The 57671-nt window shown below is 58.9% G+C and carries 44 protein-coding genes and 22 pseudogenes; 29 read left to right on the plus strand and 37 right to left on the minus strand.

Annotated elements, in window-relative coordinates; genetic code table 11:
- Positions 1–103: 103 nt before the first annotated feature.
- From G3A56_RS29615 to arsH, 4 genes and pseudogenes are all read left to right on the plus strand, one after another.
- A complete protein-coding gene (locus tag G3A56_RS29615; RefSeq protein WP_425503366.1) occupies positions 104–430 on the plus strand; it encodes a low molecular weight phosphatase family protein in 327 nt (108 codons plus the stop codon).
- 123 nt (positions 431–553) lie between these two features.
- A pseudogene (gene arsB, locus G3A56_RS16150) lies at positions 554–1602 on the plus strand (ACR3 family arsenite efflux transporter).
- A gap of 2 nt (positions 1603–1604) precedes the next feature.
- A pseudogene (gene arsC / locus G3A56_RS16155) lies at positions 1605–2025 on the plus strand (arsenate reductase (glutaredoxin)).
- Positions 2026–2086: 61 nt separating this feature from the next.
- Positions 2087–2723: pseudogene (arsH, locus tag G3A56_RS16160) on the plus strand (arsenical resistance protein ArsH).
- On the opposite strand, the pseudogene arsK reads toward arsH, so the two are convergent.
- Positions 2720–3943: pseudogene (arsK, locus tag G3A56_RS16165) on the minus strand (arsenite efflux MFS transporter ArsK). The pseudogenes arsH and arsK overlap by 4 nt on opposite strands.
- The gene (locus tag G3A56_RS16170) at positions 3927–4331 is read right to left on the minus strand and encodes an ArsR/SmtB family transcription factor (RefSeq protein WP_164056728.1); all 405 of its coding nucleotides are present in this window, start codon (positions 4329–4331) and stop codon (positions 3927–3929) included. Before G3A56_RS16170 ends, arsK begins: the two are co-directional and overlap by 17 nt.
- Between G3A56_RS16170 and G3A56_RS28930 the strand changes: the two are divergent.
- Positions 4330–4843: pseudogene (locus tag G3A56_RS28930) on the plus strand (DUF6428 family protein). The gene G3A56_RS16170 and the pseudogene G3A56_RS28930 overlap by 2 nt on opposite strands.
- A gap of 47 nt (positions 4844–4890) precedes the next feature.
- Here the strand turns inward: G3A56_RS28930 and G3A56_RS16175 are convergent.
- The 5 genes and pseudogenes from G3A56_RS16175 to G3A56_RS28445 all read right to left on the minus strand — a co-directional run bounded on the left by G3A56_RS16175 (position 4891) and on the right by G3A56_RS28445 (position 8397).
- A pseudogene (locus G3A56_RS16175) lies at positions 4891–5891 on the minus strand (tyrosine-type recombinase/integrase).
- Positions 5892–5972: 81 nt separating this feature from the next.
- Positions 5973–6773: pseudogene (locus tag G3A56_RS29470) on the minus strand (tyrosine-type recombinase/integrase); the annotation flags it as partial.
- A gap of 96 nt (positions 6774–6869) precedes the next feature.
- Positions 6870–7676, minus strand: coding sequence for a tyrosine-type recombinase/integrase (locus tag G3A56_RS16185; protein ID WP_164056692.1), 807 nt, complete (start codon positions 7674–7676; stop codon positions 6870–6872).
- Between the two features lie 183 nt (positions 7677–7859).
- Positions 7860–8249 (minus strand): hypothetical protein, encoded by a 390-nt coding sequence (locus G3A56_RS16190; RefSeq protein WP_164056694.1) that lies wholly within the window; start codon positions 8247–8249, stop codon positions 7860–7862.
- On the minus strand, positions 8230–8397 hold the full coding sequence (locus G3A56_RS28445) for a hypothetical protein (protein WP_052821201.1): 168 nt from the start codon (positions 8395–8397) through the stop codon (positions 8230–8232). The genes G3A56_RS16190 and G3A56_RS28445 overlap by 20 nt, the downstream gene beginning before the upstream one ends.
- Before the next feature lie 494 nt (positions 8398–8891).
- Between G3A56_RS28445 and G3A56_RS29620 the strand changes: the two genes are divergently transcribed.
- From G3A56_RS29620 to G3A56_RS16200, 3 genes are read left to right on the plus strand one after another with little or no spacing between them, the layout of a single operon-like run.
- Positions 8892–9206 (plus strand): DUF3800 domain-containing protein, encoded by a 315-nt coding sequence (locus G3A56_RS29620; RefSeq protein ID WP_164056696.1) that lies wholly within the window; start codon positions 8892–8894, stop codon positions 9204–9206.
- A complete protein-coding gene (locus G3A56_RS28940; protein WP_246231373.1) occupies positions 9203–9481 on the plus strand; it encodes a hypothetical protein in 279 nt (92 codons plus the stop codon). Before G3A56_RS29620 ends, G3A56_RS28940 begins: the two co-directional genes overlap by 4 nt.
- Positions 9394–9729, plus strand: coding sequence for a DUF3800 domain-containing protein (locus G3A56_RS16200; RefSeq protein ID WP_246231358.1), 336 nt, complete (start codon positions 9394–9396; stop codon positions 9727–9729). The genes G3A56_RS28940 and G3A56_RS16200 overlap by 88 nt, the downstream gene beginning before the upstream one ends.
- Before the next feature lie 78 nt (positions 9730–9807).
- Here G3A56_RS16200 and G3A56_RS29625 read toward each other — a convergent pair whose 3' ends face one another.
- From G3A56_RS29625 to G3A56_RS16215, 4 genes and pseudogenes are all read right to left on the minus strand, one after another.
- Positions 9808–10347 (minus strand): OB-fold nucleic acid binding domain-containing protein, encoded by a 540-nt coding sequence (locus tag G3A56_RS29625; protein WP_425503367.1) that lies wholly within the window; start codon positions 10345–10347, stop codon positions 9808–9810.
- Between the two features lie 137 nt (positions 10348–10484).
- A pseudogene (locus G3A56_RS16205) lies at positions 10485–13037 on the minus strand (helix-hairpin-helix domain-containing protein); the annotation flags it as partial.
- Positions 13034–14543: pseudogene (locus G3A56_RS16210) on the minus strand (Y-family DNA polymerase). The pseudogenes G3A56_RS16210 and G3A56_RS16205, both read right to left, overlap by 4 nt.
- The gene (locus tag G3A56_RS16215; protein WP_052821204.1) at positions 14464–15228 is read right to left on the minus strand and encodes an ImuA family protein; all 765 of its coding nucleotides are present in this window, start codon (positions 15226–15228) and stop codon (positions 14464–14466) included. The pseudogene G3A56_RS16210 and the gene G3A56_RS16215 overlap by 80 nt, the downstream one beginning before the upstream one ends.
- Before the next feature lie 417 nt (positions 15229–15645).
- Here G3A56_RS16215 and G3A56_RS16220 point away from each other — a divergent pair, with 417 nt between their 5' ends.
- The 3 genes from G3A56_RS16220 to G3A56_RS16230 all read left to right on the plus strand — a co-directional run bounded on the left by G3A56_RS16220 (position 15646) and on the right by G3A56_RS16230 (position 17576).
- On the plus strand, positions 15646–16005 hold the full coding sequence (locus tag G3A56_RS16220) for a hypothetical protein (RefSeq protein WP_052821205.1): 360 nt from the start codon (positions 15646–15648) through the stop codon (positions 16003–16005).
- Positions 16006–16310: 305 nt separating this feature from the next.
- Entirely contained in the window at positions 16311–17084 is a 774-nt protein-coding gene (locus G3A56_RS16225; RefSeq protein WP_052821206.1) for an SOS response-associated peptidase family protein, read from the plus strand.
- A gap of 78 nt (positions 17085–17162) precedes the next feature.
- Complete coding sequence (locus G3A56_RS16230) at positions 17163–17576, plus strand: hypothetical protein (RefSeq protein ID WP_052821207.1); 414 nt, start codon at positions 17163–17165, stop codon at positions 17574–17576.
- A gap of 447 nt (positions 17577–18023) precedes the next feature.
- On the opposite strand, the gene G3A56_RS16235 is transcribed toward G3A56_RS16230, so the two are convergent.
- Together G3A56_RS16235 and G3A56_RS16240 are read right to left on the minus strand one after the other, a co-directional pair.
- Positions 18024–18269, minus strand: a complete 246-nt coding sequence (locus tag G3A56_RS16235; protein ID WP_052821208.1) for a hypothetical protein — start codon at positions 18267–18269, stop codon at positions 18024–18026.
- Positions 18270–18283: 14 nt separating this feature from the next.
- Positions 18284–18598, minus strand: a complete 315-nt coding sequence (locus G3A56_RS16240; protein WP_052821212.1) for a response regulator — start codon at positions 18596–18598, stop codon at positions 18284–18286.
- 284 nt (positions 18599–18882) lie between these two features.
- On the opposite strand from G3A56_RS16240, the gene G3A56_RS16245 reads away from it, so the two are divergent.
- Together G3A56_RS16245 and ligD (G3A56_RS16250) are read left to right on the plus strand one after the other, a co-directional pair.
- Entirely contained in the window at positions 18883–19119 is a 237-nt protein-coding gene (locus tag G3A56_RS16245; protein ID WP_035208414.1) for a DUF6894 family protein, read from the plus strand.
- A 279-nt stretch (positions 19120–19398) separates the two neighbouring features.
- Positions 19399–22048, plus strand: a pseudogene (gene ligD / locus G3A56_RS16250) (DNA ligase D).
- A 58-nt stretch (positions 22049–22106) separates the two neighbouring features.
- Here the strand turns inward: ligD (G3A56_RS16250) and G3A56_RS16255 are convergent.
- From G3A56_RS16255 to ku (G3A56_RS16280), 6 genes and pseudogenes are all read right to left on the minus strand, one after another.
- Complete coding sequence (locus G3A56_RS16255) at positions 22107–22298, minus strand: hypothetical protein (protein ID WP_409514867.1); 192 nt, start codon at positions 22296–22298, stop codon at positions 22107–22109.
- A gap of 14 nt (positions 22299–22312) precedes the next feature.
- Entirely contained in the window at positions 22313–22612 is a 300-nt protein-coding gene (locus tag G3A56_RS16260) for a DUF982 domain-containing protein (RefSeq protein WP_082186168.1), read from the minus strand.
- 69 nt (positions 22613–22681) lie between these two features.
- Entirely contained in the window at positions 22682–23158 is a 477-nt protein-coding gene (locus tag G3A56_RS16265; protein ID WP_072495314.1) for an Hsp20 family protein, read from the minus strand.
- 169 nt (positions 23159–23327) lie between these two features.
- Positions 23328–24346: pseudogene (gene ligD, locus G3A56_RS16270) on the minus strand (non-homologous end-joining DNA ligase).
- A complete protein-coding gene (gene ku / locus G3A56_RS16275) occupies positions 24343–25155 on the minus strand; it encodes a non-homologous end joining protein Ku (protein ID WP_052821361.1) in 813 nt (270 codons plus the stop codon). The pseudogene ligD (G3A56_RS16270) and the gene ku (G3A56_RS16275) overlap by 4 nt, the downstream one beginning before the upstream one ends.
- 12 nt (positions 25156–25167) lie before the next feature.
- Entirely contained in the window at positions 25168–26067 is a 900-nt protein-coding gene (gene ku / locus G3A56_RS16280) for a non-homologous end joining protein Ku (RefSeq protein ID WP_052821364.1), read from the minus strand.
- A 200-nt stretch (positions 26068–26267) separates the two neighbouring features.
- On the opposite strand from ku (G3A56_RS16280), the gene G3A56_RS28450 reads away from it, so the two are divergent.
- On the plus strand, positions 26268–26444 hold the full coding sequence (locus G3A56_RS28450) for a hypothetical protein (RefSeq protein ID WP_052821360.1): 177 nt from the start codon (positions 26268–26270) through the stop codon (positions 26442–26444).
- A 6-nt stretch (positions 26445–26450) separates the two neighbouring features.
- Positions 26451–27225, plus strand: a pseudogene (xth, locus tag G3A56_RS16285) (exodeoxyribonuclease III).
- A gap of 220 nt (positions 27226–27445) precedes the next feature.
- On the opposite strand, the pseudogene G3A56_RS16290 reads toward xth, so the two are convergent.
- The 5 genes and pseudogenes from G3A56_RS16290 to G3A56_RS16310 all read right to left on the minus strand — a co-directional run.
- Positions 27446–27640 (minus strand): annotated as a pseudogene (locus tag G3A56_RS16290) (NapC/NirT family cytochrome c); the annotation flags it as partial.
- 92 nt (positions 27641–27732) lie between these two features.
- Positions 27733–27882: a hypothetical protein gene (locus G3A56_RS29630; RefSeq protein ID WP_164056690.1), complete on the minus strand. Its 150-nt coding sequence runs from the start codon at positions 27880–27882 to the stop codon at positions 27733–27735.
- Positions 27879–28631 (minus strand): ATP-binding cassette domain-containing protein, encoded by a 753-nt coding sequence (locus G3A56_RS16300; protein WP_052821357.1) that lies wholly within the window; start codon positions 28629–28631, stop codon positions 27879–27881. The genes G3A56_RS29630 and G3A56_RS16300 overlap by 4 nt, the downstream gene beginning before the upstream one ends.
- Complete coding sequence (locus G3A56_RS16305) at positions 28628–29437, minus strand: ABC transporter permease (protein ID WP_003504683.1); 810 nt, start codon at positions 29435–29437, stop codon at positions 28628–28630. Before G3A56_RS16305 ends, G3A56_RS16300 begins: the two co-directional genes overlap by 4 nt.
- 5 nt (positions 29438–29442) lie before the next feature.
- Entirely contained in the window at positions 29443–29613 is a 171-nt protein-coding gene (locus G3A56_RS16310) for a hypothetical protein (protein WP_225246562.1), read from the minus strand.
- Positions 29614–29638: 25 nt separating this feature from the next.
- Between G3A56_RS16310 and G3A56_RS16315 the strand changes: the two are divergent.
- The 4 genes and pseudogenes from G3A56_RS16315 to G3A56_RS16330 form a co-directional block, all read left to right on the plus strand.
- Positions 29639–30133 (plus strand): annotated as a pseudogene (locus G3A56_RS16315) (Crp/Fnr family transcriptional regulator); the annotation flags it as partial.
- Positions 30134–30272: 139 nt separating this feature from the next.
- Entirely contained in the window at positions 30273–30533 is a 261-nt protein-coding gene (locus tag G3A56_RS16320) for an antitoxin (RefSeq protein WP_164056698.1), read from the plus strand.
- 600 nt (positions 30534–31133) lie between these two features.
- A complete protein-coding gene (locus G3A56_RS16325) occupies positions 31134–31451 on the plus strand; it encodes a hypothetical protein (protein WP_052821354.1) in 318 nt (105 codons plus the stop codon).
- Between the two features lie 16 nt (positions 31452–31467).
- The gene (locus G3A56_RS16330) at positions 31468–32067 is read left to right on the plus strand and encodes a general stress protein (RefSeq protein ID WP_052821353.1); all 600 of its coding nucleotides are present in this window, start codon (positions 31468–31470) and stop codon (positions 32065–32067) included.
- A 256-nt stretch (positions 32068–32323) separates the two neighbouring features.
- On the opposite strand, the gene G3A56_RS16335 is transcribed toward G3A56_RS16330, so the two are convergent.
- Entirely contained in the window at positions 32324–33550 is a 1227-nt protein-coding gene (locus G3A56_RS16335) for an IS701 family transposase (protein WP_142174431.1), read from the minus strand.
- Between the two features lie 194 nt (positions 33551–33744).
- Positions 33745–34971, minus strand: coding sequence for an IS701 family transposase (locus tag G3A56_RS16340; protein ID WP_142174431.1), 1227 nt, complete (start codon positions 34969–34971; stop codon positions 33745–33747).
- A 164-nt stretch (positions 34972–35135) separates the two neighbouring features.
- Here G3A56_RS16340 and G3A56_RS29635 point away from each other — a divergent pair.
- Positions 35136–35893, plus strand: a pseudogene (locus G3A56_RS29635) (IS5 family transposase).
- Positions 35894–36016: 123 nt separating this feature from the next.
- Here the strand turns inward: G3A56_RS29635 and G3A56_RS16350 are convergent.
- A complete protein-coding gene (locus G3A56_RS16350; protein WP_142174431.1) occupies positions 36017–37243 on the minus strand; it encodes an IS701 family transposase in 1227 nt (408 codons plus the stop codon).
- 67 nt (positions 37244–37310) lie between these two features.
- On the minus strand, positions 37311–37712 hold the full coding sequence (locus G3A56_RS28955; protein WP_246231360.1) for a hypothetical protein: 402 nt from the start codon (positions 37710–37712) through the stop codon (positions 37311–37313).
- Between the two features lie 102 nt (positions 37713–37814).
- Between G3A56_RS28955 and G3A56_RS16360 the strand changes: the two are divergent.
- From G3A56_RS16360 to G3A56_RS16370, 3 genes and pseudogenes are all read left to right on the plus strand, one after another.
- Positions 37815–38209: pseudogene (locus tag G3A56_RS16360) on the plus strand (DUF1236 domain-containing protein).
- A gap of 299 nt (positions 38210–38508) precedes the next feature.
- Positions 38509–39516, plus strand: coding sequence for a sensor histidine kinase (locus tag G3A56_RS16365; RefSeq protein ID WP_052821397.1), 1008 nt, complete (start codon positions 38509–38511; stop codon positions 39514–39516).
- A gap of 92 nt (positions 39517–39608) precedes the next feature.
- Positions 39609–40646: a sensor histidine kinase gene (locus tag G3A56_RS16370; protein WP_052821398.1), complete on the plus strand. Its 1038-nt coding sequence runs from the start codon at positions 39609–39611 to the stop codon at positions 40644–40646.
- 56 nt (positions 40647–40702) lie between these two features.
- Here the strand turns inward: G3A56_RS16370 and G3A56_RS29640 are convergent, their stop codons facing one another.
- Both G3A56_RS29640 and G3A56_RS16380 read right to left on the minus strand, forming a co-directional pair.
- Entirely contained in the window at positions 40703–40951 is a 249-nt protein-coding gene (locus G3A56_RS29640) for a DUF982 domain-containing protein (RefSeq protein ID WP_080823526.1), read from the minus strand.
- A 53-nt stretch (positions 40952–41004) separates the two neighbouring features.
- A complete protein-coding gene (locus tag G3A56_RS16380; RefSeq protein WP_137067665.1) occupies positions 41005–41295 on the minus strand; it encodes a DUF3892 domain-containing protein in 291 nt (96 codons plus the stop codon).
- A gap of 252 nt (positions 41296–41547) precedes the next feature.
- Here G3A56_RS16380 and G3A56_RS16385 point away from each other — a divergent pair, with 252 nt between their 5' ends.
- On the plus strand, positions 41548–44784 hold the full coding sequence (locus G3A56_RS16385) for a hybrid sensor histidine kinase/response regulator (protein WP_082179115.1): 3237 nt from the start codon (positions 41548–41550) through the stop codon (positions 44782–44784).
- 6 nt (positions 44785–44790) lie between these two features.
- On the opposite strand, the gene G3A56_RS16390 is transcribed toward G3A56_RS16385, so the two are convergent.
- Positions 44791–45003, minus strand: a complete 213-nt coding sequence (locus G3A56_RS16390; protein ID WP_052821400.1) for a hypothetical protein — start codon at positions 45001–45003, stop codon at positions 44791–44793.
- A gap of 93 nt (positions 45004–45096) precedes the next feature.
- On the opposite strand from G3A56_RS16390, the pseudogene G3A56_RS16395 reads away from it, so the two are divergent.
- The 3 pseudogenes from G3A56_RS16395 (at position 45097) to G3A56_RS16410 (ending at position 49016) form a co-directional block, all read left to right on the plus strand.
- Positions 45097–46443: pseudogene (locus G3A56_RS16395) on the plus strand (IS3 family transposase).
- Positions 46444–47580 (plus strand): annotated as a pseudogene (locus G3A56_RS28960) (Tn3 family transposase). It abuts the pseudogene before it with no gap.
- A gap of 745 nt (positions 47581–48325) precedes the next feature.
- Positions 48326–49016, plus strand: a pseudogene (locus G3A56_RS16410) (IS6 family transposase).
- 311 nt (positions 49017–49327) lie between these two features.
- Here the strand turns inward: G3A56_RS16410 and G3A56_RS16415 are convergent.
- The 4 genes and pseudogenes from G3A56_RS16415 to G3A56_RS16430 all read right to left on the minus strand — a co-directional run bounded on the left by G3A56_RS16415 (position 49328) and on the right by G3A56_RS16430 (position 53607).
- Positions 49328–51285, minus strand: a pseudogene (locus tag G3A56_RS16415) (MacB family efflux pump subunit).
- Between the two features lie 3 nt (positions 51286–51288).
- Positions 51289–52512 carry an efflux RND transporter periplasmic adaptor subunit gene (locus tag G3A56_RS16420; RefSeq protein ID WP_082186165.1) on the minus strand — a complete coding sequence of 408 codons (1224 nt, stop codon included), beginning with the start codon at positions 52510–52512 and terminating at the stop codon, positions 51289–51291.
- A gap of 22 nt (positions 52513–52534) precedes the next feature.
- Positions 52535–52831, minus strand: coding sequence for a hypothetical protein (locus tag G3A56_RS16425; protein ID WP_052821408.1), 297 nt, complete (start codon positions 52829–52831; stop codon positions 52535–52537).
- Positions 52832–52956: 125 nt separating this feature from the next.
- Positions 52957–53607 carry a hypothetical protein gene (locus tag G3A56_RS16430; RefSeq protein WP_052821409.1) on the minus strand — a complete coding sequence of 217 codons (651 nt, stop codon included), beginning with the start codon at positions 53605–53607 and terminating at the stop codon, positions 52957–52959.
- 203 nt (positions 53608–53810) lie between these two features.
- Here G3A56_RS16430 and G3A56_RS16435 point away from each other — a divergent pair, with 203 nt between their 5' ends.
- Entirely contained in the window at positions 53811–54542 is a 732-nt protein-coding gene (locus tag G3A56_RS16435; RefSeq protein ID WP_197283370.1) for a response regulator, read from the plus strand.
- A pseudogene (locus tag G3A56_RS16440) lies at positions 54539–55875 on the plus strand (ATP-binding protein). The gene G3A56_RS16435 and the pseudogene G3A56_RS16440 overlap by 4 nt, the downstream one beginning before the upstream one ends.
- A gap of 51 nt (positions 55876–55926) precedes the next feature.
- Here G3A56_RS16440 and G3A56_RS28965 read toward each other — a convergent pair.
- Both G3A56_RS28965 and G3A56_RS16445 read right to left on the minus strand, forming a co-directional pair.
- A pseudogene (locus G3A56_RS28965) lies at positions 55927–55998 on the minus strand (IS6 family transposase); the annotation flags it as partial.
- A 334-nt stretch (positions 55999–56332) separates the two neighbouring features.
- A complete protein-coding gene (locus G3A56_RS16445; RefSeq protein ID WP_142174431.1) occupies positions 56333–57559 on the minus strand; it encodes an IS701 family transposase in 1227 nt (408 codons plus the stop codon).
- Positions 57560–57671: the final 112 nt, after the last annotated feature.

Genomic DNA, 57671 nt, shown 5'->3' on the forward strand with positions numbered 1-57671 from the left:
AGGTCCCCGACCTAACAACGGAACAAGACCATGACCGACAAGATCTACAACGTGCTCTTCCTGTGCACGGCAATTCGCACGTTCTATTCTCGGCGAATCCATCCTGAATCATGAGGGGAAAGGTCGCTTTCGAGCCTACTCCGCGGGGAGCCATCCGAAGGGCGAGGTGAACCCCATGCGATCAAGGAGTTGGAAGCGCTCGGCTATCCGTTCTACCGGTTTCTCCTCGAAGAACTGGGATGTGTTCGCGGAGCCGGGCGCGCCGCAGATGGATTTCATCTTCACGGTCTGCGACAGCGCGGCTGGCGAAGCGTGTCAGTCTGGTTGGGGTAATCCGATGACAGCGCACTGGGGTGTCGAGGATCCGGCCGCGTCGTGGGAACGGATATCGAAGTCCAGAGAGCTTTCGCACAGGCCGCCGTTTTTCTGAAGAACCGCATTGGCGCCTTCCTAAGCTTCCGCTGTCTTCGATCGACAAGCTTGCGCTTGAACAGAAGCTAAAGCAGATCGGCCAGATGGAAGGGTCGACCAGCAGCCAGGAAAAGAGCGCCTGATGTCCGTATTTGAACGTATCTCACTGTCTGGGTTTTCCTCTGCATTCCTCGTCGGCATCGCGCTTGGCCATCTGATGCCGAGCGTTTCCAGACGATCGGCGCAGCCGAGATCGCCAAGGTGAACATTCCCGTCGCCGTGCTGATCTGGCTGATGGTCATCCCCATGCTTCTCAAGATCGACTTCGGCTCACTGTCGAAGGTCGTAGCTATTGGCGCGGCATCGGCGTGACGCTTGTTCATCAACTGGGCCGTCAAGCCGTTCTCGATGGCGCTGTTGGCTGGCTGTTCGTGGGCTGGCTGTTCCGGCATACCTGCCAGCGGACCAAATCGACTCCTACATTGCGGGCCTGATCATTCTCGCGGCGGCGCCCTGCACGGCTATGGTGTTCGTCTGGAGCAACCTGACGAAGGGCGAACCTCATTTCACCCTGTCCAGGTCGCACTCAACGACGCTATCATGATTGTCGCCTTCGCACCGATCGTGGGTCTGCTTCTGGGTCTGTCTGCGATCACAGTGCCGTGGGACACCCTCATGATCTCAGTGGCCCTCTACATCTGATTCCGGTCGCGATCTCCCAGGGTCTAAGGCGTGCCTGCTGGCGGCGGGAGCACGCCGGGTTGGACCGGCTGTTGTCAAGCTTCAGCCGCTGTCGCTTGTCGCATTACTGGCGACGCTGGTGTTGCTGTTTGGCTTCCAGGGCGAGCAGATCATTGCGCAGCCTACGATCATCGCATTCTGGCAGTGCCGATCCTGATCCAGGTCTATTTCAATTCCGGCCTCGCTTACATCCTCAATCGGATTTCAGGTGAGCAGCATTGTGTGGCTGGTCCCTCGGCACTTATCGGGGCCTCTAACTTCTTCGAACTAGCAGTCGCCGCCGCCATCAGCCTCTTCGGGTTTCAGTCGGGCGCGGCACTTGCCACAGTGGTCGGTGTGCTGATCGAGGTACCGGTGATGCTTTCCGTCGTCTGGATCGTGAACCGCTCGAAGGGCTGGTACGAGGCATCGCCCGCCGCTTTCCCGCAACACATCACCGAAAGGACCTGACTATGGACGCCACCATCTATCACAATCCGGCTGCGGGACGTCTCGCAACACGTTGGCACTGATCCGCGCAGCCGGGATCGAGCCTACTGTCATCGAATACCTTCAGAACCCGCCGTCGCGCGAGCAGCTCTTGAAGATGATTAGGGACGCCGGTCTGACTGTTCGTGACGCGATCCGCGAGAAGGGCACTCCTTATGCCGAACTCGTCTCGACAATCCGGACCTGACCGAAGACCAGTTGCTGGAGCGCGATGCTCGCGACCCGATCCTGATCAAATCGACCATTTGTCGTCACGGCGCTCGGCACCAAGCTGCCCGCCCGTCAGAGGTAGTACTCGACATCTGCCGACCGATGCTTCAAAGGTTCGTTCACCAAGAAGACGGCGAACAGGTTCTGGATCAGGAAGGAAAGCGTATTGTCTGATACCTTCCCCGCACTGCACGACCAGCTTCTTCAGCCCATCGAGCCGGAATCGCTCCGGCCGATGTTCTCGACACATAAGCCCAGGATCTTGATTTCTACGGTTCCCTGGCGGAGATTTCCTATAGCCGTCTGCTTGCCTTCGAAGTTCGTCGGCTTCTCGAACGGCTGGGATGCGAGGTTCGCGTGTTCGATCCGCCGGGTTGCCGCTTCCGGACGAATCTCCGGTGAGCCACCCAAGGTGCAGGAGCTCCGCGAACTGACCCAGTGGTCTGAAGGCCACATCTGGATCAGCCCGGAACGCCACGGTGCCATGACCGGGATAATGAAGTCCCAAATCGACTGGATCCCGCTCTCGGTCGGTTCCGTCCGGCCGACGCAAGGCAAGACGCTGGCGGTGATGGAAGTATCCGGTGGCAGTCAGTCCTTCAACGCCGTCAATCAATTACGCATTCTTGGCCGCTGGATGCGAATGATCACCATCCCCAACCAGTCGTCCGTCGCCAAGGCGTTTCAGGAATTCGATGCCGAAGGACGAATGAAGCCGTCGTCCTATTACGACCGCGTCGTGGACGTCTGCGAAGAGCTGGTGAAGTTCACTATCTCACCCGCGATGTTTCGTCCTATCTCACGATCGCTACAGCGAGCGGAAGGGAAGACGCAGCGAGCTGGAGAAGCGGGTTTCGCTGAAGTCGATCTAGTAATTCTGGACAGTTGCGGTGGCTGGTCGCCGACAGGATACTGCCACCGCAACGAATGCCGCTATGCTGACCGCGCCGAGACACGCGTTTCCAATGAGCGACAAGCTCAGGCCCAGGTTCTCCATGGCCGCCGCGAACGCGAAAGGTGCTCCGGCTCCGAGCGCCAGTCGAGCCGCGCGCCATCTTGCCTGTGATCGCTCCATATCCGTCCGATCCGAATTAGATAGAGCGGCAAACTCCCCTGCGCGATGCCTGTTGATTCCGGAAGCCAAGCCCCAGGCAGATGGCGAAGGCGACCGCACCCGGCAGCCAGTTCCCCGTCACCAGCAGGATCAGGACGCCGAAGACGATCAGCACGGCGGCAAGTACGGCAAGTCCCGGCGGCGACAGGTTCTTCCCGAAGACCATGTTGATCAGGCGGCTCAGAACCTGCGCAGGACCGAACAGTGAGCCGATAACGACGGCGGCTGCCCCCAACCCGATCGAGCCGAGCATCGGCACCATATGGGCAAGGATGGCTGCGAGCGTAAAGCCGAGGAGCGCGGAAGGCAAACGAGACGATGACCATGGCGCGGCGCCTTGCATGAGGTGCGATCGCGCCGATCACCGTTTCGCGTGTCCGGATGGTCGTTTCGCCAGCATTCTGTCCGAGACTCCGGATCCAGAAGTGCAGCGGCATGCAAAGGAAGAGGTTCAGCGCCGCAAAGACGAGATAGATTTCCCGCCACGAGAGATATCCCGTAAGTGCTGACGAGATCGGCCAGAAGATTGTCGAGGCTAATCCACCAATCAGCGTAAGATAGGTAATGCTGCGGGAAGCGCTGCGGGATCGCTTTCAACCAGAGCTGCGAATGCAGCCTGATACTGCACCATTCCCGATGACACCTCGAGCAGGATGATGGCGATGGCGAAGATTGGCGACTGAGGGCGACCAGGCGCAAAGGGCAAGTGTCAATGCCGCGAGCGCTGACCCTGCCGTCATGATCGTCGCGGCACCGATCCGGTCCATCTGCTTGCCGATATAGGTGGCCGAGAGACCGCCGATAAACAGGGACACGGAGAACACACCGAATACCTCTGCCAGCGATAAGCCGAGATCCTCCGCCATGCGGGGCGAGGATGCTGAAGCTGTAGTAGAGCGTGCCGTAACCGATGATCTGCGTCAGGCCGAGAGCCGAGACAATGCCTGCAGGGATTGTGGAACTACGCAACGACGTCATCCTTGCCGGCTGGGCTACAGCAGTCGCCGCCACGCTCGACACTCTCTCTGATCACCTGATGACCAGCGCAACAGTCCTCCATCAGGAATTTGACGAGATCGGCAAGCGCGTCGTAACTCGCGTTGTAGATGATTGAGCGGGACTCCCTTCGCTGGGAGATCAATCCTGACCGCTCCAGTTCCTTCAAATGGAAGGAGACGTTCGTCGCGGAGACGCCCATGCGTTCGGCGATCACACCTGCGGCCAATCCCTCCGGGCCCGCAATGACCAGAGCACGGACGATCGCAAGGCGGGTCTCCTGGGACAGCGCCGCGAATGACGAAAGAGCTTGACGTTCATACCATATTTCAACAATCCTTGAACTATTGGATAGAGGGATAACGCACATGAACGCGATCGACAAGACAATTTCGACAGACATCAGTCTCGCCCATCTCCTCGATGTCCTCGCCGTGGCTCCAGATGCGCCGCTGGTTTTCAGCTATGACGGCAATTCCGTCCGTGCGGGCTACCACGTCACCGAAGTCAAGGCGGGATGTTTTCGGCGCTCGATTGCGGCGCCAACCCGGAAGCCTGGGCAGAGATCTTCGTGCAGCTCTGGGATATCGACGAAGATGAACGGACGCATATGCCGGCCGGCAAGTTTGCGCGATCATCCGCAAAGTCTCTGACCATGTGCAGCTTGAGCCGACTGCAAAACTCACGTTCGAGATCAGCGACGGAGAGCGGCCGATGGCCCTCTACTGCGCGTCAGCACCGCGGCTCGTCGCCGGCACCTTCGAGGTGTCTCTTGTCGCTCGACCAGCAAGCTGCAAGCCACGGGATCGCTGGCTGGCGGAGGAGCAGGCCAAATCGTCCTGCTGCGGGCCAGCTAGCACGACGTCGAAGTGCTGCGCCTAGCCGCCCGGCTAGGATGCGCTCCGGGCGTCACTCCGGGAGCAACGAGCTTAAAGCGCTTGAAGGAATGCCATCAACTTGTCGGGCGGCCGGTAGCGAACACCTGTAGGGCTGACCGGCTGAAGCCGGCTGAGCGCGTTTTCCTTCATCGCAAGGTCAGCCTCCATGTAGATATGCGTCGTGCTGATGTCCTCGTGTCCGAGCCAAAGCGCGATCACGGTCAGGTCGACGCCGGACTGCAGCAGGTGCATCGCCGTGGTGTGCCGGAAGGTATGCGGCGATATCGCCTTTGCGCGGTTCGATGGAACACCTCCGCCGGCAGCGCCGACGGCGAGGTCGAGCGCTGCCTCACACTGGAGCGGGATAGGCGCGTCCCCGAACTGTTGGGAAAGATGTAGGCATCCGGTCCACAATCATGAAGATCCTGAATCCATCGCTTCAGCGTTCGTGCGGTCTCATTCCAGAGTGGCACGCTCCGGCGCTTGCGCCCCTTCCCATGCAGGTGCACGACCGTGCAGTCTCCAGAATGACACTACCAATCCGAAGGTCGATAGCCTCGGACACACGCGCGCCAGTATTATAGAGGAATGTAAACAGTGCCCGGTCGCGCCTGCCGGCCATGTTTTGGGATCGGGCGCGTTGATGATCGCCTCGACCTCGGCGCGCGCCAGGTAGCCGAGAACTGCCTTGTCATGCCGCTTCTGCGGGACGGCGAGGCTGCGCTCGATCACCGCCAGCGCAGTCAGATCCTCATGCGCGGCATATTTGAGGAAGACCCGGATTGCGGACAGCCGTGCATTTCGGCTTCTGACGCTATTGGCCGATCACGCTCGAGGTGATCCAGAAAGGCCAGGATCAGATCGGCATTGAGGTCGGGCAGGGTCAGGTTCGTCGGGGATTTCCCGATCCGCTTCTCAGCGAAGGCCAGCAGCAGTTTGAACGTGTCGCGATATGCCGCGACCGTGCATGGGCTCACCGCTCGTTGCTGGCGCAGATGATCAACGAAGAAGCGCTGCAGCAGGGTCGGAAAGGAAGGTGTGGTATCACTCATCAACGTCGCCTCCAACCATAGCTGCACCTTCGAAGCGATTGCCTGCAATTGCCATGAGCTCGGGCACGCCTCAATATACCAGTAGGTATCGAGCAGATTGGCATGGCCGACATACGTAGACAGCATCATCATTGCCGCATCGATCTCCGTTCCACTTTCCTGCCAGAGGATAAGCCGACGGCATATGAAGCTGTGCCGAAGGTCATGGATACGCACGAAGGGATGGCCACCGCGCGGCCGGATTCCCAATCTCTGGGTGATCCGGAACCAGGCGTGCCAGGCGTTCATGTAGCTCAGCTTCTTGCTGGACAGCTCGCTCATGAAGACAGGATCGGCCGGCTTCGATGGGAATAGCGCGTTTCGTCGATCGAGGAAGATCTCGAGCGCGGCAACAGCGGTTGGATGGAGGGAGACCAGTCGCTGGCGGCCATATTTCGCTTCCCGCACCACGATCTGCGCAGCTTCGAGATCCAGATCTCGGATCTGTAGGCCGAGCGCTTCCGATATGCGCAGCCCAGTCGAGGCCAGCAGGCCGATCAGGGCAGGCATCATGAGCGTCCCGGCAGCCTGAACGCGGCGAATGTGATGCGCTTCGGCGATGATGCCCACGATTTCCTCGTTCGCGAAGATATGTGGAGCAAGCCGACGCTTCGTCCGCCCAAAAGGATTGGTCGCCGGGAAGGTGGTTTCACGATCCTCTGCCGCGAGAAAGGCCGCGAATGGCCTCAACACCTCCAGTCGTTTTGCCCAGGTGAAGGGGTCGGCAATTGTCGCTTCGGCCTTCGCCCAGCGGAGCGCGATATCGGACGAGAGCGCCCCTTCGTGTCCTCTGTCGTCGGCATATCGTGCAAAGGAGGTGATCTGCCTTGCTGAAGTTTTCATCTTGAAGCCGAGGCTTCGCGATGTGCGAGGTAGGCCTCGGCACGAGATAGCATAGTGGCTGACCCGGTCATGCGCTCGCTCCCGGCCAAGGCAGGGCTACGGCCGCCAGCCTGTTTTGATCGACGCGGGCGTAGCCGCAGTTGTCACCACGCTCCTATGCCGCATGATGTCCGCAACCTGCTTCAGGGGCACGGCATCGTTGACCAGTCGACTGGCAATCGTATGGCGGAAGATATGGATACGGGTGCAATCCCAGCCCAATCGGTCGTAGACCGCATAGACTGCTCGCTGTACCGAGCGCGGAGTGATCGGCTCTCCAAGGGGCGCAACATGCCGGACGAAGACCTCCCTGTGTTGCGTGGCTTGCCTTTCATGCACGATATAGTCGGCGATAGCTTCGCCTGTAGCATATGGAAGCGGCATAGGATCGGACCGGCGCGACTTGGTCGAGCGCACCCGGATCATACCTTTTTCCCAATCGATATCGTCGAGTGTCAGGCTGGTTACCTCGATCGACCGCATCCCGAGGTCTGCTAGGCACCTGATAATGGCATGAACTCTCTTCCGGGTTCGGCCGATTTCTGCAGAGACTTCCAGCAATCGCTCCAGCTCCGCCGGGCTGAAGCCCGTTTGCAGTCTGGCCGGCGTTTTCACTGCGGGTGCTGGTATGGCCTTTACTAGCCGACGGACATCGTCGCCTAAGAGTGCTCGATATCGAAGATAGCACCTGATCGAGACAGAGTAGCTACGGATGGTTGCTGGTTTCCGTCCCTGCTCGCCGAGCACGAACTGACGAATGTGCGAGTGGTTGAGGTTGGCTATATCGACACGGCCATCTTTCACACAGCCGACCAGAAGCCTCAGAACAACATTGCGATGCTTGCGGCGTGAACCCGCAGACAAGCCCAAACTTCTTCGAGCATTTTATCGAACGCCAGGACTTCACGATCTATCGCCGCGAGGTTCATCGCGGGATCTCGCGAAGTGCCCTCATTTTGACGGCGAGGTTCAAAGCTCGACGCATAGCCTCCACCTCCGTACGCATTTTCCAAAAGCACGAGCAGGAGCAACCATTCGCGTGAGCCGTCAGGAAGCTTTCCATGTGTTCAGTGGTGAAGCTTTCCGTGGCGACACCACGCTCGAATAGCCAATAGCCAAAGTGAAGGACGACAGCGGTATATTGGCGCTTGCGCCTAACGTCCAAATTTCGGCGCTCGCATTGGTCATGGACCATTCGAGCGAGCGGCGAAAGAATATTGTCCGGGTCTTCGGTTCGAAGACGGAGGTGGAGTGTGGTCGGCAATCGCGTTCTCCTTTTTCGCTGAGTTGCGATTGCAGGTTGCCTTCATTCGGATGCCCTACGCTGGGGATTGAAGGCTCAAAGAGCTGATTATGTGCAGTTGGAAAGCGGGGGTGCCCTGTAAAGCGGCGCGATCGAGCCTGAGATGACCATAAGTCACAACGGCTCATATTCATGCACGATCTCCAGATCGTCTTCGTCATCGAGTTCGTCGCTCGGCAGAACGCCGAACTCGTCGCCGGACCTGAACAGCGTGACTGGAACCATCAGGGTGCGGGCGAGCTGGAAGGCGTGGGTCTGCGCAAGCGAAAGATCGGTGTTCATCTGAGGCTCCATCTTTCGAGCGGGCCATTCCCGCTCGATGGCTCCCGTCAGTGTCCGGAACCGGTCGCGATCACCGCGAAGGCTTAAGCCGAAGCGGCCGCAGCTTGCTAGCGGACCCCGTCAGTGGGTTGATCGACGGAGATCCGGGCTGGAATAGGAAGCCATCCATCAAGAGCGGGATTGGGACGCCTCAATGGACCAGCCTCCGACAAACAACGATCGTGCTGATGCGGATCTTGTTGTAGCCTCGATTACCTGATGCTACCTTCTTTTCGCTCCGGTCATCAGGTCACGGTCGATGCCTATGACTGCTGGAGGCGGATCACAGACGACGTGAAGCCGCGAACGCTGGACGTTCGCGATTGTGGGCCATAGGGAGCCGCCTCTTGAAAAGCCGACACGCAACCGATATATATTGAGCATAGTCGAGAGCGCTGATCCGTCGGTGCGTTGAACGATTGTTTCACTCGGCTTACCGAATTGGAGCGGACCGCATGCGGTCCGCTTTTTCGTTTCAGGGGGATTCGTTGCATCTACTATATCTCGACGAGTCTGGTCACTCGCATGATCCAAGCTCCGACTTCTTTGTCCTTGCAGGCTTTAGTATATTCGAGCGCCAAACGCATTGGCTGGAAGCCCAGATAGATCCTGTAGCGGCGCGCTTTAGCTCAACCAATCCTCGAGAAATCGAGTTCCATGGAAACCCAATGCGCTCGGGCAACGGTACCTGGAAAGGTGTGCCTCCAACGACAGAGTTCAAGCCGTCGTCGATATCTCGTCGCTACTGTCAGACAAGCAATTGCAGTTGAAGGTCTACGCCTGCGTCATCGAAAAGAAGCTCTTCTCTGCGAACGATATTCTGGCTCGGAGCTTCGAGGAGGTGGCTTCGTGTTTTGATGGCTATCTGAAGACGCTTTACAAGAAAAAGAACCCCCAGCGCGGCTTGGTCATCCTCGACAAAAGCAATTATGAGGAGAAAATCCAAACCTCTCTCATGTGTTCAAGCACGTCGGGCATGCCAGCGGCCAACTTCGCAACTTTGCCGAAGTCCCGCTTTTTCTGGATTCGAATGCATCGCGCCTGATTCAGATGGCGGATTTGATCGCCTACTGGATTTTCCGTCACTTTCAGTCAGGCGACCAGCGTGGCTTCGACCTCATAAGGCCGTACTTTGCCCGGTACGGCATCGGGCCAGTGTCAGGTCTGCGGTGTCATGTCTCGCCGGAGACAGAAGCGCGCCTCGCTTCACTTCCAGTTCCAGCTCACCCTTTTCCGAAAGCAACGCCGAAAGCTATGACCGCCGCATCCCAAGTCGCCACGCCTGAGGATTGAAGCGGTTTTGGCAGTGCATGCGCTCCCTCGACACGCTCGGTTTGAGCATTTTTCAGTGAAAATTCCGGCTCTTCACTTTCAGCGTATCGATATGAAGGTCCGGTGTGAATATGTCGCGCGGGACAACGGGTTTCGGCCGATCGCGTGAATCCGGCCCGCCGCCCCGTGGGCAAACTCATCGCCGCGACCAGCCGGCAACCTGAACTCCGTATCGCGATCGGCAAGTCCAACCAGATCGCCTGAGAGATCGAAGAGTTGCTGGGCGACGAGATGGACGACCTCCCCTTCCCGCTGAATCCGTCCGTTGATCGCCATCATCGAAGATCCCAGCACGATGCGCCTGCGTTTCTCGAACAGGGTGGGCCAGACAACGACGTTGGCCGGTCCGGTCTCGTCCTCGATGGTGATGAACATCACACCCTTGGCCGATCCCGGCTTCTGCCGCACCAGCACGAGTCCAGCGGTATAAACCCACCGCCCATCACGGGCATTCATCGCCTCGGCACAGGAAATGATATTGCGTGCCGACAGGTCCTTGCGCAGAAAGGCGACAGGATGCTGGCGCAAAGTGAGCCCGATGTGGCTGTAGTCCTCGATGACGTTATGGCCGTCCGTCATTTGCCGAAGCGCCACCTCTGGCTCCTGCTGCTCGGCAATCGCCGTCGCCTCGCGTTCGGCTGCGGCTGCAAACAACGGCAAGGGCTCGTCGCGCAGCGCCTTGATCGCCCAGAGCGCATCGCGTCGTTCGAGTTTCAGCGATGGCAGAAAGGCGTCGGCCTCTGCCAGTTGAACAAGCGCTTCGGTCGGCACGCTGGACCGGCGCCACATGTCATCGACTGAGGCGAACGGGTTGTTCATGCGCGCTGCAACGATACGTGCGGCGTCCGCGACAGCCAGCCCTTTCACCTGCCGAAACCCGAGGCGCACAGCATGACGATCGCCGCCTCCAATCCTTTCCAGCGTGCAGTCCCATCGCGAGCGGTTGACGCAGACCGGCCGCACCTCGACGCCATGCTTGATCGCGTCTCCGACGATCTGGGCCGGAGCATAAAATCCCATGGGCTGGCTGTTGAGAAGGGCTGCACAAAAGACGTCGGGATGATGGCACTTGATGTAGTTCGAAGCGTAGGCAATCAACGCAAAGGAGGCCGCGTGACTTTCCGGAAAGCCGTATGAGCCAAAGCCTTCCAACTGCGAAAAGGTCTTTTCGGCGAACTCGGACGAATATCCGTTCTTGACCATGCCTGACACCAGCTTGTCCTTGAAGCGCGAGACGCCGCCGGTGAACTTGAAGGTCGCCATGGATTTGCGCAGCTGGTCGGCCTCACCACCGGTAAAGCCGGCACAGACCATGGCGACGCGCATCGCTGACTCTTGAAACAGCGGCACGCCCAGCGTCTTGCCGAGCACCGCCTCCAACTCGGGTGTCGGATACTCGACGGGCTCCTTGCCTTCGCGACGACGGAGATAGGGATGCACCATGTCACCCTGGATTGGGCCCGGCCGCACGATGGCCACCTGCACGACGAGATCGTAGAACGTGCGCGGTTTTAACCGCGGCAGCATCGCCATCTGCGCACGGCTTTCGATCTGGAAGGTGCCGAGCGTGTCAGCCTTGCGGATCATTGCATAGGTCGCCGCATCCTCTTGGCTGATTTTCGAGAGATCAAGATCCTGCCCTTTGTGCTCGCGGATGAGATCAAAAGCCTTGGCCATGCAGGTGAGCATCCCGAGCGCCAAGACATCCACCTTCATGAACTTCAGTGCCTCAACGTCGTCCTTGTCCCATTCGATGATCTGCCGGTCTTTCATCGTCGCCGGTTCGATCGGCACGAGATCGTCTAGCCGGTCATGGGTGAGGACAAAGCCGCCGGGGTGCTGACCCAGATGCCGAGGCGCGCCCATCAACTGCTGCGCGAGTTTCAGGGTGAGCGCCAGACGCCGGTCATTGGGGTTGAGATTGAGTTCCCTGATGTTTCGGTCGGGAACTTCTTCCGACCAGGACCACATGCCCGATGACAGCGCCTTGATGACATCTTCAGGCAGGCCAAGCGCCTTACCGACATCGCGGATTGCGCCTTGGCCCGGTAGCGGGTGACGGTTGCGCAGAGTGCCGCCTTATCCTTGGTATAGGTCTTGTAGATCCACTGGATGACCTCCTCGCGCCGTTCATGCTCGAAGTCGACATCGATATCCGGCGGCTCGTCGCGTTCCTGACTGACGAAGCGCTCGAAGAGGAGATCATTGGTCGAGGGATCGATCGAGGTGATGCCAAGGATATAGCAGACAGCGCTGTTGGCCGCAGATCCCCTGCCCTGGCAGAGAATGCCCTGACTTCGGGCAAAACGGACGATCGAAAACACCGTCAGGAAGTAAGGCGCGTATTTCATGGTGCGGATGAGATCGAGCTCGTGCCGAACGGTCTTTAAAACATCCGGTGGCAGGCCTTCCGGATAACGATCGGGCGCACATTCCCAGACATAATGCTCGAGCGATCCTTGAGCATCCTTGCCCGGCACGATGGCTTCCTCCGGGTACTGGTAGGTCAGTTCCTCGAGCGAGAATTTGCAGCGACGCACGATTTCCAGGGTTCGCGCGAGTGCTTGCGCGTAGCGCGGAAACAGGCGTGCCATTTCCTCCGGTGGCTTGAGGTAGCGGTCGGCGTGGCGTTCGCGCTCAAAGCCGACATCGTCGATCGTGGTGTTGTGCCTGATACAGGTGACGATGTCCTGCAATTGCCGCCGGCCCGGCTCATGAAACAGCACATCATTGGTGACGACGGTTCTGACCTTGAACCGCGCCGCCATGTTGGAAATCTCATGCAGCCGCAACTGGTCGTTCGGTCGCCGACGCAAACAGAGAGAGACGTAAGCGCGATCACCAAACAGCTCAGCCATCTTGCGAAGCTGCGAGGCGCAGGTGGCATCCGGCAGATCAGGTACCAGAATGCCGATCATGCCCTCGGCGTAAGCGACGATATCGTCCCAATGCAGGATACAGTTGTTCTTGCCGCCACGCGATTTTCCCAGCGTGATGAGGCGCGTCAGGCGCGAATAGGCAGCGCGATCCATCGGATAGACCAGCACAGACATGCCATCCGCCAGATCGAGACGACAGCCAACGACCAGGCGCAACCCGGTGGCGCGCGACGCCTCAAGCGCCCGAACAATTCCGGCAAGCGAATTGCGATCGACGACGCCGATTGCGTCGATACCGAGCTGTTTCGCGGTCTCAAACAACTCCTGTGCAGAGGAGGCGCCGCGCAGAAAGGAAAAGTGGGTCGTGACCTGGAGCTCGGCGTAGCTCATGCGAAGATCCCGTGGCAGAACCAGCGATGGGACCCGGTCTCGGGATCCACTCCGTCGCCGGAGCGGAACACCCACAGGCGCTCGCCTGCCTCGTCCTCGATGACAAAGTAGTCCCGCACCGCGTCCATTTCGGCGTCGCGCTGCCACCACTCCCCGAAGATGCGTTCCGGGCCGTCGGCGCGTTTGACCTTACGGCGCTTGCCGCGCCAGACGATCGAGACCGGCGGGCGGTCCGGCATCAGCGCAATCGCCTCGATCAGTTCGGGCCGTGGCAAAAGCCGGACTGGACGGCGCCAATGGCTCACCCAGGCAACAGGGATCGGTTCAGCAACGGGACTGATCCGCCGGACGGAACGTTCCGGCACATCGGATGCAACCGGTGCGACGCGATAGACCCGCTGGCCGCGGTTTCCATAGATGTCGATCAGTGGCGTCACATCGGTGACGTCATCCTCGACCAGAGCAGAGACTTTCTGCGCCTCTTCCAATGGCTCGGCCAGAACCGCAACAAGGGTGAGCCTCTCGATCCCGAAACCCGGCTCGATCTTTTCCGTCCGGTCCCGAAACAGTTTCGTCAGCCAGGCTACGTCGCGGGCGGGCTTGGCTGTTCCGGCGCGGATTGCCTGTCTGGTGCCATCGACCTTCTCGACAATCAGGTCAGCCCGACGCACGCCGAGCCCCGCTTTTGGAGTTCATCGACCAATTGCACGACAAGGCGGCCGACATATTTGTTGATGGTCTCCGCTGCGCCAATCGGTTCAGCGAAGGCTTTCGAAACCTCGACCAGCTCAGGCGTGCGGATCGGCTCGATAGGCTCGGCGATGCGACAGAGCATCTGATCGAGACGGCGCCCAACCTCCGGTCCAAAGCGCAACGTCAGCGGCGCGCGCGGGGTATTGGCAAGCTCCCGATCGTCTGAAATCCGAGAATGCGGAGATCGCTGACAATCTTTGCCGGCAGACGCAGGAGCGATATCGGCAGCTTTTCAACGGCCCGCACTGTCTCACCCGGCGGAATGACGATCGTCTCGCGGTTGATGGCGCGGGCACAGGCATGGGATGCACCCCAGCTGTCCGCGACCGCCACGCGGGCAGTCAGCTTCCTGCCCAGAAACTGGTTGGCGATCTTTGTCACCATTGGCAGCTCGCCGCCCTGCAGGTGGTCGGCGCCTTCGGTGTCCATAACGATGCCGTCGATCCCGTCAATCGCGACGATCGGCGAATAGATGGTTAGTGCCCACAGTGTGATGCGTTCGAGAGCTACCCGATCGGCTTCGATATCGGCGTCGACCATCATCAGGCCATGAAACAGCGACTGCGCCTTTGCCGCCGGCATGCCGACATGCACGCCTGCCGCCCTGGCAGCCAGGTCGGCAGCCGAAACCCATCGCTTCGACCCGCTTCTTGCGATCACGGCAATTGGCTGTTCAGGCGAAATGGAGGGATCCGCCCGCCGAATACGATCCGTCGGCAGATCCGGAAGATAGATCGAGACGACCCTTGTCATCACACGCCCTCACGAGAAACTCAGCACACTCACCCGCTTTCACGCGCATCAATTCAAGAAACCATTGAGGCCTGCCCACCCCCGGTACCGGCAGCTCTTCCGATGGCATCACACTGACCCGCCATCTGGTTGTTGACGCCGTCGGCTGGCCAAAATCATTCGCCTCCGTCTGCCGCCGCCATCGCCGAACGCCGAGCGCCATGGTCCCGGTTCGCTCCGCGGCCAGTTGCAGGCGGCGGGAGCTGACCATCGGCAGGCGAACGAGCTCGCCGACGACAGCGCCGAGCCCACCGAAGGACAAGCCCTCCTCCATGTTGGCCAGCACGTCTTCCTCCTTGTCGGACTCGACGAAGATGACGCGGTCGGGATGGAGGCCGACCTGGGCAAGCGCCGGAAAGAACAGATCCGGTCTCGTCAGACACCAGATGACGGGGCCTTTGGTCCGGGCGGCAATGCCGGCGACAAAAAGCGCGGCTGCTGCACCATCGACCGTACCGGATCCTCCGCCTGCGAACTCATGCAGGGCTCCATAGGCAAGACCCCCGCCAGGCAAGACCGCATCAATCTCGGGCACACCGAAAGAGAGCGTTCCGGCCCGTTTCGCTGCTGTGCCCTCCATCGAGGCGATGCGGCCACGCAAATCACAGATCACATCCGACAACCCCTTCGGGCGCGCAGCGGTCATCGTTCACGGCTCCCTTCAAGGTGGTGTTCAAAGGATCGACATTATGCCGTACAGGCTATTTGTTCATTGTTTGTTCCGACGCTATAAAAGAGTCAAGCACCAGAAAGTTGAGCAACATTATCACAACATTAGCAAAACCGAAGATTCGAAAAGGATTCAAGGCTGTAGGGATAACAAGAATTTTTGCCGCACTCCACTCTTGTCGGGCTCCAGATCGCGATAGCGGGGATAGATGAGCGGCGTCACAATCTTCTTAAGGTTTCGTGCTGAACTCGCCTGCATGACGAAGCCACCGAGACAAAGCTCGATCGTAATACCGAAGCCCAGCTCTATTTAATGCCGCGTCGCTGCGGTTGATTGCATCAATGGCTGTCCGCAGCGTTCGACCTATACGGGAGCTTTTAAGCTTGAGGCCATATGAACATCGGACGTGTAGGCGGATGCATCAAGCCCCGCCGCATGCAGCCCGATGGCAAAGTTGACCTGCGAGATCAATTCCCTAAAATCCCGCTCAGATCTTCTTGGGGTGTTACGTTGCAAAAGCTCGAACTTGTTTTTGTTATTTGTGGTTTTGTGGCTTTGGGGACATGGCTTTATTCGGGCGAGTATCGAGCTTATGGCGCCCTCGCGACGATTTGCTTTCTGGGAATCGCTTCGGTCTATCTCCTCTTGACGTCAAAGGAGAGAGTTTACCGGTTGTTTGCATGTATATCACTGACCGTGATTTCCGCTGCAATCGGAATAGCTCTGTTGAGAATGTCGGGACTGACCGGCTAATGCGGTGGCATCAAGCGACCTAAACGGGCTGCGGAATAGCGCCTGCGCCTTGACATGCGGCGTTCCTCCACGGCGCTAGCCGCAGCGGGCAATCGCATCCGCAGCCGATGGAGACCAGAGGATAGGCGTTTGCCTGATCGCCGAGATCGAGTTCAGGGCAGGACGGGCGACGATAAACTCCGCCACGCTTCCTACAACGGCCTGCGGGAACGGTAGGACAATGCCGACGTTTATAAGCTCGACTAGATACGCAGGCGGAAGTCACCGGAAAAACTGCATTCGGTCGCAACGGAGGAATTGCTGCCATGTGCAACCTTTATCGGATGGAAGACAGGGACTGGGTCTCAAAGTGGGCCCAGGACGCCGAAAGCCTGATCAACCTCATGCCGGCCTATCAGATGAACCCCGACCAGATGGGGCCGATCATCCGAAACACGGCGGACGGCAAGAAGCAGCTGGTTCATGCACGATGGGGCCTGCCCTCGCCTATCTTCGTCCAAAAGAAAGCCGCCGAAGCAAGGGCGGATAAACTGAGGGCCAAGGGCAAGGCCGTCGATATGGATGAGCTCATCCGCATGGAACCGGATCGTGGCGTGACCAATGTGCGTAAGCTCAACCTGCCTCACTGGACGCGATGGTTCGGCGTCGAGCACAGGTGTCTCGTCCCGGTCACAAGCTTTGCCGAACCGGACCCGATGAGCAAACAGGAGGGTGGCAATGTGCCAAATGCCTGGTTTGCACGTGATGAGGCAAAATCGCTGATGTTCTTTGCGGGCATCCACGTTCCGCAATGGAAGAGCGTTCGCAAAGTCAAGGACGGGCTCACAACCGACGACCTATACGGTTTCCTGACGACCGATCCGAATGATCTCGTGAAGCCGATCCACGAGAAGGCAATGCCTGTTCTACTGCTGACGAAGGAAGAAACCGACGTCTGGATGCGGGCGCCTTGGGATGAGGCAAGGCACCTCGCCCGCCCACTACCAAACGACGCGCTGATCATCCTGTCGCGTGAACCTTATGGATCATCGATCATTTCGAAATCTGGCGAACCGGTGGAGCAAGGCAGCCTTTTATAACTGGCGGCCATCGCCAGATGGATGCCAATTGATGAGGAGACTAAACCCGCTGAACTGTTCGGAGAGAGGAGAAGGAAGATGCATATCCACCCTTACATTCTCGAGAATCATGGTGTCTATCCAAAGAGATTTCTGGAGGATGGTCAATTCTTCGGCATGCGGCAATCCATTCACGATAATCTCGACCAGCGGCTGGTCGCCGAAGTCGATCGGGAATCCGACCTGACTGCCTATTCCGGATACGTTGCCATGGAACTCTGGGCTGATGATGACGACATCCCGACGGGAGCGAAGATCGAGATATTGTTTAGCGAGCGGAAAGGCATCGCCGCCCTCCTCTACGACCATCCTAACATATCCGATGCTTTCATTGAGTGGGTTTTCTGCACCTCACCTGCCGATGCCTTGACCGAATGGAAGAGGAAGGTCCGCTGGCCGCTGATGGAAACATCGAGAGGACCAGTCGATATAATCGGAGGTGCACATCAGTGAGCGTTGAGAGCAGTAAGGCTGGCGAGGCCATTCATGCGAGAAGCACTGTTGCAAGCATGCTGGCTGCGAGCGCCGCAATAACCTCAATTGAGGATCGAATTTTTCGGAACAGACTATCACGGCGACGGTTAGGCAGGCGGATGGTCTTTCCCCCGTCCACTGCTCTTGCAGCCGGTCACGGTTGCACAGCTTGGAACCCTCCGCACTGGAGGGTTTCTTTTTGCTCACATCGCACGCAAATTATGCCTTCAAAAACCATTCAGACCGGCTGCGACAGCCTGCTGCCGGGCTACAACTCTCTACCCTTGAACTCTAATCGCTCGACTCATCCACCAGACGTGTTACACTCCTTCCATCGCCACCAACCGAATTCATAGGCGGTGGCAGCTGAGGGTTACTACGTGCTCCCGCCTATATCGTGTGGAGGACGGCTGCGTGCCCAAACCATCAAATTTTCACGAATGTCCGCTTCGACGCCTCCTTTTCCGCTGGGCCGCGCGCTTTACCGCTGACGAGCGAGTGCAGAGCCGGCTTGTTGAAAAAACGATTGGCGAGATCATCCGGGATTTTCCAGCCGCCGATCACGACTCCAGGATTGATGTAGAGCTTCTCGCGACTTTGCGGCGTGTCGCTCTCCAGGAATTCAGTGCTCGTCCTGGCGCAGGCGTTGAGCGTCGTTCCGGGAACGATCAACCGTCGAGCGACGGTCAGTGAAGAGTGGTTGACGTTCCGGGCGGACCGAAAAGTGCATCGGCTATTTCCCGAAGCTCCGCGCTATCGCCACTCACAGAGTAACCGCGGTCGTTCGATTTGGCCCGGTTCGCGAAAACGAATGGCACATTGGCGCTCTCCAGTGCAATCGAAACATTCAGCAACGTCTGATCGTCGATCTCCACGTCAACGATTGCGGCGTCAACATCCCACTCCAGTAACGCATCGAGCAGGCGTCGTGTCGATCGAACCGATCCCAGAACGGTGGCCCCTGCTGCCCGCAGCCGCTGACGGCACGCAAATGTCAGCATGAGGCGCTGCTCTACGATGATCAGCTTTTTCCCACGAAACGCTCGCAACATAGAGATATCCTCTGTTTGCGCAATGAACCACCTGCGAGCGGAAGACGCGGTCGGTTCTCGTGTTATCCACGGCTTGCAGCTCGGCAATTCGCGACTGCTGTCATGGCATTCATGCCAAACCGCGCATAGCGATGAGGGTTCCCGCTGAGACGATACCTTTTCAAAGGGTCCGATGGAACCATGTTCTTTGAAGGCGGTTGAAAAATCTGCGAGACAAAACAGGTAGCTAAGACATGCAGCGGTATTACTTCCACGTTCGGGACGCTGACGGCCTTTCCGAAGACACTGAGGGAACCATGCTGGCAAGTGACGAGCGCGCGTACATCGAGGCCGCGCAGGCTGCAAGGGAAATGCTGGCGGAAAAAATCCTCAAGGATGAAATCGTGGATGGTGCAGAGTTTGAGGTTGTCAGGGGCGACGGCGTGCTCGTCGCAAAAATCCCCCTGAAATCTGTCGTCCGGTTTGAATGAACCTTCCTGCCTGGCGATGACGAGACAACACCCACTTCGACTTGGTCGTCCGCTTGAACTGCCATTCCGCCTTGGTGGCCTCTGTATGGAACCAAAGCATAACCCGTTGCCTTTTCACCGTTGAGTTCGCGGGCTGTGTGCACCGGACGCAACGGGGTGATGAATGCGAACCCGTTTCTCATCCCGCACAACGAAAAGGCGATTACGCGTCCACCTGTCCGGCCCGTGCCTCATCCCGTATTCCTTCGAAGCGGGAGGTGGATTTTTTCGGGGATACCCATGGCCAACGACAAGCTTTCGACCTACAGGCAGAAACGCGATTTTCAGAAGACGCAGGAGCCAAGCGGAAAAACGAAGCTGAAAGCTTCAAACCGCAGGCGCTTTGTCATCCAGAAACATGACGCCACGCGGCTCCATTATGACCTGCGCCTCGAACTCGACGGCGTCTTCAAGTCCTGGGCTGTGACCAAGGGACCGTCTCTCGATCCCCAGGACAAGCGCCTGGCCGTGGAGGTGGAAGACCACCCGTTGGACTATGGTGACTTCGAAGGCACGATTCCCAAAGGCCAGTATGGCGGCGGCACGGTCATGCTCTGGACCGCGGCTACTGGGAGCCGGAAGGTAACAGGACGCCCGAGCAGGCTCTCGCCAAGGGCGACTTCAAGTTTACCCTTGAAGGGGAGCGGCTGCGTGGCAGCTTCGTACTGGTGCGGATGCGCAACGACCGTGACGGGGGCAAACGGACGAACTGGCTGCTGATCAAGCATCGCGACGACTTCTCGGTCGATGAAAACGGCGCCGCCATCCTTGACGAAAACAACACGTCGGTTGCCTCGGGCAGAACCATGGCCGCCATCGCTGCCGGTAAAGGAAACAAACCAAAACCGTTCATGGTGCAGAGCGGCGATGTGCAGGCCGACGCCGTCTGGGACAGCAATCATGGACTGGCGGCAGACAAACGTGCGGCGGATACAAAGAAAAAGCGCCCGGCATCGCGGAAAGCAGCGAAGTCCGCGATGCCCGACTTCATACCTCCGCAGCTTTGCGAAACGCTCGAACGCCCACCGTCGGCCGATGGCTGGATCCACGAGATCAAATTCGACGGATACCGTATTCAGGCGCGCATTGAAAACGGCGAAGTAACGCTGAAGACGCGCAAGGGGCTGGACTGGACGGCCAAGTATCCGGCGATTGCGACATCGGCCGCAAGCTTGCCTGATGCCATCATCGACGGTGAGATCTGTGCACTCGATGAAAACGGTGCCCCGGACTTCGCCGCACTTCAGGCGGCGCTGTCAGAAGGTAAAACGGATGCGCTCGTCTATTTTGCTTTCGACCTGCTGTTCGAGGGAGTGAGGATCTGAGGCAACTACCGCTTACGGAACGCAAGAAAAGGCTCGAAGCGCTGCTGAGTAAGGCGGGGGAAGATCCGCGCCTGCGGTTCGTCGAACACTTTGAGACCGGCGGCGATGCAGTATTGAAATCGGCGTGCAAGCTCTCGCTGGAGGGCATTGTCTCGAAGCAGGCGGATGCCCCCTATCAGTCGGGGCGTACCGATACCTGGGCGAAATCCAAATGCCGCGCCGGACATGAGGTTGTCATTGGCGCTTACGCCAAAACCAACGGCAAGTTTCGTTCACTTCTTGTCGGCGTCTTCAGGGACAATCACTTCGTCTATGTCGGGCGGGTCGGGACCGCCTATGGTGCCAAAACGGTGGATACAATCCTGCCGAAGCTCCGGGAACTGGAAACCTCAAAATCGCCCTTTACCGGGATAGGCGCTCCGAAAAAAGAACCCAACATCGTCTGGGTCAAGCCCGAACTGGTGGCCGAGATCCAGTTCGCCGGCTGGACCGCGGACGGACTGGTCCGTCAGGCAGCCTTCAAGGGTTTGCGCGAAGACAAGCCGGCGAAGGAGGTCGAGGCCGAAACGCCGGCATCGCCAGGGAAAACTGAAACGCCAACGCCGGCCCGGCCAAAGCCGTCGCGACCGGCACGCGGCAAGAACACCAAGGCAGAAGTTATGGGCGTGATGATCTCCAGCCCTGACAAGCCGCTCTGGCCCGATGCAAATGACGGTGAGCCGGTCACCAAGGAGGATCTCGCGCACTATCATGAGGCCGTTGGTCCATGGCTGATCGACCATATCAAGGGACGGCCATGCTCCATCATCCGGACGCCTGACGGCATCGGTGGTGAGCAGTTCTTCCAGAGACACGCGATGCCGGGAACGTCGAACCTGCTCGAACTGGTCAAGGTGTTCGGCGACAAGAAACCCTATCTGCAGATTGATCGCGTTGAGGGCCTTGCCGCCATCGCCCAGATCGGCGGCGTCGAACTGCATCCCTGGAATTGCGAGCCCAACGAACCGGAGGTGCCCGGTCGTCTTGTCTTCGACCTCGATCCAGGTCCGGACTTACCCTTCTCCACCGTGGTCGAAGCCGCCCGGGAAATGCGCGACCGGCTGGAGGAACTTGGCCTCGTCAGCTTCTGCAAGACCACCGGCGGCAAGGGCCTTCACGTCGTCACCCCGCTTGCGGTACCGAAGGGAAAGAAGCTGAGCTGGCCGGAGGCGAAAGGCTTCGCACACGATGTCTGCCTGCAGATGGCACGTGACAACCCTGACCTTTACCTGATCAAGATGGCGAAGAACCAGCGCAACGGTCGGATCTTCCTCGACTACCTGCGCAATGACCGAATGGCGACTGCTGTCGCGCCGCTGTCACCGCGCGCCCGGCCAGGCGCACCAGTTTCGATGCCACTGACCTGGAAGCAGGTAAAAGCGGATCTCGATCCGAAACGCTTCACCATTCGCACCGTACCGGCGCTTTTGTCGAAGACAACCGCCTGGGAGGATTACTGCGACGGGCAGCGTTCGCTGGAGCAGGCCATCAAGCGGCTGACGAAATCGATGAAACAGGCCGCCTGAGAGCGGCCTGGATCAAGACCCGTAGCTCAGGTCAAGGTCGCTCAGCGCAGCCTGAACCTCATCGATTGAGGACAGGGCCCGGTGTTCCAGGCATCTGGCGGTACGCCGGCCTTGAGTCGGTCGTGTAGAGGTCCGAAGCCCAAGCGGCCAATATCGTCCGTTTTTCGTCGACCTTGAGCGAGGTTGCGTCCACCACATCGATCGGCCGCGCAATTTCCATACCCTTGAGCGGCAAGCTGCGGATTCTCATGCATGGAGGCTTCCTCAGCGAACGTGCGGATCCTTGTCGTGCGAGTGACGGGACGCGGAGATGACATCAACGTCCGGGGCCAGCAGATCGTGTTTGGCGGCAAAGGCTGCAAACAGACCCCGGGCGGTGTCCGCTTCGATCTCACCGCGCAATGCCGCCCTGCAGGCCTTCAGCGCCATTGAATGCGCCGTATCGCGCATTGATGCCGGCCATTCCGCCAGATGCCGGTAAGCGTCGATGACGCTGCGAACCTCGGTCGGGAAACCAAGGCCGATAAGGATGGTGACGGGCTCGTTGAACACATCGGGTTTCATCGCGCTCTCCTTCCTACCCCCGATGTTGACGGGCGCCGCTGCAACGGCGCCCGTTTTTTTAAAATTCGATCAGGCCGCCTTTTGCGCTTCGATCTGCGCCGAGGCAACCTTATGCTGAAGGGCCGGGCTGGTCTGGATATCGATCTTGCGCGGTTTCAAGGCCTCAGGAATCTCACGAACGAGATCGATCGACAGAAGACCGTTGCGGAGATCGGCGCCATTCACCCTGACATGGTCGGCAAGTTCGAAACGGTGTTCAAAAGGCCGGCCGGCTATACCGCGATGAAGGTATTCATCGGCGGAAGCGTCCTGCTTCTTGCCGGTAACGGTGAGAAGGTTGGACTGAAAGGTGATGTCTAGCTCGTCCTCGGCAAACCCTGCGACCGCGACCGAAATCCGGTAGCTGTCATCGCCGGTCTTGACGATGTCATAGGGCGGCCAGTCGCTGATCGAGCGGGCGCGCTGGGCATTTTCAAGAAGATTGAAGATCCGGTCGAAGCCGACGGTCGAACGGAACAGGGGTGCGTAGTCATAAGATGTTGCCATAGCCATATCCTCCTTGAAGCAACATGGGTACAGAAGCGCCGAAACGCGGCGCTTCCAGCAAGTCCAGCCCTGTCTCAGCAGCTGGCGGCAATCGATTTGGTTTTCGGAAATTTACGATTCAAGGGTGCCGTCAGAAAAAATTGACGTCCAGGCGCCCGCCAGGACCAACTCAGTCGAGTTCATGGACCGCGGCATTGTCCTGTACCTCGCGCAGTCCTTTATAGGACGCATGACGCAGGTTGCCATCGTCGGTCCAGCCACGGAACTCGATTTCGGCGATGAGCGTCGGCTGCGCGAAGACGTAATTCCTGCCCTTGAGCGGAACGACCGGTGTCTTCGTCTTCAGCCTATCCAGGGTCTTCTTCAGATACGCCGCATCTTTCTCCTTAAACCCGGTTCCAACGGCGCCAACATAGACCCAGTCATGGCCACGTCTCGCCGCCAGCAGCAAACTGCCAATCCCGCCGCGCGCCGCCGCCGACTGCTCGTAGCCGACAATCATGAAGCTCTCGCTTTGAACACACTTGATCTTCAGCCAGTCGCCGGTCCGGCCCGAGCGATAAGTGCTGTCACGATGTTTTGCGATGATGCCTTCCATGCCGAGGGAACACGCGCTCGCCAATAATTCAGCGCCGTCCGCGTCTATTTCTTCGGACAGCTGGAGTGCGCCGGTCGCGTCTTCAAGCAGGTCCCCCAGCAAGTGCCGGCGGACCGACAGCTCGGTACGAGTGAGATCGTGACCATCGAAATACATAAGGTCGAAGGCGAAGAGCACGGCTTCTGTCGACGCCCGTTTGCCGCCTCGCCCACCGAGCGAGCGTTGCAGAGCGCCGAAATCTGAGCGGCCCTCGCCGTTCAGCACCACCGCTTCGCCGTCAAGGATGGCTGTTGCAACTCCAAGGTCCCTGGCCGCTGCGGCGATAGTGGGAAACCGGTGCGTCCAGTCGTGGCCGCCCCGGGTAATGATCCGCACACCCTTCGGCTCGATGTGGACCGCGAGCCGATAGCCGTCCCATTTCATTTCATAGACCCACTCGGGGCCGTCTTCAGGAGCGCCAGACATGGCTCGACGCGATCTGGCATCGGGTCGAACGGCAGATTGGGCTGAGCCGGATCGCGCCTGCGGCGCGGCTGCGATTTTGCCGTCAGACTGTCATTCTGCAGGAGCGGCTTGGCGGGACGTTTCATTTGCCCGCCCGATTCTCGGCTGCAACCGACTTCTTCAGCGCGTCCATGATATTGATGACATTGCTGGGTGCCGACTTCGCCGGTGTGGATGTCCTCGGTTTTGCAGACTTCTTCAGCGCTTTCTTCTTGGCGGCAATGATGTCAAGCAACCGATCCTGAACCGGATCGATGACCATCTTGGGGTCCCAGTGCTGCGTTTGCTTTTTGATCAGTTGCTGCACGAGACGCATCATCTCACTATCGCCCGTTTCGTCTTCTTCGATCCCGCCAAAGTAAGTATCCTCGTCACGGACTTCATCCCCATAGCGCAGCGTCCACAGAACGATACCCTTGCCGCGTGGCTCAAGCATGACGGCGCGCTCGCGGCGGGTAATTACGAGACGTGAAATCCCCACCATGTTCTGCGCTTCCATCGCATCCCTGATGACCGAGAATGCTTCCTGGCCGACGGCATCGTTGGGTGAAAGATAATAGGGCGTGTCGAGCCATATCCACTCAATGGTGTCACGGGGGGTAAACGTCGAGATGTCGATGGTCTTTGTGCTGTCGAGCGCAACGTTTTCCAGTTCTTCGTCTTCGAGGATGACGTATTCGTTCTCGCCACGCTCATAGCCCTTGACCTCATCCTCCTCCCTCACCTCTTTTCCGGTAACACTATCGACGTAGTGGCTGACGACCCGGTTTTTGGTATCGCGGTTGAGGGTGTGGAAGCGGACCTTCTCACTTTCGGACGTTGCCGGCATCATCTGCACGGGACAGGTGACGAGCGAGAGTTTCAGATAACCTTTCCAATAGGGACGGACAGCCACGATTTTCCTCCGTCAGCCGGCGCGGCGCGTCTGTGACGAGACCGCATTTGATTTGGCAGCAGCACCCGGTTTCGAAGCCTTCTGACGGCCGGCACTCTTGTTGGCGTTAGAAACGGCGCGTTTCTGGCCGGATTTGGTGCCCATGCCAGCACTCTCACGCAGCGCCTGCAAAAGGTCGTTTTGCCTGGGGACGGCTGCGGCCTTCTTCTTCGGCAGGGCCCTGCCCTCGATCTTGGCCTTCACCAGCTCGGCAACGGCGGCTTCATATCGGTCGTCGAACGTGCTGGCATCGAAGGTCCCCTTCTTTGTGCCGATAATGTGCTCGGCAAACTCAAGCATCTCGCCTTCGATCTTGAGGTCCGGCAACTCCTCGAAGGCTTCCGCCGACGAGCGGACTTCATAGTCAAAGTTGAGCGTCGTGGCGATCAGGCCCTTCCCGTGTGGCCTGATCAGCACCGTACGCAAGCGTCGGAAGAGCACGGTGCGGGCGATCGCAGCAACTTTGGCTCTTTTCATGCCATCGCGCAAAAGTACGAAAGCGTCCGTCCCCATCCTGTCGGGCGCCAGATAATAGGGCTTGTCGAAATAGACGCTGTCGATCTCGCTGCAGGGGATGAAGGCGTCGATCTTCAGCGTCTTGTCGCTGTGAGGCACGGCGGCAGCCACCTCGTCCGGCTCGAGAACGATATACTGGCCGTTCTCGATCTCATAGCCCTTGACCTGGGCGTCCCGTTCCACCGGATCGCCGGTCTCGCTGTCGATAAATTCGCGTTTCACCCGGTTGCCGGTTCGGCGATTGAGGGTGTTGAAAGCAATCCGTTCAGATGATGATGCCGCAGTATAGAGAGCCACAGGACACGCGACTTCTCCAAATTTGATAAAGCCCTTCCAGTTCGCTCGCGGGGCAACCATGACGCAAAACTCCTGCCACAACCAATGCGATTCAAGCGATTCAGCATGCATTTGTTCCGAGTCAAAACGAATCATTTTTCAAGGACTTAGGGCCACGATCAGAACTGGCGTTGCGAGTCTGCGCTAGACGCTTGATTCCGGTGCATCTTTTTGAGGCGACGAACGTTTCCTCTTCACGAAACGCGAAGAGGAGGCCTGTCATGAGCAAGCGTGAACTGATCGATACCGGAACCGACAAGCGTTATGTGCGCCGCGATAAGGACGGCAAGTTCAAGGAAAGCGTCGACGTCTCGCGATCGCTCTCTGCCGACGCGCGCCACGATGCGAAGCATGATGCGAAACCGGGCCGGGGTGACCGGGGTGATCGCAAACACTGAACCCCGGTGAAGCTCGCCACGTATAACGTCAACGGCATTAACGGTCGGCTCGAGATCCTGCTCCGCTGGCTCGATCGGGCAAAACCCGATGTCGTCTGCCTGCAGGAGTTGAAGGCGCCGGACGAGAAGTTTCCGCTTCGCCAAATCGAGCGCGCAGGCTACGGCGCCATCTGGCATGGGCAGAAATCATGGAATGGCGTTGCAATCCTTGCCCGGGTCACGAACCTCTCGAGACGCGCCGGGGCTTCCCGGAGACCCTGACGACAGCCACAGCCGGTATATCGAGGCTGCCATCGATGGCATGATCATCGGCTGCCTTTACTTGCCAAACGGCAACCCGGCACCCGGGCCGAAATTTGACTACAAGCTGCGCTGGTTTGAGCGGCTGCGTTTCTACGCAGGTCAACTGATTGAGCTGGACGTGCCATGCGCCCTTGTTGGAGACTTCAATGTCATGCCGACCGACCTCGATGTCTATAAACCGGAGCGCTGGCGAGACGATGCCCTGTTTCGGCCGGAGGTTCGCGCAGCCTATGCCCACCTAATTTCAATGGGCTGGACGGATGCCATTAGACTGCTGCATCCGGATGAGCGGATCTATACGTTCTGGAAGTATTTTCGGAACGCGTTTGCGCGGGATGCGGGTCTGCGCATTGATCATTTCCTGCTGACCCCATCCGTGCAGGAACGATTGCAGGCGTGCGGGGTCGACAAGTTTGCGCGTGCGTGGGAGCACACCAGTGATCACGCCCCCGCCTGGATTGTACTGGACGACCGATAGAGACCCATAGAGCGGATAAGGATGCTTCGCGCGCCTCCCTGCTGGCGGCGAAGGGCGGACCGACGCTTTCGCATGAGCGCTGTTATGGCGGACGGGCTGGAAAGGTCTTTGTCCATAATCGAGCATATGTCGACGCCTTTGGACCGAACGGACCCATAGGCTTCGACGCCCGCACAGACGCCGCGGCGATCGAAGGCTCGTCTTTGGAACGAGGGGGTTCCTAGAAAACGTTCCGGTGCACATCACTCATCGCCCGTCGCAAATCATCGATCGCAGATGCCGTCTGTCCTGGGTGACCGTCGAGGGCCGGCGGCATTTTCCAACCTGGATCGATGCCTTCCATGTTCGGCAGTTCATGAGCAATGCCTTTATGGCAATCGATGCAGGTGGCCTTGCCCGTCAACAGATATTTGGATGCAAATTCAGGATCGCCGCTCCACCAGGCATAACGCACACCCGCTTCAGCCGCCGTAAACAAAAGAAACCAGATAAGGAATGCCAAGTGTTTCATCGTGCGCCGCGCCTAGGCACCGCATCGGCAAAAGGCAGGGCATAACCACCGATGACGACCCACAGGAAGGGCCAGCCCGCGCCATGCAGGGCGGCCAGCGGGAAAAACAGCCGCAGGGCTTCCGAAAGGATGGGGGGCTGCCTCATCGCACCCGCTCCTTTGCTGAAAACAGTTCGGCGAAGGCCGGACTCTCAGACAGGCGTTCCGCTTCGTCGAAAACCGCCCGCGCCATGCGCCGGCCCGGCGAACCGGCGGGCTTATGCGCGGCAATGACGCGGCCGTCCATGCCTGAAAGCACGATCAGCCTGTCGGCCACCATCAGCGCTTCATGAAGATCATGGGTGACAAGAAGGGTGGAGAAACCGCGCCTGCGGGCGGTACCCACCAGAAGCTCCTGCAAATGGCGTCGCAGGCCGACATCGACGGCGCTGAAAGGTTCGTCCAGAAACAGCATGTCCGGCTCCACCGCCAGCGCCCGCGCCACACCGGCGCGCTGGCGCATGCCGCCGGAAAGCTCGACCGGATATTTGCCGAAATCCGCTTCTTCCAGCCCAACTTCGAGCGCAAAACACCCAGCCCTTTCACGGCGTTCCCGTTTCGGCATGCCGGTGGCCGCAAGGCCGTAGGCTATATTGTCGATCAGCGTCATCCATGGCAGCAGCCGCGGTTCCTGAAAGACCAGACCCTGCCGGCGATATCGACGATGCACGCGGCCGCGAACGGGATCGATGATGCCAGCCGCGATCTGCAGGATCGTCGTCTTGCCGCTGCCGGAAGGGCCAAGCAGCGCCACGGTTTCCCCCAGCGCTATGCTCAGGTCGAAATTCTCGAACAGGCTGCGACCTAAAAAGGCGTGGCCGACATGTTCAAAACGCAGGTTGGAATGATCGCTCATCGTTTGACACCCCATGGCAGCCCGGCGGCGCGCCAGCGTTCCAGCGCTTCGCGCAGCAGATGCAGCAGGCCGTAATCGGTGAGCAGCGCCAGCGCGACGGTGATGGTGAGCCAGGCGCTGACCTGCGCGATATCGAACAGCGCGCGTGCGGTGGCCAGTTCGCCGCCAATGCCGCCGGAATTCGACAGAAGCTCGGCCATGACAGTGACTTTCCACGCACTGCCGGCCGTCGTGGTCCAGGCGGGAAAGAGATAGGAAAGCACATGCGGCATGGTGACGGTGCGCAACCGGTAAAACCATGGAGCACCGAAGGCCTGCGCCATCACCTCCAGCTGACGATCCCGCTTGGCGACACCTTCCAATGCACCGGCAAAGGAAACGGGAGCCGATGCGATGACAACGGTCATGACGGCAGTGCCGCCGGAGGAACCGAACCAGATCAGCGCCAGCACGATCCAGCCTATGGGCGGAACGCCGAGCAGGACGGTGACAACAGGCTTCATCAGCCGCATGGCCGCGAAGGAGTAACCCGCCATCACGCCGGCGACGGTGCCGATGCCCGCCGCAATGGTGAAACCAGTCAGGGCCCTGACGGCGCTCTGCGACAGGATCGCGAAGAAATCCGGCCTCGCCGCAAGCACTCCGATAGCCGTGAAGGTCTCACCCGGCGAAGGCAGGATGAAGGAGCCATAAATTTCATGCCCGGCCTGCCAGGCGGCGAGAAAGCAGAAAATACCCGAAAGCCCCGCCCAGCCCGCCCAGAGATAGCGGCCCATCCAGCCAAGACTTTCGAGAATGCGGTTCATGCCTGCTACACCAGATAAAAACCGTCATCCGGCCGCCGACCGCCGATGATCGCGGGGTCGGCCTTGGCGAGTTCATCGTAAAACGCCTCAAGATCGGTACGCGCAGCACTCGCCTTCAGCGCACATAGATGGCTAGTCGGGAAGGAGGCAGCGATGATTTCCGGCGGGAAACCCAAGGCATCGGCGGCCGCAGCGGCCGCCGTCATCGTGCGTGTGGTGCATCCCGGTGATCTCTTCGGTTTCGCCCGGGCGCTGCAGCGGTCCGATTATCCCGGTACCGCGACCACGGCCGCCGAAAGCGTGATCCTTTCCTGGCAGACGGACCTCTGGCCGCACTTCGTCGAGCAGAACCCGCACCTTGCCGTCTCCGCCATGCAGACCATTGGCCAACGTCTTGAGGAAGCCCATACGCGCATCCGCGAAATGTCGACGCAGGAGGTAGAGCGTCGGGTGGCGCACGCCGTACTGCGCCTTTCGCAACAGGCAGGGCGCAAGGAGGTGGACGGTATTCGAATCGACTTCCCGATCTCGCGGCAGGATATAGTGGAAATGACCGGTACCACGCTCCACACCGTTTCTCGCATCCTGTCCAGTTGGGAGAGCAAGGGCCTCGTACAGGGCGGCCGGCAGAAGCTTCTCGTATGCGATCTGCCGGGCCTCGCTCAACTAGCGGACGGCGATACCAGTCAAGTCTAGGGCGGAGCCTTGGCCTCGCTCATTGCGACAGCCTGCTCTTGCGCATTTCTTACTGTCTGTCGATTATAAGCAGGCTGCTAGTTGAAGTGGCGGGACATATGATGTTTATAAATGCGGTAAACACTGAGGGGAGCGAACCATGCCCCATGTCGCCCGCGTATTTCAGTCCGGTAACTCCCAATCGATTCGCCTGCCGAAAGAATTGCGTTTCGACGTCGATCGCGTGGACATAACGCAAGTGGGCGATGCGCTTGTTCTGCGGCCGCACGTTGAGCGTGGCGAGGCATGGCCGTCCCTGAAAGCAGCGATTGCGCGCGGCGTAAGCGACGATTTTATGGGAGGCGGGCGCGACGAGCCAGATCCACAGGACCGGCAGGAGATTTATTCGGTGTTTACGTGATCTCGCATCTTCTCGACACGAATGCGGTCATTCATTGATTGGCCGCCGATGGGATAAGCAGGTGCATCCCGCTCGCGAGATCGATCGCTTCGTGACCGGAACGATTGAGGCGAAGCGCAGGAAGGGATGAGAGCGCCGCAAAATGTCCGCATCCGAAGACAAAAATCCGACGGCTGTCGTGCAGGCTTGCGGAAAACGCAGGCATATCCGCGTCGGATATTGCATGGCGGCCTGTTAAAGAACCGTGATCTCGCTGTCCAGGACCGACGCGAGCAGGCTGTTGTCTTCGGGCCGCACCGGTTGCGCAGCCATGCGCGCTGCAGGTCTTTCGAAATCCCCTCCCCATCCGTTAAACTCGACTGAAGGAAACTTCTGAACTCCGTGTCGCCCTTGAACCCAGGCGACGTGCAAGCCTGACGGCCGACGATGGACGCCCCCCAGCACGAGAGGAAACATCCTCACCGTTGTCCATTGCCGCACCGATCGGATCTTGTAACGGGATGCCGAGAAGGCGCGTGTCGACCGATGCTGGAACCAAAACAACATCAGAGGGTTAATCAGGCGGATCAATCTACGCAGATCCGAGCTAGGGAGAAAACTATGAAAAACACTATTCTCACAGCCGCCTTCATTTGTGTCTCGGCCCTTGCAGCACATGCTCAAGGTGCGCCCGCGGCCAACAGCGACAGAAACACGCCGGCAATTGCGACCCCCGACATGAAAAACCCGACGGCCCCGGTGGAGGGCGCCAACAGTTTTACTGAGGACCAGGCAAAGGATCGGATCGAAAAAGCGGGTTATACGGGGTTGAAGGATCTCAAGAAAGACGACAGGGGCGTTTGGAATGCCACCGGCATGAAGGACGGCAAAACTGTTTCGATCGCCCTCGATTATCAGGGCAATGTTGTTGCCAAGTAACCCCTAGGAGGATGTTATGAGAACTGTTACCGGACTTTTTGACGATTACGCAGACGCAAGTTCCGCTGTCAGTGAACTCGAAGCTCTGGGCGTACCATCCAGCGATATCAGTATCGTTTCCAATAACAGCGATCGGCGACACGAAGAGTCGAATGCCGCAGAAGGGGCCGGAACTGGTGCGGGGATCGGTGCGGTCGTCGGCGGCGCGGGCGGCCTGCTCACCGGCCTTGGCTTGATGGCCATTCCGGGCGTCGGTCCGGTCGTCGCAGCCGGCTGGCTTGCTGCGACTGCGGCCGGCGCGGCAGCCGGTGCGGTTGCAGGAGGGGCCGCTGGCGGGATTATTGGCGCACTGACGAGCTCCGGCGTCCCGGAACGAGATGCCCACTTCTACGCCGAAGGCGTCCGAAGGGGTGGCACCCTCGTCACCGCAAAGGTGGATGACGCCTTGGCGCCGGAGGCTGAAGCCATTCTCAAACGCTCGAATTGGGTCGATCCGACAGAACGTCGCGCCGCCTACGAAAAGCAAGGATGGACGCATTTCGACGAAACGCTCTCGCCCTACGAGGCCGACCAGATCGAGCAGGAACGGCTTCGCTATCGCCGCAATGGTATGTGAGAGTTTCAGGAGGGGCGCCACGGTGGCGCCCCTTCAGTGACGCCCGATACCGCCTTTGATAAAGATCTCGTTTGTAAGCCGCGATTAATTTAACGGTCTGCGACAGAGATTTCATTCCACCCGCTCTAACTAGCACTACTTTGGCAGAATTGAATTTTTGCTTTGAAAGTGCTGTTGACAGTGCGGACATCGGATCTGTGCTGTCGGTATAGCAAGCGCATTGATCACGGCTCGACGGACGGCTGGCAAGGTCGGTTCAGGCGGCCCTCGGCGAACTCTTTGCTTCTTTTTTTTCCCACTTTGCAGTTTGCAATCTCTGGTGCTGGAGAAAAGCATAAGCGATCATCGTCATCAGAGCGTGCCGATGTAGGCCTTGCCACGATCGGCCCTCGAAGTGATCGAGACCGAGCTCCTCTTTCATCTGCTGATGTGCCTGTTCGCAGACCCATCTCGCCTTGATCGCGGCCGCCAGCACTTTCAATGTCGCATCGACGGGCAGGTTGGACAGGTAGTATTTGCGCTCGTCGTTTGATCGCCATTCGCCAACTAGCCAGGCCGCTTCGCCCGGCATGTGCTGCTGTCCCTTGTCATAGATGCGCTGCGGCGTGCCATCGGCGATCCGGATGCGCAATGCTGCAAACCGTGCGGTCAGGCGACCTTTTGTGCCGCGGCGCCAACTGACCTTCTTCCAGCTTGCAGATGCCAACATCGTTTCGGCGGCAACCGAAAGGGTGTCGGGGATCGAATGCTTGCGAGGACGGCCATGACCGGAGACGGGAAAGATCAATCCGACATCATCGGGATAAACCTTCTGATGCTTGGGGATACCGACCGCCCAGGTGAGGCCACGTTCACTCAAGCCCTTTCGGAACGCAGCCGACAGGCCGTAACCTGCGTCAGCCAGCACTGTGCCAAACCGGACACCGGTCACGATCAACCGATCGATCTCGGCAAGAGCAATCTCCGGCTTCGTGCGAGAGGTCCGCATGTCGTCTGGGACCCCAGCCTTCGCCATGCGCTCCTGATCACCGATCCAGCTATCCGGCAGGAACAGACGCAGGCCAACCGGGACCGGCACCTCTTCTCGCGCAAGCGTCACCGACACCAGCGTCTGGCAATTTGCTCTCTTGCCCAGCATCGAGGCGTATTGCGGCGCGACTCCGACCGAATGATCACCCTTCTTCGGCAGGCCGGTGTCATCAATCACCAGAAACGCATCGGATGCGCCAACGATCCTGTCCGCCTGCAGCGCGAGCTCGGCCTCAAGAGGAACAGCATCCCAAAGGCCGTCGGAAATGAAATGGTGGAGGCGGTCATACTGGCCTGGAGCGAACCGTTCCGCCATCGGCTCAATACTTTTGCGGTCTCCGGGGCCGATAAGCCCCGACACATAAAGTGGACACATCTGTCGCCGTTTCTTGTGTCCAAGCTTCTCCAGAAACGGCTGCAAAAATGCTGAAAGCTCCGTATTCCAATCCGCCATATCGCGCCCCAAAAGTGAGAGCGCAAATCATCTCAAACCAGGCTTGCACGAATCTGCCAAAGTAGTGCTAGCACTACTTTGGCAGAATTGAATTTTTGCTTTGAAAGTGCTGTTGACAGTGCGGACATCGGATCTGTGCTGTCGGTATAGCAAGCGCATTGATCACGGCTCGACGGACGGCTGGCAAGGTCGGTTCAGGCGGCCCTCGGCGAACTCTTTGCTTCTTTTTTTTCCCACTTTGCAGTTTGCAATCTCTGGTGCTGGAGAAAAGCATAAGCGATCATCGTCATCAGAGCGTGCCGATGTAGGCCTTGCCACGATCGGCCCTCGAAGTGATCGAGACCGAGCTCCTCTTTCATCTGCTGATGTGCCTGTTCGCAGACCCATCTCGCCTTGATCGCGGCCGCCAGCACTTTCAATGTCGCATCGACGGGCAGGTTGGACAGGTAGTATTTGCGCTCGTCGTTTGATCGCCATTCGCCAACTAGCCAGGCCGCTTCGCCCGGCATGTGCTGCTGTCCCTTGTCATAGATGCGCTGCGGCGTGCCATCGGCGATCCGGATGCGCAATGCTGCAAACCGTGCGGTCAGGCGACCTTTTGTGCCGCGGCGCCAACTGACCTTCTTCCAGCTTGCAGATGCCAACATCGTTTCGGCGGCAACCGAAAGGGTGTCGGGGATCGAATGCTTGCGAGGACGGCCATGACCGGAGACGGGAAAGATCAATCCGACATCATCGGGATAAACCTTCTGATGCTTGGGGATACCGACCGCCCAGGTGAGGCCACGTTCACTCAAGCCCTTTCGGAACGCAGCCGACAGGCCGTAACCTGCGTCAGCCAGCACTGTGCCAAACCGGACACCGGTCACGATCAACCGATCGATCTCGGCAAGAGCAATCTCCGGCTTCGTGCGAGAGGTCCGCATGTCGTCTGGGACCCCAGCCTTCGCCATGCGCTCCTGATCACCGATCCAGCTATCCGGCAGGAACAGACGCAGGCCAACCGGGACCGGCACCTCTTCTCGCGCAAGCGTCACCGACACCAGCGTCTGGCAATTTGCTCTCTTGCCCAGCATCGAGGCGTATTGCGGCGCGACTCCGACCGAATGATCACCCTTCTTCGGCAGGCCGGTGTCATCAATCACCAGAAACGCATCGGATGCGCCAACGATCCTGTCCGCCTGCAGCGCGAGCTCGGCCTCAAGAGGAACAGCATCCCAAAGGCCGTCGGAAATGAAATGGTGGAGGCGGTCATACTGGCCTGGAGCGAACCGTTCCGCCATCGGCTCAATACTTTTGCGGTCTCCGGGGCCGATAAGCCCCGACACATAAAGTGGACACATCTGTCGCCGTTTCTTGTGTCCAAGCTTCTCCAGAAACGGCTGCAAAAATGCTGAAAGCTCCGTATTCCAATCCGCCATATCGCGCCCCAAAAGTGAGAGCGCAAATCATCTCAAACCAGGCTTGCACGAATCTGCCAAAGTAGTGCTAGGTCCTGTTGACAAAGTGGATTCCCAAATCAGCAGAAGCGTGATTCAAGACTGCTTTTTAGGAGGCAGTTTTGGCTCGCGGCGACCTGACAGATATGGAATGGCGGATCATCGAGGGGTTGTTGCCCACCGAACGCGGCAGGAAGTCCCGACCGTCGCACGATAATCGGCAATATCTGAACGGTATGCTGCATGTCCTTCGGGTCGGATGCCCGTGGCGCGACATGCATGAGCGATACGGAAAGTGGAATTCGGTCTATGTGCGCTTCCGCCGTTGGGCCGAACAAGGCGTTTGGGACGCCCTGCTTGAGACCCTCGTCGAACTGGGGCTGACGGATGACTGGCAGCACATGATCGACAGCACCACTGTTCGCGGCCATTCGCAGGCGGCGGGCGCAAAAGGGGGACTTATCAGGAGGCTTTTGGTCGATCACGCGGCGGCTTTACGACGAAAATCCACGCCCGAGCAGACGGTCAGGGCCGCCCTCTTGGCTTCGTCCTGACAGGCGGCGAGGCTTCGGACTACAACGCCGTTCCTGACTTGCTGGCGATACCGGTCGGCAAGCCGAGGTTGTTCCTCGCCGACAAAGGCTACGACGGTGACTTCCTGCGTGAAGAACTCCTGATCCACAGTATCAGGCCGGTCATTCCGCCAAAAACCAACCGAAAGAACCCGCCTGCCTGCGACTTTCGGGTTTACAAAGATCGAAACCGCATCGAGCGGATGTTCAACCGTCTCAAGCAGTTCCGGCGCGTCGCGACCCGATACGACAAGACACGAAAATCCTTCTCGGCATTCCTCGCCCGGGCAGCCGCAAAGATATGGCTGCCATACTTTGTCAACAGGACCTAGCACTACTTTGGCAGAATTGAATTTTTGCTTTGAAAGTGCTGTTGACAGTGCGGACATCGGATCTGTGCTGTCGGTATAGCAAGCGCATTGATCACGGCTCGACGGACGGCTGGCAAGGTCGGTTCAGGCGGCCCTCGGCGAACTCTTTGCTTCTTTTTTTTCCCACTTTGCAGTTTGCAATCTCTGGTGCTGGAGAAAAGCATAAGCGATCATCGTCATCAGAGCGTGCCGATGTAGGCCTTGCCACGATCGGCCCTCGAAGTGATCGAGACCGAGCTCCTCTTTCATCTGCTGATGTGCCTGTTCGCAGACCCATCTCGCCTTGATCGCGGCCGCCAGCACTTTCAATGTCGCATCGACGGGCAGGTTGGACAGGTAGTATTTGCGCTCGTCGTTTGATCGCCATTCGCCAACTAGCCAGGCCGCTTCGCCCGGCATGTGCTGCTGTCCCTTGTCATAGATGCGCTGCGGCGTGCCATCGGCGATCCGGATGCGCAATGCTGCAAACCGTGCGGTCAGGCGACCTTTTGTGCCGCGGCGCCAACTGACCTTCTTCCAGCTTGCAGATGCCAACATCGTTTCGGCGGCAACCGAAAGGGTGTCGGGGATCGAATGCTTGCGAGGACGGCCATGACCGGAGACGGGAAAGATCAATCCGACATCATCGGGATAAACCTTCTGATGCTTGGGGATACCGACCGCCCAGGTGAGGCCACGTTCACTCAAGCCCTTTCGGAACGCAGCCGACAGGCCGTAACCTGCGTCAGCCAGCACTGTGCCAAACCGGACACCGGTCACGATCAACCGATCGATCTCGGCAAGAGCAATCTCCGGCTTCGTGCGAGAGGTCCGCATGTCGTCTGGGACCCCAGCCTTCGCCATGCGCTCCTGATCACCGATCCAGCTATCCGGCAGGAACAGACGCAGGCCAACCGGGACCGGCACCTCTTCTCGCGCAAGCGTCACCGACACCAGCGTCTGGCAATTTGCTCTCTTGCCCAGCATCGAGGCGTATTGCGGCGCGACTCCGACCGAATGATCACCCTTCTTCGGCAGGCCGGTGTCATCAATCACCAGAAACGCATCGGATGCGCCAACGATCCTGTCCGCCTGCAGCGCGAGCTCGGCCTCAAGAGGAACAGCATCCCAAAGGCCGTCGGAAATGAAATGGTGGAGGCGGTCATACTGGCCTGGAGCGAACCGTTCCGCCATCGGCTCAATACTTTTGCGGTCTCCGGGGCCGATAAGCCCCGACACATAAAGTGGACACATCTGTCGCCGTTTCTTGTGTCCAAGCTTCTCCAGAAACGGCTGCAAAAATGCTGAAAGCTCCGTATTCCAATCCGCCATATCGCGCCCCAAAAGTGAGAGCGCAAATCATCTCAAACCAGGCTTGCACGAATCTGCCAAAGTAGTGCTAGTTCTCGGCGTCCACGTCTGGAGCACGGATGGGAGCTACGAACTCAAAGTCGTGCAGGGAATAATGCTGATCCGAACCAAGCACTGCGACGCTCCAATAGTCGCGTGCGTGCCCGAACACGGTGCTGATCTGGACGACCTCGCATTCGTCGCCTTCCGCATCTTGCGTCTTTCTCCGTGCCCAATAGACGGACAATGGTTCAACCGAGAGCGGATCAATCATGTTTACTCCACGCATGTTTTGATCGATCGGTAGGACGATTCGCAGGCGTTCGTCATGCTCTTCTCCTAATGTAGCGACCGTTCCCCACTCCTCTGTGAGCTGTGTGAGCGGCTCAAAGGATAGCTTGAATCCGGAATTGAGAATGATCGTTTTGCCAGCTTGTTCGATGACCTGCACGCCGTAACTGTTTCAAATTGTTGTATTTCGTGACGTGACGTTGGGAACCAAAAGTCTCGAAAAGGCTTCTTTTGTCGTTGGTAACCGAACAGGAGAAAACCAATGCGTCGAACAATTCTCGCCTCTACTGCGGTAATCGCAGTCCTACTCGGAAGCAGCGCTGGTGCGCTTGCCCAGGATGGAACGGTTAAAGGTGCCGCTGGCGGCGCCGTGACAGGCGCCATTGTTGGTGGTCCCGTCGGGGCAGCAGTCGGCGGCGTAGCTGGCGCCATTGTTGGGACCGCAATCGATCCACCGCCACAGGAAGTGGTAACCTATGTTCAGGAGCAACCCGCCCCGGCTCCGGTGACCGTGAGCCAGGAGATCGTCGTGGGTAAGCCCGTTCCCGAAACGGTCGTGTTGACGCCTGTTCCGAGCAACGAGCATACGCGGTGGTTAATGACCAGCGTGTGATCATTGACCCTCGCACCCATACCGTGGTGCAGGTCGTCCGATAGTCCCGGGCCAATCACCCGTTTCAAACGAGCCGGAAGCTGCCACGCAGCATTCCGGCTTTTTGTTGCAATGAGCCCGCGGCCGTTTATGGCCGGGGTACAGGCTCCCAAGCCTTATGCCTGTCCCATAAGCGGGACGCCAGGAATCAGGAGTTGAATTGTCTTGTCGATGAAGGCGCTTTGCGCTTGTGGCACGCCGACTTGCCTCAATGCGATAAAAAATTGTCTTCGCCGATGACTTGATCTCTGAGACCGGCACCTAAATGTCCCGGCAGCAGCCTCAACAGTGAAACTCATCGGACATGGAAAAACATACCGAAGAACGCCTTGGGGTCATTGTCGAGTCGTCGTTCGACACGATCATCAGCAAGGATCTCTCCGGCACGATCGTCAGCTGGAATAAGGCCGCCGAGCGAATGTTCGGCTACTGCGAGGCGGAAGCTGTTGAACAATCGATCTACTTGATCGTCCCGGACGACAAGCGGGATGAGGAGGCAGAGATCCTTCGCCGCCTGAAAGTCGGCGAGCGACCCGAGACGTTCGAGACCACGCGGCGCCATCGTAACGGGCGACTGGTTCCGATTTCTATCACGATTTCACCGATCAAAAGCCGGGACGGGCAGCTCATGGGGGCGTCGAGCATCGCCCGCGACGTCACGCAGACGCGAGAGAGCGAGCGCCGGCTTCGCCTGCTGATGCGCGAGATCAATCACCGCGTCAAAAACCAGTATGCCGTGATACTTGCGGTGATACGCCAAACGGCGGGACGGTCCGGATCGATCGAGGATTTCGAGAAGCGGATCCGCGAACGCATCATGGCGCTCTCCCACTCGCATGATCTCCTCTCCCAGGTCGATTGGGCCGGCGTCAGCCTCGCCGACCTCATCGCGCATCAGCTCAAACCCTTTAAAGACGTCTATCCTGTCCAGGCACTTGGACCGGAGATCGCCCTTGATGCCAATGCCGTCCTCAATATCGGCATGGCGCTCCACGAATTGATCATGAACGCGATGCACTTCGGTTTGACAGAGAGCGAGGGTATATCGGTGAGCTGGAAGCTATCATCGGCTGAGGACGGTAACCCGGTCGAATTCGAGCTGAGTTGGTCCGAACCAGCGCTGCAATACGCTGACCTCTTGGCGCAAGACGAAGGGTTTGGCAGGCTGGTTCTTTGTCGGCTGGTGCCGTCCGCTCTTTCGGGACACGCAGCCTGGAGCCTCGCAGACGGCAGGGTCGTCTGGAGGCTGACGGCACCTCTGTCACGCATCCAGGTTGGCTTGCGCGATCCGTTCTCGGAATGGTCTTGTTAAGCTGTTGCTTGAGAAGGCGTTGACGCCTTGATTTTACCTGTATTAACCTGTGATAGAGCGGTGGACGCAAGGACGGGGCTTAGGGCAAAGTGATGGATCAACCAATCGAGCGAAACGGCAAGAGGGCATCGGCGCGCGAACGCTTCCTCGAGGCCGTACTGCACAGCGCTATCGATTATGCCATCGTCTCGATGGATCTCGACGGACTTGTGACGATCTGGAACGAAGGTGCATCCCGCATCCTGGGGTGGAGCGAGGAAGAAATGCTCGGCAAGCCGGCGGCGATTTTCTTCACCACTGAGGATCGGCGGGCCGGTATCCCGCAAGCTGAGATGAAGTCTTCCCTTGAGCAGGGCCGCGGCGCCGACGAGCGTTGGCACCTGCGCAAGGACGGCACGCAATTCTGGGCCTCTGGCGAGATGATGGTTCTGCGCTCGGAAAACGGATCGGCGGAAGGCTTTCTCAAAATCCTTCGTGATCGCACGGAGGAGCGGCAGGCCGTCGAGCGGCAAAAGCTGCTGATGCATGAGCTCAATCATCGGCTGAAGAACTCTCTTGCTGTCGTCCAGTCGATCATCATGCAGTCTCTTCGAAACGCCGGCTCGATCGAGGAGGGCGGTGCGGCCCTGCAATCGCGTATCGCAGCCTATTCCAGGGCACATGACATCCTGCTGCATGAGAACTGGACGAGCACCACGGTCGCCGCAGTCGTCGAAGCTTCCGCTGTCAGCCTGGGTCTGGAAGGTAGCCCGAGGTTGCGGTTCGAGGGATCGCCGGTGCTGCTCGGGCCGCAGGCCGCTCTCTCACTGTCTCTCGTTCTGCATGAACTCGGCACCAATGCCACGAAGTATGGTGCTCTGTCCGGGGCTGAGGGTCAGGTTTCCGTCACCTGGTCGGTTGCCGATGAAGACGGTGCGCAGCAGTTCACGTTCAGGTGGGAGGAGTCCGGCGGCCCTGAAGTCGAGCAGCCAACGCGGACCGGGTTCGGATCGCGGCTGGTCGTATCCAGCCTGAAGGCTTACGGCGATGTTTCCCTAGACTACCAGCCGTCTGGGGTGATGATGAGGTTTCAGGCGCCACTCTCAAAGCTGCAGCATGGTGAGACGGATGGCGCGGCAACAAGCGCCTGACGTGCAAGCATGTTGACTGAAACAGCGGGCTTGCACCAAATCGTTGATCATAGCTGTCACCGTGTTGCGACGATCTCGATGGATGGACTGCTTTCGATCAGTTCGACAAACGCATCTCTTGCTTTAGTCGGTGACTGCCGTTCATCGAAGACTTCGGCAAAGCATCGCATGGCGGTGTCATAGACTGGCCCGGATTCTTCGGGGCAGCAACTGAAGACACAGTCGGCGGCATCCATGGTGCTCGCGCTATCGCGTGTATCTCCGTTGAACATGACTTTGACAGGCGTTTCCCAACTGTCTCGCATCACGCAGGTCTCAAGTAAAGAAGTCTAATCACGGAAAATTGTTCCCGGAGTTCTTAACTGTCGAAGCAAGATGGCAGGTTCAAAAGAGTCTTGGGCTGGTCGAAGTCAGCGAGGGTCATCAGGTATTTTTTCTTCCCCGGGCCGACTGCAACAAACAGATCGACTTCGTCGCCGATCGGCCGCTGGACGTAAAACTCGCGTTCTCCCGCCTCTATCTGCCGGATAACCTCTTCCACGGGCAATTTCCAATGCGTCGCGCCGGCGCCGCCGAGGTGAGTGATCTGACTGCAGACGTCGTCGGTCGCACGTCTCATGACCGTTTGAACCCGGACCCGATAAGCCACCTGCTTCTCCTCGAACAAGTATGTTGTTTGAACAGCTAATACTAATGTAGGTGGCGGATGGAAAAGTGCAGGGACAAGCGGTCCGAGTGGAGGACCCCTCCGTTGTTCGACTTCAAGCTCTGGCGGGCATGGCTTGGCAACAGGGGGTTGTCCCGGCGTATTCTACAGCCACGCGGACAGGCAGTGGAGAGTGATTCACATTTTTGCCGCAGTCTGATATGAGCTCGGGACAGAAACTGTTTGCCGAGCACCATGAACGAACAAAATTCAAAACGAAAACACCACCGATCCGGTGGGTTTGCGACCCATATCGACAATCTGGATTGGAGCTTCACGCCCCTTGGGCCACGGATCGCGTGGCCACCGGTCCTGGAGCAGACGCTCAGTCTGGTGATGAGCGCCGGCGTGCCGATGGCGATACTTTGGGGAACCGACGGCGTCATGCTTTACAATGACGCCTACGCCGCCTTCGCCGGTCAACGCCATCCGGATTTCCTGGGTCGTCCGATTTCCGAGGCATGGCCTGAGCTTGCGACGTTCAATTCCCGGGTTGTCAGGATCGTGCTCGACGGCCGCACCCTGTCGTTTGGCGACCGGCATGCTGTCATCGAGCGCAATGGCGAGCTTCAGGATGTCTGGCTGAACCTCGACTTCAGCCCGGTCCGGGATCATGACGGCGTGCCCCTTGGCGTGCTGGCGATCCTGAAGGACACAACCCATCGCGTCCGCACCGAGCAGCGCCTGGCGATTGCCCAGCAGGCCGGTGGTGTCGGCACCTTGGAGTGGTATCCGGAAACGGGCGAGCTAGATGTTTCCGACGAATATCGAAGAATCTGGGGGCTTGATGCCGATACGACGGTGACCGACACCTTGCTGGTAAGCCTGCTTCATCCCGACGACCGGGCAATATCAGGCCCCTCGAGGCTCGCTAACAGCAATCCGCTGGACTACGCCGAATATCGACGGATCGACCAGGTTACCGGAGAGGTTCGCTGGATTACACGGCGCGGACAGGTGGTATCGAGCGAGCGGACCGGCAAGCGCCGCTTCGTCGGCATCGCCTTCGACATCACCGCGCGCAAGCAAGCCGAGGTCACGCTTCAACAGAGCGAAGAACGCTGGCGCGGCCTGTTCGAGCAGATGCACGAGGGCTTCTTCACCGCCGATATCATGCGTGACGATGCCGGCAAGATAATCGATTTCGTGTTCATCGATATCAACCCGGCATTTGAACGGCAGACAGGCCTCGTCGCTGCAGAAACCGTCGGGAAACCGGTTACTCAGGCAATCCCCGGCATCCAGAGCGACCTGATCGCCACCTATGGTGAAGTCGTCGAAACAGGAACAGCTCGGCAGTTCGAGGTTCATATCCCGGCCTTGGGGAACCGCTGGTATGAAGCGCATGCTCGAAAGGTGGGCCCTGACCGTTTCGCCGTCCTCTTTCTCGACATCACCATCCGCAAGGCAGCGGAAGAGCGCATGCGCCAGAGCGAGGAGCGGTTCCGGACGTTGTCGCAATCCATGCCCAACCATGTCTGGACAGCTGGCGCCGACGGGTTGCTGGACTGGTTCAACGACCAGGTCCTTGCCTATAGCGGGATGACGAGTGAGGAACTCGGTGGGAGCGGCTGGGCCGGGATGGTCCATCCGGACGATATCGAAGCTGCATCCGAAGCATGGAATGCTGCGAGAACGTCAGCCCAGACCTATCAGACCGAGTTTCGGCTGCGCCGGAATGATGGCACCTATCGCTGGCATATCGCTCGCGCCGTTCCCGTTCTGGCGCAAAACGGCGGCGTTCTGCACTGGATCGGCACCAATACCGATATCGACGATCAGAAACAGGCGGAGGTGGCTCTCGCCGACAGCGCCGCCTATCTCGAGGCGCGCGTCGAGGAGCGAACCGCACAGCTCTTCGAAATGCAGAAGGCTTTGCAACAGTCCCAGAAGATGGAGACGATCGGCAAGCTGACCGGCGGTGTCGCCCACGACTTCAACAACCTGCTGCAGGTCGTTTCCGGCAACATCAATCTCCTGGCAAAAGATGTCGTAGGAAACGAGAAGGCGGAGCGCAGGATCACCAATGCGCTCGCGGGTGTCGGCCGCGGCGCTAAGCTCGCAAGCCAGCTGCTGGCGTTTGGCCGCCGCCAGCCGCTTGAGCCGAAGGTGGTGCATCTCGGCAAGCTTCTTACCGGAATGGACGATCTTTTGCGCCGGTCGATCGGCGAGGCGATTGAAGTCGAAACGATCGTCTCCGGCGGTTTGTGGAATACTTCCATCGATCCGAGCCAGCTCGAAAACGCCGTCCTCAATCTTGCGATCAACGCCCGTGACGCGATGGCCGGCGCCGGTAAGCTGACCGTAGAAGTCGGCAACGCCTTCCTCGACGAAGCCTATGCGCGCAATCACCTGGAGGTCGAGGCGGGGCAGTATGTCATGCTGGCGGTGACGGACACGGGGGCAGGGATCGCGCCTGACGTCCTCGAACAGGTGTTTGAGCCATTCTTCTCGACCAAGGAAGAAGGAAAAGGCAGCGGTCTCGGTCTGTCCATGGTCTACGGCTTCGTCAAGCAGTCGAACGGTCACGTGAAGATCTATAGTGAAGTCAGGCAGGGAACGACCGTCAAGCTCTACCTGCCACGAGCCCTGGCAACCGAGGATGCCGAAGTCCGACAGGATTTTGGACCGGTGGCCGGGGGCACGGAAACCGTGCTCGTGGTCGAAGATGACGATCATGTTCGCGATACCGCCATCGATCTGTTGACCGACCTCGGTTATCGCGTTCTGAAAGCCTCGGACGCCCAAAGCGCTCTGGCGATCGTCGAAAGCGGTATCGCGATCGATCTCCTCTTCACCGACGTCGTTATGCCCGGATCGCTGACAAGCCCAGAGCTTGCGAGAAAGGCAAAGCAGCGCCTGCCGCGTCTCGCGGTGCTGTTTACCTCCGGCTATACGGAGAATTCCATCGTCCATCATGGCCGGCTGGACGCCGGCGTCGAGCTTCTATCGAAGCCATATACGCGCGAGGCGATGGCACGCAAAATTCGTCAGGTTCTCGGAAATCAGTCGCGATCTGATGCCGCTTCGCCACAGACTATGCTGCCGACGAAGCCGGCGCCAGACGTCACGCCAGAGACAATCAGGGTTCTGGTCGTTGAGGACGACGCGCTCATCCGCCTGGACATGGTCGATATGCTGTTATCGGCCGGCTATGAGATCGAGGAGGCTGGCAGCGGTGAGGATGCTCTTGATCTGATCACGCGACAGCGCTTCGATGTGCTTGTCACGGACCTTGGCCTACCCGGAATGAGCGGCGCTGAGCTTGCGAATGCCGCGAGGTTGATCAATCCGGAGCTTGGTATCGTCGTCGCAAGCGGCCAGAGTGGCCTTCCAGACAATATACCGGAAGGTGCACGATTGCTGTCGAAGCCATTCGATCCGGAGCAACTGAAGGCTATAGTTGCTGAGGTGGCAGGCGATACAAGCTGAACGGCCTCAGCGCGCTTCGACCATGTTGTCGATCACCAGCCTCAAGGTCGCCTTGTCGCGGTGGCCTTTTTGAAGCTGACGCACCAGGATCAGCGCCAGGGCTGCGGCGTCTTCGCTCGATTTAAGAATTCGGTGGCTGTCGCAGGCGTCGTCGAAGACGTGCTGGATAAGGCTGAGGTCTTCCGGCAGAACCGGCTCTCGAACGGTCAATGCGGGCATGCGTTGTCCGCCATCAACGCCTATGAGACAGAACTGGTTTAATTGAGAAGAGAGGATTTTCGGCTCATCGTAGCTCTATCAAAGGAAGCGAAGATGAGACAGAAAACCGGGCCGCAGACATCGGCGGCCGAAAAGACAATCAAGGATATCCGTCGCGCCACGCGCAAGCACCATTCGTCGGAGGAGAAATCCGCATCGTGCTGGCGGGGCTGCGCGGCGAAGACAGCATTGCCGCGATCTGCCGCCGTGAAGGGATCGCCGAGAGCCTGTATTATAGCTGGTCGAAGGAATTCCTCGAAGCGGGCAAGAAGCGGCTTGCCGGAGACACTGCCCGCTCGGCCACCAGCGATGAGGTCAAGGCGCTACGCCGTGAAAGCCGCGACCTGAAAGAGGCGCTGGCCGACCTCACCCTGGAAAACCGCCTGCTTAAAAAAGCATGATCGCGGATGGGGGCGACGAAGAATGAGATATCCCGCCACCGAAAAGCTCGAGATCATCCGGCTTATCGAGGGGTCTCATCTGCCAGCCAGGCAGACGCTCGACAAGCTCGGCATTCCAAGACCAACCTTCTATCGCTGGTATGATCGCTTCCAGACCCACGGTGTCGAGGGGCTGGAAGACCGGACATCCGCGCCGTCACGGGTGTGGAACCGTATCCCCGACGATATCAGGGATCGCATCATCACACTCGCGCTCGATCATGCCGGTCTGTCGCCACGCGAGCTGGCGGTGAAGTTCACCGACATGGAAAGCTATTTCGTCTCAGAGGCTTCGGTCTACCGCCTGCTCAAGGCCCACGACCTTATCACCTCGCCAGCCTATATCGTCATCAAGGCCAATGACGAGTTCAAGGACAAGACCACGCGCCCGAACGAGATGTGGCAAACCGACTTCACCTACCTGAAGGTCATCGGTTGGGGATGGTTCTATCTTTCGACCATCCTCGACGATTATTCCCGCTACATCATCGCCTGGAAGCTGTGCACCAGCATGAAGGTGGACGATGTCACCGACACGCTCGACCTGGCGCTGGCCGCCTCAGGCTGCAAGGTCAAGGTCGAACACCGGCCGCGCCTGCTATCGGACAATGGCCCGTGTTACGTCGCCTCAGATCTCGGCGAATGGCTGGACAAATACAAGATCGGCCAGGTCCACGGCGCTTCCGGACATCCGCAGACGCAGGGCAAGATCGAGCGCTGGCACCAGACGTTGAAGAACCGCATCCTGCTGGAAAACTACTTCTTCCAGGAGGACCTCGAAGCCCAGATCGCGGCTTTCGTCGAGCATTACAATCATCGCCGATACCACGAGAGCCTCGACAATCTCACTCCGGCCGACGTCTACTTCGGGCGCGGCCAAACAATCCTGCTCGAACGTGAAAGGATCAAACGAGAAACCATCAGACAGCGCCGCTTGAACCACCAGGCCAAAGCGGCTTAAATTAACCAGCTACCCGAGCCGGAAACTCCATTCTTCCAAAGCCCAAAAAGTCTCAAATCATTCGACGACGGACAGATGCGCCAACTCGCCTGGGCGCACGATTGGCATATTCGCGAGGAAGGGGACACGGCCGCGCACGCCATTCTCGTCAACGCCAAGAGGCAATTGCCTCTGGCAAGCTTGTGGGGCGATGGAACAACGTCATCCTCCGATGGCCAATATTTTCCGGCGGGCGGACACGCCGAGGCGATCGGCGACCTCAACGCCCGCTATAGTCCCAACCCCGGCGCCAAGTTCTACCGGTTCACCTCTGACCAGTACGGCGCTTTCTACATCATCGCCATGAATGCCAATGCGAGCGAAGCCATCTATGTCCTCGACGGCTTGCTCTATCATGGCAGCGATCTCCCATCGAAACCCACTATGTCTATACCGGCGGGGTAAGCGATATGAGCTTCGCCCTTTGCCATCTCGTTGGTTTCCAGATTGTGCCCAGGCTGCGCGGTTTCAAGGATCGCAAGCTCTATCTCTTCCGGGCGACACACCTCCCGAAAACCTTGCATCGCTCGTTGGCGACCCATCGACGTCGAGCGGAACAAGGCAAACTGGAACGACATCCTGCGGCTGGTCACGACGATCCGGTCTGGGCAGGTTCGGCTTTCGACCCTGTTGGCAAAGCTGTCCGCATTCCCACGCCAGAACGGACTGACGTTGGCGCTACGCGCTCTCGGTCGCATCAATCGGTCCATCTGTCTGCCCCAGTGGTGGCAGAGCCCCGAAATGCGCAGGAACGCGACGGCCGGCCTCAACAAGAGCGAATCCCAGAACACCTTGGCCCGTGCGCTATTCTTCAACCGTCTCGGAGAACTGCGAGACAGGACCTTCGAGAGTCAATTCTACCGGGCGTCCGGGCTGAACCTGCTGATCAATGCCATCGTCTACTGGAACACTCTCTATCTCGAACCGGCCTTCGCCCAACTCAACCGGGAGGGTATCGCCACGCCGCCCGACCTAGTCAAACACATCACCCCGCTCGGGTGGCAACACATCAGTCTCACTGGCGATTACATCTGGACCTCGACGGAAAGCCTCGATCTCAGGCCGCTACGGCGCGAAACATCCATCCTCGCAGCGTGATCACCATACGTTCTCAAAAGTCGGACAGATTCAACACTTTCGTGTCGTGACGTCGCTTTGGCCTGGTGGTTCAAGCGGCCTTGTCTGATGGTGTCTTTGCATGAGACCTGCTCCGGCGGATTTCTTTTTGTCCGTTAACCCATCATTAACCGCAGTGCCACACTATGAGCGTGCGCGGGACCAGAAGACCGCGCTCCAACGTATGGTAGTGCATCGTGAGGGAACCCGCCGAGAATGGTGGGTTCCTTTGCTTGAAGCGAAGGAAAGTGGCAAGACCATGGCGCCCGAAGAGTTTCGCCGTTGCCTGCGCAATCTCCAGTGGTCACTTCCAGACTTGGCAGAAGTCCTCCAATGCGATCTGTCAGTCGTGGAGGCAATGAGCCGAGGTAAAGCAAATGTCCCGCCGCTGCTGGCTATCTGGCTCAGGCTACTCTCAAAAAACACACTGGGCTCGTGCAGACATACACTTACAACTAGGCCTTGGTGAAGAACCAGTGAGCTACCGGGACAATCCAGCTTCGCTCACGTTCGCGCCCTTACAACGACGAACGTAACAAAAAGTTGACTGACCAATGCCACGCTCAGTGCTTACTTGAATCAAAATAAATAAACAGGGATATGTGGAGAGCCGTATGACGGTGCACACCAGCCAAACGTTCATAGTATGTTTGACATCTGCGCCCATGAGACAGAACTGGCATCGTAAGGTTAACGGAACTTGGAGTTTGATAGGCGATGAAGGGGCATGACCACCCGTGATCCGCTCTACCGTCGCCACCGCTTTCCCGCTGAAATCATTGCCCTCGCGGTGTGGCTCTAGTTCCGCTTCCCTCTGAGCCTGCGGATGGTTGAAGACATGCTGCCGGCCCCGTGGCATCATTGTCTCGCATCAGACCGTGCGGGTATGGGCGGAGAAATTTGGCAGGACCTTTGCCAACGAGATCCGTCCTCGGTCATCCGGCCGGCTGGGTGACAAGTGGCACCTCGATGAGGTCGTTATCTCGATCGGGGGCAAGAAGCATTGGCTATGGCGCGCCGTGGATCAGGACGGTTTTGTCCTGGAGGTTTTGGTGCAAAGCCGCGCCAACGCCAAATCGGCCAACCGCCTGATGCGCATGCTTTTGAAAGGTCTGGGACGATCGCCATGCGTAGTGATCACCGACAAGCTTCGCTCCTACAGCGCAGCAAAACAGGCCGGCGTCGAGCACTGCTCCCATAAAGGGCTGAACAATCGGGCGGAGAACTCCCACCAACCAGTCCGACGGCGAGAGCGGATCATGAAGCGCTTCAAGTCAAAGCGGCATTGCAACGCTTCGTCTCGATCCATGATCCGATTGCCCCTCTTCCACATCCCGCGCTACGACATCCCCTCCAACCATCATCGAAAACTGCGCACAGCGGCAATGAAACTATGGGCGAAGATCGCTCGCGCATGAGCAGTGCACGTGGCGGGCGTCACGCGTTTGCTTCGCTGAAGTTAACTTTACGATGCCCATTTCCATCACCGTAGCATTGCCACCGATCTGGCCAGCACGATGTGAGACTTTCTAGAGAGGGCGGTCTTCTATTTTTTTTCGCCGTGGGGGTGTGTTCCCCTCGTCGGTGAGCTTTTGAGAGCGGCCAGTTGTTCGGTTGTGGCGCGACCATGTCGAGAGCGGGGATTGGATGTTCGAACTTGCGGCGTGCCTCGAACAAGGCTTTTACACTCCTTTCAGTGCTTTGAACGTGATCCCAATGATTTTATTCTTCATACACTCGAGAGCGCCGCGACGGGATCGAGCTTCGACGCGTTGCGCGCCGGCAGATAACCGAAGACAACGCCGATCAGCGTCGAGCAGACGAAGGCGGCGATGATCGACGCCGTGGAATAGACCATGGCTAAATTGCTGCTGAAGGCGGAGAAAAGCGCGCCGAAGCCGAAGCTGCCCAAAATTCCCAGCGTTCCGCCGATGATGCAGACGAGCACTGCCTCGATCAGGAACTGGCGCAATATATCACTGCGCCGTGCGCCGACTGCCATGCGCACGCCGATTTCCGATACGCGTTCAGACACAGATACCAGCATGATGTTCATCACCCCGATGCCGCCGACCAGCAGCGAAATCACAGCGATAGCGGCTATCAGGAGGGTCAGCGTCTGCGTGGTGCTGGTGATGGTCTGGCGAATGTCGTCGGTGTTGAGAATGTAGAAATCCCGTGTGCCGTGCCGCTGGGTCAGAAACGTCGTCACAGCCTGCTCGGCGATTGAGGCATCGACATCGTCGGCCACCTGCACCGTGATGCTGCGCAGCGACAGGCTGCCGAGAAAGCGTGACTGGACGGCGGTATAGGGCAGGTAAAGCGACAGGTTCTGGCTTGAGCCGAAACCGCCCTGCTGCGCCTGCGTGACGCCGACGATGCGGGCCGGCACCTTGCCGATGAGAATGACCTGGCCGACAGGACTGCCATCGAAATCCGCAAACAGCGATTTGCGGGTATTTTCGTCGATCACCACTTCCTGCGCCTTCTGCGCGACGCTTCCGCCATCGAAAAAGCGGCCCTGCGACAGCTTGGTGCCCTTGGCGACGAAATAGCGCTCGCTGACGCCGTTCACCAGCGCATTCGCCTCCTTCGCGCCGAAACGCACCGTGCTGGAGGTCGAGACCGTCGGCGTCACCGCCGCGACATAGGATTGCTTGGCAAGCGCTTCGGCATCGGAAACGACGAGCGTGGTGATCTTGCCCGACCTTATGTCGCCGAAATCCTTGCCCGCGAAGATTTCCAGCGTGTTGGTGCCGAGGCTCGATATGTTCTGCAGCACCCGCTGCTGCGACCCCTGCCCGAGCGCCACGACGCTGATGACCGAGGCGATGCCGATGATGATGCCGAGCATGGTGAGAAAGGTGCGCAGCTTGTGCGCCCGCATCGACAGAAGCGCCATGCGCAAGGCTTCGCGCAGGGACGAAACGAGACCCGCGAGACCGGAAGACCCGCCGGAAACGGCAACGGGTTTGGCATCGTCCTGCGGTACGGGCGTTGCATCCGTCCTGCGGTCGGAAATGATCGTGCCGTCGCTGATTTCGATGATCCGCCCGGCGCGTCTGGCAATCGACATGTCATGGGTAACGATGATGACGGTGCGGCCTTCGGCATGCAGCTCGCCGAGGATGCGCAGCACCTCGTCGCCGCTGGTGCTGTCGAGCGCGCCGGTCGGCTCGTCGGCAAGAATGATCTCGGCGTCGTTCATCAGGGCGCGGGCAATGGAAACGCGCTGCTGCTGGCCGCCGGAAAGCTGGCCGGGACGGTGATCGAGGCGTTCCGCCATGCCGAGGCGGCCAAGCAGCCTTGCGGCATTGTGCCTACGGTCGCCCTGCGTCTTGCCGGCATAGATAGCCGGAATTTCGACATTGCCGAGCGCCGTCAGTTCGGCGAGCAGATGGTAGCGCTGGAAGATGAACCCGAGATTTTCACGCCTGAGCGCCGAAAGCGCGTCGGAATCGAGATTGCCCGTTTCCCGGCCCCTGATGCTGTAGCTACCCGATGTCGGGCGGTCGAGGCAGCCGAGAATATTCATCAGCGTCGACTTGCCCGACCCGGACGCGCCGACGATCGCCACCATCTCACCGGCCTCGATAGTGAGGTCGATGTTCTTCAGCACGCTGATCGTGCCTTCGCCGGAGGGATAATCCCGCCGCACGGATTAAGCGAAATCAAAGGTTCAGCCATGGTTCAGAGCCCCATCGGCGGGCCGCCCGGCCCCGGCATGGCGTTTGCGGTGGTGGCGGTGGAACGCTCGCCTGTCACAACGCGCTCATTCTCGGCAAGGCCGGAACGAACTTCCGCCGTGACCTTGTTGTTCAAACCGATTTCGACCTTGCGGTCGGAAACCGTGCCATCGGCGTCGGTCACACGCACGGCATAGCTGCCGTCGCTTTCCATGCTGCCAAGGGCCGCCGAGGGGACGGTCAGCACGTCCTTCGCTTCGCCAAGAACGATATGGACCTCCGCCGTCATATAGGTGCGCAGCTTGCCTTCCGGGTTCGGCACTTCGAACACGCCATTATAATAGATCGCCTCGGAGGCCGACGTGCTGGAGGAGGACGAGCTGGAGGATGAAGAGGTCGAGGAACTGAAGCTGGAATCGCTGCGCACCGATTCCGGTGCCGGCTCTATCGAAGCAAGCGTCGCGTCGTAACGCTGCTGCGGCTCACCCAGCACGGTGAAATAGACCGGCAGGTCCGGCTTGACCCGCGTTACATCCGCCTCGGAAATCTCCGTGCGCACCGTCATCCGGTCGAGCTGGCCGAGAATGACGATGGTAGGCGCGGATTGGGTGGCGTTGACGGTCTGCCCTTCCTGGCTGACGATAGACAGAACAGTGCCTTCGATGGGCGCGGTGATCCTCGTATAGCCGAGATTGGCCTTTGCCGTTTCGACAGCGACCTGTGCCTCCTCGATCTGGGCGTCAATCGCTTCGATCTGCGCCTGGGTGACTGCGAGCGCTGCAGTGGCGCTTTCGAAATCCGCACGGGAGGCGGCATTTTTCGACACCATTTCCTGTTGGCGGACAAGGCTCTGGCGGTTAAGAACAAGTGTCGCCTGCTTTTCCACCCGCTGCGCCTTCACGTTGGCAAGCGCTGCCAGCGCCGTGCGAAGGCTGTTATTCTGGGTAACGGAATCGATCTCGGCAATGAGATCGCCCGCCTTGACCGTATCTCCAAGTGCGACCTTGACGGCGGTGATGCGACCGGAGGCCTGCGCGCCGACGGCCACCAGACGAACGGGTTTGAGCGTTCCAGTCGCCAGAACAGTCTGCTCGATATCACCGCGCTTCACAGATGAGGTGATATAACCGGGCGTTGCGGCCCGCGTATATTGGGAGGACAGCCAGTAGCCACCTAGGGCGAGCGCGACAACCGTCAGCGCCACACCTGCTTTGCGAGCCATTTTCATCGTCCTGTCCTGTCCGGCCGGTCTACTCAAAAGAAGAAACCGACCTCATGTCGTGTTTCACTAGGATGAAGCCGTTGTCTGCTTCGATCCATTCATAGGCGGCAACAGACTTTCTGGCGGATGCCTTGCGGCAGGTGTGGTGACGACGCTTGCCGTGTGCATTTTCGCGCCGTTCCTTGGCGCAGACGGGTTGGTGCCACTGTTCGTCCTGCCGGAATTTCGCCGCCGGATCTCGCACCGGCCTGTCACTGGCCGCAGCGACCGACCAGACGAAGCTCAAACCAAAAACCGTCGCCAGCATCAGGTAGAAATATCTCATCATCATCTTCTCGCTTGAAAATCACGCGGGGATCGCAGGCGAGCGATCCCCCGGCTTCAGCCGTTTCCGGCTGATTTCCTCCTTTGCTGGGGGGCTATTAAAGGAGGAAACTTTGAAGAGTGGCGTCAGCCCCGCTCTGCCTGAGGCAGCGGCGGCATCCTGTCGCCATGCGGAGGCTCGATACGACCGTCTCGTGCACGGCCATCATGCGGGACGGGAGGCAGAGGCGGCATCAATGCGCGTTCGAGTTCAGCAAGCTTCTGCACCTGCTGCGGAGAAAGTTTCGGTTTCAGCGTAGCCGATGCGTCCTGAAGTGCTTTAGCCTGTTCTGCCTTTTTCATTGCGATGCCGGCCAGTTCCTCACCGGCAAGACGCGGCTCTAGCCGCGTCGCACCCGGTCCCTTCGGCGGCAATGGCTTGAGTTCTGAAGTGGGCAAAACAAGATCGATCAGCGCAGTGGCATAGGCGCGCCACGGACCAAGCTGTTCAGGTGTGACGCCGAGATAGATTTCCGCTGCCGAAAGTTTCGTCGCCAACCCCAATATATCCGGCCCCATCATATCCGGGCGTAGCATCTCAGGCCCGGCCATCTTGCGGCCATGCGGCAGCCTTTGCTCCGGAGCACTATTCGAGCCGAAGTCAGGACTGGCCAGCGGCGGCACGGCCTGTTCCGATGCCTGCGGCAATGGTTCACCCTGCTCCGCAGCTCGGGAGGTGGCCGAAGCGCCAAGAACAGTTGTCACGACCACGGCGGTGGCGATTAGAGCGTTTCTCATCTTACCTTCCTTTTCGTTTTCCAACCTGAGAAGACGATAGGAGCTAAGCGTTTCCGGCTTTGGTCCCAATGTTGCGGGTCTTGTTCCACGCGCGGCCTATTTTTAACCGAATGTTGCCAGAGCGGCCGCAGCAAGCTTTCGTTGCAAAAATCCGCCGTTTCTTCGCGTCGCTTATGTATAGTGGCATCAAAAGGTTGGACGATATGGCGACGGTTTCGGTGACACATATATTGATCGTCGATGACGATCCGGAAATACGCACATTGCTCGCGAAATATCTCGGCTCGCAGGGGTTCCGCGTGTCGATGGCCGCCGACAGGCGTGAGTTCGAGGAGCGGATCGCCAGTTCCGGCCCCGATCTGATCGTGCTCGACGTCATGCTACCAGATGGTTCCGGTCTCGATATCTGCCGCGATCTGCAGGGCCGCCGGCCGCGCACGCCAGTCATTCTCCTGACTGCGCTGAAGGAGGATGTCGACCGCATCGTCGGGCTGGAAATCGGTGCCTACGACTATCTCGGCAAACCCTTCAATCCACGCGAACTGACGGCGCGCATCAAGGCAGTGCTGCGCCGCGCGACGCCGCAGGAAGCCCCCCACCCCTCATCCGCCGCCTATGGTTTTGCGGATTTCACTGCCGATCCTGAGCAGCGCTCCGTGGTCCGCGCCAGCGGCGAAAATATTGATTTGACGGGAGCGGAATTTGATCTGCTGAAAGTATTTCTGGACAGGCCGGGACGGCTCCTTTCCCGCGATCAGCTTCTCGACCTCACGCAGGGCAGGGACCGGGGACCGTTCGACCGCTCAATCGACGTGCTGATGAGCCGCTTGCGCAAGAAACTTGACGCCGATACTCAAACGCCGATCTTCAAGACCGTGCGCAATGGCGGTTACCAGATGACTGTTCCGGTCAGAACCCTGCCGGTGCAGCGATGAGTTCTCTTAGAAGCCGCATCACGGCGCTGATGATCGTCTCCATCATTGCTGTGATCGCGCTTGCGACTATTGTCGCCGACCGGACATTGCAGCCGCCACCGCCTGATGCCACCATCGAGCCGGTGGCCCGTAGCCTTTCCTTCGCCGTGACGATGGTCGAGCGCGACCCCACGCTCCAGCAGCCGGGTTATTTTGACATCAAACAAAAACCGCCGAAAGGTGATTTCGACGGGATGCTCTCGGAATTTCTGGAAAAGGCGCTCGTGCGCGTCGGAGAGCCGCGCACCGCGATGGTCATCCGCTCGCCGGGAAATCCTGCGCCCATGGCGGCCATCGCGCTGGAAAAAGGCGGCTGGCTGGTCGCGGAAATCCCGCATATGGGTCCGCCGCCGGGCGGCTGGAAGATTTTCGGCATGTGGATCGGGCTGATCATTCTTGGTAGCGCCGCGGTTTCGATCTTTGCGGCCAGCAAGATCACCCGCCCGCTCGACATGCTGGAAAACGCCGCCGCCAACATCGGGCCTGACGGTTCGCTGCCGCACCTGCCGGAAACCGGACCGGGCGAAATCCGCGCCACGGCGCGGGCGCTGAACGAACTCGCCTGCCGTCTGAAAGCGGCTATGGAAAGCCGCATGCGCCTCGTCGCCGCCGCCGGCCACGATCTCCGAACACCGATGACCCGTATGCGCCTGAGGGCTGAATTCATCGAAAACGACGAGGAACGGGCCAAATGGCTGGCGGACCTTGAGGAGCTGGACGCCATCGCGGACAGCGCCATTGTTCTGGTGCGGGAAGAGGTCAGCCAGGACAGCGCCAAGACGATCGACATCGGTACGCTTCTCAGCGAGATCGTCAGCGATGTTTCCGATCTTGGTCATGCGGGTGCTCTCGACTTCATCGAGCCGGAAGACGCCATGACTATCAAGGCGGCTCCGCTGGCACTCAAGAGAGCCTTGCGCAACCTCATCCTGAACGCTGTCACCCATGGCAAGAAGGCGCATATCGATCTGACCGGAGACGACAGCGAAATCGTCGTGACGATCAGGGACGAGGCCCTGGCATTCCTCAGGAACTGATCGGGCGGGTTTTCGAACCCTTCTTCCGGGTCGACCTCGCGCGGCGCAAGTCAACCCCGGGCGTGGGGCTCGGTCTTGCCATCGCCAAGGAAATCATCGAGCGCTTCGGCGGCAGTATCGAACTTGTCAATGACCTTCCGGCGGGTTTGATCCAGACTGTAAGACTTATCAGATTTCAGGGAGCATCGTCGACTCAACCTTCATCAGATAGTGGATACCGGCATCGTAAAGTTAACGACCGAGAAGCAAAGGTGTGACGCCAGCCGCATAAAACCGTTCATGCCCGAGCGATCTTCGCCCATAGGGTTCATCGCCGCTGTGCGCAGTTTTCGATGATGGTTGGAGGGGATGTCGTGGCGCGGGATGTGGAAGAGGTTGGCGTCACACCTTTGCTTCTCGGTCGTTAACTTTACTATGCCACGGCAGGATGTTTCTTTCCGACCGCGCCTACGAGATCCGTCGGTCGCATTCCCGGGAGAGCGAGATAGGTGATCGTCCGCGCGATGTTCCCAACGTCTGATGCCAGTTCTGTTGCCGTTACCTTCTTCATTCGAAGGTTAGATATCAAAGGAAATGACAGCGCAATGTTAGCACTACTTTGGCAGAATTGAATTTTTGCTTTGAAAGTGCTGTTGACAGTGCGGACATCGGATCTGTGCTGTCGGTATAGCAAGCGCATTGATCACGGCTCGACGGACGGCTGGCAAGGTCGGTTCAGGCGGCCCTCGGCGAACTCTTTGCTTCTTTTTTTTCCCACTTTGCAGTTTGCAATCTCTGGTGCTGGAGAAAAGCATAAGCGATCATCGTCATCAGAGCGTGCCGATGTAGGCCTTGCCACGATCGGCCCTCGAAGTGATCGAGACCGAGCTCCTCTTTCATCTGCTGATGTGCCTGTTCGCAGACCCATCTCGCCTTGATCGCGGCCGCCAGCACTTTCAATGTCGCATCGACGGGCAGGTTGGACAGGTAGTATTTGCGCTCGTCGTTTGATCGCCATTCGCCAACTAGCCAGGCCGCTTCGCCCGGCATGTGCTGCTGTCCCTTGTCATAGATGCGCTGCGGCGTGCCATCGGCGATCCGGATGCGCAATGCTGCAAACCGTGCGGTCAGGCGACCTTTTGTGCCGCGGCGCCAACTGACCTTCTTCCAGCTTGCAGATGCCAACATCGTTTCGGCGGCAACCGAAAGGGTGTCGGGGATCGAATGCTTGCGAGGACGGCCATGACCGGAGACGGGAAAGATCAATCCGACATCATCGGGATAAACCTTCTGATGCTTGGGGATACCGACCGCCCAGGTGAGGCCACGTTCACTCAAGCCCTTTCGGAACGCAGCCGACAGGCCGTAACCTGCGTCAGCCAGCACTGTGCCAAACCGGACACCGGTCACGATCAACCGATCGATCTCGGCAAGAGCAATCTCCGGCTTCGTGCGAGAGGTCCGCATGTCGTCTGGGACCCCAGCCTTCGCCATGCGCTCCTGATCACCGATCCAGCTATCCGGCAGGAACAGACGCAGGCCAACCGGGACCGGCACCTCTTCTCGCGCAAGCGTCACCGACACCAGCGTCTGGCAATTTGCTCTCTTGCCCAGCATCGAGGCGTATTGCGGCGCGACTCCGACCGAATGATCACCCTTCTTCGGCAGGCCGGTGTCATCAATCACCAGAAACGCATCGGATGCGCCAACGATCCTGTCCGCCTGCAGCGCGAGCTCGGCCTCAAGAGGAACAGCATCCCAAAGGCCGTCGGAAATGAAATGGTGGAGGCGGTCATACTGGCCTGGAGCGAACCGTTCCGCCATCGGCTCAATACTTTTGCGGTCTCCGGGGCCGATAAGCCCCGACACATAAAGTGGACACATCTGTCGCCGTTTCTTGTGTCCAAGCTTCTCCAGAAACGGCTGCAAAAATGCTGAAAGCTCCGTATTCCAATCCGCCATATCGCGCCCCAAAAGTGAGAGCGCAAATCATCTCAAACCAGGCTTGCACGAATCTGCCAAAGTAGTGTTAGCACTACTTTGGCAGAATTGAATTTTTGCTTTGAAAGTGCTG

Origin of the sequence: Rhizobium oryzihabitans (assembly GCF_010669145.1) — a bacterium.
Classification (GTDB): domain Bacteria; phylum Pseudomonadota; class Alphaproteobacteria; order Rhizobiales; family Rhizobiaceae; genus Agrobacterium; species Agrobacterium oryzihabitans.

Bases quoted from the DNA above. Each gene is read 5' to 3' on its own strand.
- G3A56_RS16335 (WP_142174431.1), bottom strand. From the start codon at position 33,550: ATGGCGGATTGGAATACGGAGCTTTCAGCATTTTTGCAGCCGTTTCTG.
- G3A56_RS16265 (WP_072495314.1), bottom strand. From the start codon at position 23,158: ATGGCAACATCTTATGACTACGCACCCCTGTTCCGTTCGACCGTCGGC.
- G3A56_RS16230 (WP_052821207.1), top strand. From the start codon at position 17,163: ATGCATATCCACCCTTACATTCTCGAGAATCATGGTGTCTATCCAAAG.
- G3A56_RS16240 (WP_052821212.1), bottom strand. From the start codon at position 18,598: ATGCTGACATTTGCGTGCCGTCAGCGGCTGCGGGCAGCAGGGGCCACC.
- ku (WP_052821364.1), bottom strand. From the start codon at position 26,067: ATGGTTGCCCCGCGAGCGAACTGGAAGGGCTTTATCAAATTTGGAGAA.
- G3A56_RS16350 (WP_142174431.1), bottom strand. From the start codon at position 37,243: ATGGCGGATTGGAATACGGAGCTTTCAGCATTTTTGCAGCCGTTTCTG.
- G3A56_RS16325 (WP_052821354.1), top strand. From the start codon at position 31,134: ATGAAAAACACTATTCTCACAGCCGCCTTCATTTGTGTCTCGGCCCTT.
- G3A56_RS16365 (WP_052821397.1), top strand. From the start codon at position 38,509: ATGGAAAAACATACCGAAGAACGCCTTGGGGTCATTGTCGAGTCGTCG.
- G3A56_RS16215 (WP_052821204.1), bottom strand. From the start codon at position 15,228: ATGACCGCTGCGCGCCCGAAGGGGTTGTCGGATGTGATCTGTGATTTG.
- G3A56_RS16435 (WP_197283370.1), top strand. From the start codon at position 53,811: ATGGCGACGGTTTCGGTGACACATATATTGATCGTCGATGACGATCCG.
- G3A56_RS16260 (WP_082186168.1), bottom strand. From the start codon at position 22,612: ATGAAACCCGATGTGTTCAACGAGCCCGTCACCATCCTTATCGGCCTT.
- G3A56_RS16340 (WP_142174431.1), bottom strand. From the start codon at position 34,971: ATGGCGGATTGGAATACGGAGCTTTCAGCATTTTTGCAGCCGTTTCTG.
- G3A56_RS16300 (WP_052821357.1), bottom strand. From the start codon at position 28,631: ATGAGCGATCATTCCAACCTGCGTTTTGAACATGTCGGCCACGCCTTT.
- G3A56_RS29630 (WP_164056690.1), bottom strand. From the start codon at position 27,882: ATGAGGCAGCCCCCCATCCTTTCGGAAGCCCTGCGGCTGTTTTTCCCG.
- G3A56_RS16190 (WP_164056694.1), bottom strand. From the start codon at position 8,249: ATGAATATGAGCCGTTGTGACTTATGGTCATCTCAGGCTCGATCGCGC.
- G3A56_RS29620 (WP_164056696.1), top strand. From the start codon at position 8,892: ATGCGGTCCGCTTTTTCGTTTCAGGGGGATTCGTTGCATCTACTATAT.
- G3A56_RS16245 (WP_035208414.1), top strand. From the start codon at position 18,883: ATGCAGCGGTATTACTTCCACGTTCGGGACGCTGACGGCCTTTCCGAA.
- G3A56_RS16220 (WP_052821205.1), top strand. From the start codon at position 15,646: ATGAACATCGGACGTGTAGGCGGATGCATCAAGCCCCGCCGCATGCAG.
- G3A56_RS16225 (WP_052821206.1), top strand. From the start codon at position 16,311: ATGTGCAACCTTTATCGGATGGAAGACAGGGACTGGGTCTCAAAGTGG.
- G3A56_RS28450 (WP_052821360.1), top strand. From the start codon at position 26,268: ATGAGCAAGCGTGAACTGATCGATACCGGAACCGACAAGCGTTATGTG.
- G3A56_RS16390 (WP_052821400.1), bottom strand. From the start codon at position 45,003: ATGCCCGCATTGACCGTTCGAGAGCCGGTTCTGCCGGAAGACCTCAGC.
- G3A56_RS16330 (WP_052821353.1), top strand. From the start codon at position 31,468: ATGAGAACTGTTACCGGACTTTTTGACGATTACGCAGACGCAAGTTCC.
- G3A56_RS16170 (WP_164056728.1), bottom strand. From the start codon at position 4,331: ATGTGCGTTATCCCTCTATCCAATAGTTCAAGGATTGTTGAAATATGG.
- G3A56_RS16385 (WP_082179115.1), top strand. From the start codon at position 41,548: ATGAACGAACAAAATTCAAAACGAAAACACCACCGATCCGGTGGGTTT.
- G3A56_RS16445 (WP_142174431.1), bottom strand. From the start codon at position 57,559: ATGGCGGATTGGAATACGGAGCTTTCAGCATTTTTGCAGCCGTTTCTG.
- G3A56_RS16430 (WP_052821409.1), bottom strand. From the start codon at position 53,607: ATGAGAAACGCTCTAATCGCCACCGCCGTGGTCGTGACAACTGTTCTT.
- G3A56_RS16320 (WP_164056698.1), top strand. From the start codon at position 30,273: ATGCCCCATGTCGCCCGCGTATTTCAGTCCGGTAACTCCCAATCGATT.
- G3A56_RS16370 (WP_052821398.1), top strand. From the start codon at position 39,609: ATGGATCAACCAATCGAGCGAAACGGCAAGAGGGCATCGGCGCGCGAA.
- G3A56_RS16420 (WP_082186165.1), bottom strand. From the start codon at position 52,512: ATGAAAATGGCTCGCAAAGCAGGTGTGGCGCTGACGGTTGTCGCGCTC.
- G3A56_RS16255 (WP_409514867.1), bottom strand. From the start codon at position 22,298: ATGAGAATCCGCAGCTTGCCGCTCAAGGGTATGGAAATTGCGCGGCCG.
- G3A56_RS28445 (WP_052821201.1), bottom strand. From the start codon at position 8,397: ATGAACACCGATCTTTCGCTTGCGCAGACCCACGCCTTCCAGCTCGCC.
- G3A56_RS16425 (WP_052821408.1), bottom strand. From the start codon at position 52,831: ATGAGATATTTCTACCTGATGCTGGCGACGGTTTTTGGTTTGAGCTTC.
- G3A56_RS29640 (WP_080823526.1), bottom strand. From the start codon at position 40,951: ATGCGAGACAGTTGGGAAACGCCTGTCAAAGTCATGTTCAACGGAGAT.
- G3A56_RS29625 (WP_425503367.1), bottom strand. From the start codon at position 10,347: ATGACGGACGGCCATAACGTCATCGAGGACTACAGCCACATCGGGCTC.
- G3A56_RS16305 (WP_003504683.1), bottom strand. From the start codon at position 29,437: ATGAACCGCATTCTCGAAAGTCTTGGCTGGATGGGCCGCTATCTCTGG.